The 57,671-nt window shown below is 58.8% G+C and carries 48 protein-coding genes and 1 riboswitch (1 of these 49 running past the window's edge); of the genes, 18 read left to right on the top strand and 30 right to left on the bottom strand.

Annotated features, from left to right (window positions below; translation table 11 throughout):
* The 17 genes from sepF to QP977_RS07395 form a co-directional block, all read right to left on the bottom strand.
* Positions 1-217, bottom strand: partial view of a cell division protein SepF gene (sepF, locus tag QP977_RS07475; protein ID WP_048731168.1) — the beginning only. Its footprint begins 305 nt before the window's first position; the window shows 217 of its 522 coding nt (coding positions 1-217); its start codon is at positions 215-217; its stop codon lies off the left edge, out of view.
* Between the two features lie 122 nt (positions 218-339).
* Complete coding sequence (pgeF, locus tag QP977_RS07470; RefSeq protein ID WP_070652765.1) at positions 340-1,062, bottom strand: peptidoglycan editing factor PgeF; 723 nt, start codon at positions 1,060-1,062, stop codon at positions 340-342.
* Between the two features lie 6 nt (positions 1,063-1,068).
* Positions 1,069-2,388, bottom strand: coding sequence for a cell division protein FtsZ (gene ftsZ / locus QP977_RS07465; RefSeq protein ID WP_070429551.1), 1,320 nt, complete (start codon positions 2,386-2,388; stop codon positions 1,069-1,071).
* A gap of 268 nt (positions 2,389-2,656) precedes the next feature.
* Positions 2,657-3,433, bottom strand: a complete 777-nt coding sequence (locus QP977_RS07460) for a cell division protein FtsQ/DivIB (protein WP_049192950.1) — start codon at positions 3,431-3,433, stop codon at positions 2,657-2,659.
* Positions 3,434-3,437: 4 nt separating this feature from the next.
* On the bottom strand, positions 3,438-4,931 hold the full coding sequence (murC, locus tag QP977_RS07455) for a UDP-N-acetylmuramate--L-alanine ligase (RefSeq protein WP_069359187.1): 1,494 nt from the start codon (positions 4,929-4,931) through the stop codon (positions 3,438-3,440).
* Positions 4,932-4,944: 13 nt separating this feature from the next.
* Positions 4,945-6,117 (bottom strand): undecaprenyldiphospho-muramoylpentapeptide beta-N-acetylglucosaminyltransferase, encoded by a 1,173-nt coding sequence (murG, locus tag QP977_RS07450; RefSeq protein ID WP_070652764.1) that lies wholly within the window; start codon positions 6,115-6,117, stop codon positions 4,945-4,947.
* A gap of 4 nt (positions 6,118-6,121) precedes the next feature.
* Positions 6,122-7,930, bottom strand: coding sequence for a peptidoglycan glycosyltransferase FtsW (locus tag QP977_RS07445; RefSeq protein WP_070652763.1), 1,809 nt, complete (start codon positions 7,928-7,930; stop codon positions 6,122-6,124).
* On the bottom strand, positions 7,923-9,401 hold the full coding sequence (murD, locus tag QP977_RS07440) for a UDP-N-acetylmuramoyl-L-alanine--D-glutamate ligase (protein ID WP_070652762.1): 1,479 nt from the start codon (positions 9,399-9,401) through the stop codon (positions 7,923-7,925). The genes QP977_RS07445 and murD overlap by 8 nt, the downstream gene beginning before the upstream one ends.
* Positions 9,398-10,504 carry a phospho-N-acetylmuramoyl-pentapeptide-transferase gene (gene mraY, locus QP977_RS07435; RefSeq protein WP_016423002.1) on the bottom strand — a complete coding sequence of 369 codons (1,107 nt, stop codon included), beginning with the start codon at positions 10,502-10,504 and terminating at the stop codon, positions 9,398-9,400. Before mraY ends, murD begins: the two co-directional genes overlap by 4 nt.
* Positions 10,505-12,031 (bottom strand): UDP-N-acetylmuramoyl-tripeptide--D-alanyl-D-alanine ligase, encoded by a 1,527-nt coding sequence (locus QP977_RS07430; protein ID WP_070827219.1) that lies wholly within the window; start codon positions 12,029-12,031, stop codon positions 10,505-10,507. It lies immediately after the preceding gene.
* Between the two features lie 132 nt (positions 12,032-12,163).
* A complete protein-coding gene (locus tag QP977_RS07425) occupies positions 12,164-13,738 on the bottom strand; it encodes a UDP-N-acetylmuramoyl-L-alanyl-D-glutamate--2,6-diaminopimelate ligase (RefSeq protein WP_049190471.1) in 1,575 nt (524 codons plus the stop codon).
* A gap of 138 nt (positions 13,739-13,876) precedes the next feature.
* Positions 13,877-15,787, bottom strand: a complete 1,911-nt coding sequence (locus QP977_RS07420) for a peptidoglycan D,D-transpeptidase FtsI family protein (protein ID WP_048731186.1) — start codon at positions 15,785-15,787, stop codon at positions 13,877-13,879.
* Between the two features lie 341 nt (positions 15,788-16,128).
* Complete coding sequence (ftsL, locus tag QP977_RS07415; protein WP_049190478.1) at positions 16,129-16,944, bottom strand: cell division protein FtsL; 816 nt, start codon at positions 16,942-16,944, stop codon at positions 16,129-16,131.
* 64 nt (positions 16,945-17,008) lie between these two features.
* Positions 17,009-18,049, bottom strand: coding sequence for a 16S rRNA (cytosine(1402)-N(4))-methyltransferase RsmH (gene rsmH / locus QP977_RS07410; protein ID WP_049170260.1), 1,041 nt, complete (start codon positions 18,047-18,049; stop codon positions 17,009-17,011).
* Positions 18,050-18,310: 261 nt separating this feature from the next.
* Complete coding sequence (gene mraZ, locus QP977_RS07405; protein WP_005510286.1) at positions 18,311-18,742, bottom strand: division/cell wall cluster transcriptional repressor MraZ; 432 nt, start codon at positions 18,740-18,742, stop codon at positions 18,311-18,313.
* Positions 18,743-19,450: 708 nt separating this feature from the next.
* Positions 19,451-19,894, bottom strand: a complete 444-nt coding sequence (locus QP977_RS07400) for a DUF3040 domain-containing protein (protein ID WP_284847225.1) — start codon at positions 19,892-19,894, stop codon at positions 19,451-19,453.
* 230 nt (positions 19,895-20,124) lie between these two features.
* Positions 20,125-20,613, bottom strand: a complete 489-nt coding sequence (locus tag QP977_RS07395; protein WP_049170259.1) for an SAV_6107 family HEPN domain-containing protein — start codon at positions 20,611-20,613, stop codon at positions 20,125-20,127.
* Between the two features lie 206 nt (positions 20,614-20,819).
* Here QP977_RS07395 and QP977_RS07390 point away from each other — a divergent pair, with 206 nt between their 5' ends.
* Together QP977_RS07390 and QP977_RS07385 are read left to right on the top strand one after the other, a co-directional pair.
* Positions 20,820-21,410 carry a GNAT family N-acetyltransferase gene (locus QP977_RS07390; RefSeq protein ID WP_049170258.1) on the top strand — a complete coding sequence of 197 codons (591 nt, stop codon included), beginning with the start codon at positions 20,820-20,822 and terminating at the stop codon, positions 21,408-21,410.
* Positions 21,391-22,065, top strand: a complete 675-nt coding sequence (locus QP977_RS07385; RefSeq protein ID WP_049170257.1) for an LppM family (lipo)protein — start codon at positions 21,391-21,393, stop codon at positions 22,063-22,065. The genes QP977_RS07390 and QP977_RS07385 overlap by 20 nt, the downstream gene beginning before the upstream one ends.
* A 3-nt stretch (positions 22,066-22,068) precedes the next feature.
* Here the strand turns inward: QP977_RS07385 and metF are convergent, their stop codons facing one another.
* A complete protein-coding gene (gene metF, locus QP977_RS07380) occupies positions 22,069-23,055 on the bottom strand; it encodes a methylenetetrahydrofolate reductase [NAD(P)H] (protein WP_016423012.1) in 987 nt (328 codons plus the stop codon).
* Between the two features lie 66 nt (positions 23,056-23,121).
* Between metF and QP977_RS07375 the strand changes: the two genes are divergently transcribed.
* The 4 genes from QP977_RS07375 (at position 23,122) to QP977_RS07360 (ending at position 28,643) form a co-directional block, all read left to right on the top strand.
* The gene (locus QP977_RS07375; RefSeq protein WP_049170256.1) at positions 23,122-24,234 is read left to right on the top strand and encodes a polyprenyl synthetase family protein; all 1,113 of its coding nucleotides are present in this window, start codon (positions 23,122-23,124) and stop codon (positions 24,232-24,234) included.
* Between the two features lie 18 nt (positions 24,235-24,252).
* Positions 24,253-25,953: a phytoene desaturase family protein gene (crtI, locus tag QP977_RS07370; protein ID WP_083310799.1), complete on the top strand. Its 1,701-nt coding sequence runs from the start codon at positions 24,253-24,255 to the stop codon at positions 25,951-25,953.
* Between the two features lie 86 nt (positions 25,954-26,039).
* Positions 26,040-27,656: an alpha-(1->6)-mannopyranosyltransferase A gene (locus QP977_RS07365; RefSeq protein WP_070652759.1), complete on the top strand. Its 1,617-nt coding sequence runs from the start codon at positions 26,040-26,042 to the stop codon at positions 27,654-27,656.
* 6 nt (positions 27,657-27,662) lie between these two features.
* Positions 27,663-28,643, top strand: coding sequence for a phytoene/squalene synthase family protein (locus tag QP977_RS07360; protein ID WP_070652758.1), 981 nt, complete (start codon positions 27,663-27,665; stop codon positions 28,641-28,643).
* Between the two features lie 30 nt (positions 28,644-28,673).
* On the opposite strand, the gene QP977_RS07355 is transcribed toward QP977_RS07360, so the two are convergent.
* Positions 28,674-29,048 carry an Rv2175c family DNA-binding protein gene (locus QP977_RS07355; protein WP_005510311.1) on the bottom strand — a complete coding sequence of 125 codons (375 nt, stop codon included), beginning with the start codon at positions 29,046-29,048 and terminating at the stop codon, positions 28,674-28,676.
* A gap of 79 nt (positions 29,049-29,127) precedes the next feature.
* Between QP977_RS07355 and QP977_RS07350 the strand changes: the two genes are divergently transcribed.
* The gene (locus QP977_RS07350) at positions 29,128-31,500 is read left to right on the top strand and encodes a Stk1 family PASTA domain-containing Ser/Thr kinase (RefSeq protein WP_016423017.1); all 2,373 of its coding nucleotides are present in this window, start codon (positions 29,128-29,130) and stop codon (positions 31,498-31,500) included.
* Between the two features lie 71 nt (positions 31,501-31,571).
* On the opposite strand, the gene QP977_RS07345 is transcribed toward QP977_RS07350, so the two are convergent.
* From QP977_RS07345 to QP977_RS07315, 7 genes are all read right to left on the bottom strand, one after another.
* Complete coding sequence (locus QP977_RS07345; protein WP_005510339.1) at positions 31,572-32,957, bottom strand: class II 3-deoxy-7-phosphoheptulonate synthase; 1,386 nt, start codon at positions 32,955-32,957, stop codon at positions 31,572-31,574.
* A gap of 68 nt (positions 32,958-33,025) precedes the next feature.
* Positions 33,026-33,517, bottom strand: coding sequence for a polyadenylate-specific 3'-exoribonuclease AS (locus QP977_RS07340; protein WP_016423018.1), 492 nt, complete (start codon positions 33,515-33,517; stop codon positions 33,026-33,028).
* A 151-nt stretch (positions 33,518-33,668) separates the two neighbouring features.
* A complete protein-coding gene (locus QP977_RS07335; protein WP_049170252.1) occupies positions 33,669-34,460 on the bottom strand; it encodes a lysophospholipid acyltransferase family protein in 792 nt (263 codons plus the stop codon).
* A 103-nt stretch (positions 34,461-34,563) separates the two neighbouring features.
* Entirely contained in the window at positions 34,564-35,577 is a 1,014-nt protein-coding gene (locus QP977_RS07330; RefSeq protein ID WP_070595622.1) for an ROK family glucokinase, read from the bottom strand.
* 9 nt (positions 35,578-35,586) lie between these two features.
* Complete coding sequence (locus tag QP977_RS07325) at positions 35,587-36,741, bottom strand: glycosyltransferase family 4 protein (RefSeq protein WP_070652757.1); 1,155 nt, start codon at positions 36,739-36,741, stop codon at positions 35,587-35,589.
* Between the two features lie 53 nt (positions 36,742-36,794).
* The gene (locus QP977_RS07320; RefSeq protein WP_350309571.1) at positions 36,795-37,865 is read right to left on the bottom strand and encodes an NlpC/P60 family protein; all 1,071 of its coding nucleotides are present in this window, start codon (positions 37,863-37,865) and stop codon (positions 36,795-36,797) included.
* 346 nt (positions 37,866-38,211) lie between these two features.
* Complete coding sequence (locus QP977_RS07315) at positions 38,212-38,790, bottom strand: C40 family peptidase (RefSeq protein ID WP_048731217.1); 579 nt, start codon at positions 38,788-38,790, stop codon at positions 38,212-38,214.
* A gap of 14 nt (positions 38,791-38,804) precedes the next feature.
* Positions 38,805-38,947, bottom strand: a riboswitch (cyclic di-AMP (ydaO/yuaA leader).
* A 413-nt stretch (positions 38,948-39,360) separates the two neighbouring features.
* On the opposite strand from QP977_RS07315, the gene QP977_RS07310 reads away from it, so the two are divergent.
* Positions 39,361-40,950, top strand: coding sequence for a DEDD exonuclease domain-containing protein (locus QP977_RS07310; protein ID WP_284847224.1), 1,590 nt, complete (start codon positions 39,361-39,363; stop codon positions 40,948-40,950).
* On the opposite strand, the gene trpD is transcribed toward QP977_RS07310, so the two are convergent.
* The gene (gene trpD / locus QP977_RS07305; protein ID WP_049170243.1) at positions 40,947-42,014 is read right to left on the bottom strand and encodes an anthranilate phosphoribosyltransferase; all 1,068 of its coding nucleotides are present in this window, start codon (positions 42,012-42,014) and stop codon (positions 40,947-40,949) included. The two genes, QP977_RS07310 and trpD, sit on opposite strands and share 4 nt — an antisense overlap.
* A 537-nt stretch (positions 42,015-42,551) precedes the next feature.
* On the opposite strand from trpD, the gene ctaE reads away from it, so the two are divergent.
* From ctaE to QP977_RS07280, 5 genes are all read left to right on the top strand, one after another.
* Positions 42,552-43,166: an aa3-type cytochrome oxidase subunit III gene (gene ctaE / locus QP977_RS07300; RefSeq protein ID WP_088611596.1), complete on the top strand. Its 615-nt coding sequence runs from the start codon at positions 42,552-42,554 to the stop codon at positions 43,164-43,166.
* Positions 43,167-43,241: 75 nt separating this feature from the next.
* Positions 43,242-44,132: a cytochrome bc1 complex diheme cytochrome c subunit gene (gene qcrC / locus QP977_RS07295; protein WP_016423027.1), complete on the top strand. Its 891-nt coding sequence runs from the start codon at positions 43,242-43,244 to the stop codon at positions 44,130-44,132.
* Positions 44,129-45,340: a cytochrome bc1 complex Rieske iron-sulfur subunit gene (gene qcrA / locus QP977_RS07290; protein ID WP_049170241.1), complete on the top strand. Its 1,212-nt coding sequence runs from the start codon at positions 44,129-44,131 to the stop codon at positions 45,338-45,340. The genes qcrC and qcrA overlap by 4 nt, the downstream gene beginning before the upstream one ends.
* Complete coding sequence (gene qcrB, locus QP977_RS07285) at positions 45,337-46,965, top strand: cytochrome bc1 complex cytochrome b subunit (protein ID WP_016423029.1); 1,629 nt, start codon at positions 45,337-45,339, stop codon at positions 46,963-46,965. Before qcrA ends, qcrB begins: the two co-directional genes overlap by 4 nt.
* A gap of 166 nt (positions 46,966-47,131) precedes the next feature.
* Positions 47,132-48,859: an ABC-F family ATP-binding cassette domain-containing protein gene (locus QP977_RS07280; RefSeq protein WP_070827218.1), complete on the top strand. Its 1,728-nt coding sequence runs from the start codon at positions 47,132-47,134 to the stop codon at positions 48,857-48,859.
* Positions 48,860-49,018: 159 nt separating this feature from the next.
* Here QP977_RS07280 and ctaF read toward each other — a convergent pair whose 3' ends face one another.
* Entirely contained in the window at positions 49,019-49,465 is a 447-nt protein-coding gene (gene ctaF / locus QP977_RS07275; protein WP_070652755.1) for an aa3-type cytochrome oxidase subunit IV, read from the bottom strand.
* Between the two features lie 35 nt (positions 49,466-49,500).
* A complete protein-coding gene (gene ctaC, locus QP977_RS07270) occupies positions 49,501-50,676 on the bottom strand; it encodes an aa3-type cytochrome oxidase subunit II (RefSeq protein WP_049170235.1) in 1,176 nt (391 codons plus the stop codon).
* A gap of 498 nt (positions 50,677-51,174) precedes the next feature.
* Between ctaC and asnB the strand changes: the two genes are divergently transcribed.
* Complete coding sequence (gene asnB / locus QP977_RS07265; RefSeq protein WP_070827786.1) at positions 51,175-53,100, top strand: asparagine synthase (glutamine-hydrolyzing); 1,926 nt, start codon at positions 51,175-51,177, stop codon at positions 53,098-53,100.
* Between the two features lie 179 nt (positions 53,101-53,279).
* On the opposite strand, the gene QP977_RS07260 is transcribed toward asnB, so the two are convergent.
* Positions 53,280-53,621: a HesB/IscA family protein gene (locus QP977_RS07260; protein WP_005512007.1), complete on the bottom strand. Its 342-nt coding sequence runs from the start codon at positions 53,619-53,621 to the stop codon at positions 53,280-53,282.
* Positions 53,622-53,927: 306 nt separating this feature from the next.
* On the opposite strand from QP977_RS07260, the gene QP977_RS07255 reads away from it, so the two are divergent.
* The 4 genes from QP977_RS07255 to QP977_RS07240 all read left to right on the top strand — a co-directional run bounded on the left by QP977_RS07255 (position 53,928) and on the right by QP977_RS07240 (position 57,315).
* Complete coding sequence (locus QP977_RS07255; RefSeq protein ID WP_070605656.1) at positions 53,928-54,692, top strand: DUF3043 domain-containing protein; 765 nt, start codon at positions 53,928-53,930, stop codon at positions 54,690-54,692.
* Between the two features lie 11 nt (positions 54,693-54,703).
* A complete protein-coding gene (locus QP977_RS07250; protein WP_070566886.1) occupies positions 54,704-55,297 on the top strand; it encodes a bifunctional adenosylcobinamide kinase/adenosylcobinamide-phosphate guanylyltransferase in 594 nt (197 codons plus the stop codon).
* A gap of 102 nt (positions 55,298-55,399) precedes the next feature.
* Positions 55,400-56,437 (top strand): nicotinate-nucleotide--dimethylbenzimidazole phosphoribosyltransferase, encoded by a 1,038-nt coding sequence (cobT, locus tag QP977_RS07245; RefSeq protein ID WP_049190512.1) that lies wholly within the window; start codon positions 55,400-55,402, stop codon positions 56,435-56,437.
* A 5-nt stretch (positions 56,438-56,442) separates the two neighbouring features.
* Complete coding sequence (locus tag QP977_RS07240) at positions 56,443-57,315, top strand: adenosylcobinamide-GDP ribazoletransferase (RefSeq protein ID WP_284847223.1); 873 nt, start codon at positions 56,443-56,445, stop codon at positions 57,313-57,315.
* The last annotated feature ends 356 nt before the right edge of the window (positions 57,316-57,671 follow it).

The following is a 57,671-nucleotide window of genomic DNA, read 5'->3' as shown; positions in this document are numbered from 1 at the left end:
GGTAGTCCTCCTCGCGGGAGTTCACACTTGCAGTCTCACGTGGAGCCTCTTCGCGCAGCTCGTAGCGGTGGCGCTCCGCACGACGCGAGTCGGCATAGGAGTCATCAAAACGCTCCTCGTCACGGCGGTCAAACTCGTCGTAGTGCTCGTCGTAAGCCGCGTCATCAGTCGGGGTAAGACCGAAGAAATTTGAAACCCCACGGAAGAAATCAGCCATCTTCTGCTACGTCCTTCTTAGTGTGCGAATTTAAGTCTGTGCTACCCACAACCTACCGGCTGGGTCAGCAATATCGCATAGACACGCGCAAATTTGGCGCGCCAAAATTACAACTTTGAAACTTAGCCCTGCTCGGGCAGGATTACGATGCCCGCCTGACGGCCAGTCTTCCCCTCCCGCCGGTAGGAAAAGTACTGCTCATTTTCAATAGTGCAGCTGGGCTCGACATTGACATGCCGTACACCGAGGTCATAGAGCTGACGCATCAGGCCGGCGCGCACGTCGACACCGGCAGTCCCCTGCTTCGTTCGCGTCTTCGCTCCGGGTAAATGCTTATCGACGTCATCGGCCATCGACTCAGGCACCTCGTAATTGTGGCCAGAAGCTGCCGCACCGAGAAGCGCATGGATATTCTCGGGCGTGGCACCGAGCTCAATCATCTTCTCGACAGATTTACGAACGATTCCGTTGCGGGCGCCGGTCCGCCCTGCGTGTACCGCAGCGGCGACACCCGCATGATCGTCGGAAAGCAAGACGGGAACGCAATCGGCAACGAGTACTACCAGCGCGAGACCCGGCGTGGTCGTGACGATGGCGTCGGTAGCCGGGACAGGCTCAGTTTGTGGTTCGTTGACGACGGTGACCGTGTTGGTGTGAAGCTGCTCCATATAGACGAAGCGGGCACGGTCGATTCCCAGAGAATCGGCCAAGCGCTGGCGGTTGCGTTCGACTGCGGACGGGTCATCGCCGACATGATCTCCAAGATTGAAGGAATCATATGGTGGCAGCGAAAACCCGCCGCGCCGATTCGTCAGAATTTTTCGGCTGCGGCGGGATTCAGTCATGATTTCTTAGAAGCCCCACTCCGGCAGGTCGCTGGAAGCCTGGTAACCGCCACGACGGTCGTCGCGGTCATCGCGATCCTCGTAACGGTGAGCACCACGGTAGTTGCGGTTTTCCTGCGTACGCGGTGTCGGGTTGTCGGTGAACAGACCACCGCTGTTCGGGTTGGTGCGCGGGACAAAGCGGTCGCGATCCTCACGCTCGCGCGGCTGTGCGACCGGGCGCTCTTCCTCCGCACGCGGGGCCGGAGCGCCGAGGTTGTCACCGCCCGGCAGTGCGCTGCCCTGTCGCGGTGCCTGCTCAGCGGCCGGACGCGCCTCGGCATCCTGTGCAGCCGGACGTGCAGCGGCACCTGCGGCTGGCTTGTCCAGCGGGTTGCCGTTACCCTGCTCAAAACCGGTAGCAATCACAGTGACGCGAACTTCGTCACCGAGGTTGTCGTCGATGATGGTACCGAAGATGATGTTGGCATCCGGATCAGCCTTTTCTTCCACGATGGACGCGGCGGCGTTGACCTCCATCAAGCCGAGGTCGGAGCCACCGGCGACGGAAATAAGCACACCCTGTGCACCATCCATGGTGGACTCCAGCAGCGGGGAGTTAATGGCCTGAGTAGCGGCGTTCATCACACGGTCGTCGCCGCGCGCGGAGCCAACGCCCATCAGAGCCGAGCCAGCCTCAGCCATTACCGAGCGGACGTCGGCGAAGTCGACGTTAATCATGCCCGGAATGGTAATCAGGTCAGTAATACCCTGGACACCGTTGTAAAGAATCTCGTCGGCGAAGCGGAACGCGTCCATCATGGACAGATCCTGCTCACCAATCTGCAGCAGACGCTGGTTCGGAATGGTGATAAGGGTGTCACAGACCTCCTTGAGGGTTTCAATGCCCTCGGCGGCCTGGCGTGCACGGCGCTTGCCCTCGAAGTCGAACGGCTTGGTTACCACGCCGACGGTCAGGGCACCGGACTTCTTGGCGATGCTCGCGACAACCGGAGCTGCACCGGTACCGGTTCCACCTCCCTCACCTGCGGTAACGAAGACCATGTCGGCGCCCTTGAGGGTCTCTTCAATCTCGTCCTTGTGGTCTTCCGCGGAAGTGCGGCCAACCTCGGGGTTAGCGCCAGCTCCCAGACCACGAGTTGCCTCACGCCCAATGTCGAGCTTGACATCAGCGTCGGAGAACATCAGGGCCTGCGAGTCGGTGTTGACTGCGATAAATTCGACACCCTTCAGCCCCTCCTCGATCATGCGGTTGACAGCATTGACGCCACCGCCGCCGACACCGACGACTTTGATAACGGCGAGGTAGTTATTCGGGGAGGTCATTGCGCGTTTCTCGCCCTTTCCTATAGGTCCTAAATAATTTCATCTAGCCACGTTGCACATGGGCCGCACGACAGCATTGGCACCGCCGGGCAGTACAGCTCTCCATGACACCGCACGGAAGAAGTGCATCATGGCCGAAAAGCTGTTGACCCCATTGTGGTCGAAAACTGCAAATAATTCAGCGACCTTTTAGCGCGTGTCGCTACCTTAAACCTGCACTTGAGGGATAGTGTTTAGCCACAGAAATCACTCCAGACACCACCATTCTCTACTCTCCCTTAGCAGCGGGTAGTCGGGGGTTGGAGACATTCCAAATCTTCTCGCCACGGTTCAGCACAATCTCCGTCGCGCGTGCCTTTTCTGCCGCATTATCCGAGGACCCGAAGTACACCTCGTATCCATCGGTCAGAAATAGCTTGATCTCTGCCTCGGAAGGAGCGCTAATCCGCTCCACACGGTGTGCAACGGGCTCTGGCAACGCCTTGACGACGTTCAAAACCGCCTTGATAACGCGCGGTTCGGGGTCAACTTTGCCGTCTGTTGGCTCATCCACACGAGGTGCATCAACAACCTCGATGACACCCGCCGGCGGGGCTGCCGTGACGAACTCCTGACCATTTGCGGAAAACAGATGCTCTCCGTCAGTGGCACGGACAAACACCACCGGGGTGAATTCCCGTACCGAAATAGTCACGCCCTGCGGCCACGAACGACTGACAGTCACGCTATCGACCCACGGCTGCCCCGCCACGGAGCGCGCTGAGGCATCCGTGTCCAAGCGAATGAGCTTTTGATTCTCGGAGATACCACTGGCCTCGACAATCGCGTCTTTATCCCCGTGGACGACGCCTTCAACATCGATGTTTTTCACAACCAGCCACGGCGAAAACCACACCACCGCTGCAACGATGGCGATAATCGCGACCAGGCCACCGCCGATGAGCCAGCCGCGTCGCGGGGCGCGCGCTGAACGCCGACGCCGCGACGCTGTTGTGCCCCGGTCTGCACCGTCGGTCTGCTGAGATTGCTTTCGGCTGGTTTTCACAGTGCTACGACTCCACCTGTTCGTCGTTGTCTCCGCTGAGCTCGCGCACGATTTCGTCGGCAAGCATCGTCACAGAGCCAGCGCCGATGGTCAGAATGACATCGTGCGGTTCGGCGATTTCGCGAACGCGAGCCGGGACGCTGGTGAAATGCGGCTCATACGTCACAGGGATGGTCATTTTGTTGGCAATGAGCGCGCCGTCGACGCCCGGCAGTGGCTCCTCGCGGGCGCCGAAGACATCGAGCAATACGGCCTTGTCCGCCAGAGACAGGGCGGCAGCGAACTCGTCGGCAAAGTTGCGAGTACGCGAGTACAAGTGAGGCTGGAACACAGCGATGACCTTGCCACGACCGGCCTCGGTGACCAACTCCCGAGCTGCGCCCAGAACTGCGGAGACCTCGGTCGGGTGATGCGCGTAGTCGTCGTAGATACGAGCGCCAACAAATGGCCCCTCGCCGATACTGCCGTGGTAGTCAAAGCGGCGACGGACACCGGTGAATTCACCGAGACCGCGCGCCATACGCCCCAAATCTGCCCCGACGCAGTCGCCACCGACCATTGCAGCCAGCGCGTTGAGCGCCATGTGACGGCCGGGCTGATGCAGTTCAAACCTCACCGATGTCGAGCCAACAGTGGCCTCCACGCGGGCGCCACCACCGACGGGAGTCCAGCCGTGCAAAACGGCACCGACCGGCAGCGTCGGGTGTTTAGCCAAGGCTTCTTCCCCACCATAAGCCAGCACGTTAATGCCGCGCTCCACCGCGCGCTCGCCCAATGCGGCCGCATGCGGATCCTCAGCACAGATGACCAGATGACCGCCATCCTTAATGCGCTCTGCAAAAGCGTCAAAGACGGCGTAGTAGGTCTCGTCGTCACCGAAAAAGTCAAGGTGATCGGGCTCGATGTTGGTAATTACGGCCACTTCCGGCTGGTAGGTCAACAGCGAGGCATCCGACTCATCGGCCTCAGCAACAAAAACGTCACCACTGCCCTGGTGAGCATTGACGCCGGCCTTGCTCATCAGACCGCCAACGGCAAAAGACGGATCCAAACCAGCTGCCTGCAAAGCGGCGACGGTCATCGATGTAGTCGAGGTTTTGCCGTGAGTACCGGCGATCAGGAGAGCCTTGGAATCCTGCATCAACAGCGCTAACACATCGGAGCGCTTGAGCACCGGAATGTCCAGCTCATGTGCACCGGCCAGCTCCGGATTCGTCTTCGGGATAGCAGCGAAGGAAATGACCACTGCGTCCGGCAGCTCTCCCTCGCCAGCAAGCTCAAGATTCGTACGGTCATGGCCAATGGCGATGGTGGCTCCCATCGCACGCAGTCCCACCACCGCGCGGGACTCCTTGACATCGGAACCGGTAACACGAATGCCACGAGCCAACAGGATGCGAGCGATACCGGACATACCGGCACCGCCAATGCCAATCATGTGGACACTTGCGGGCAGCTCTCCCGTTACCGGCTGAAAGTCATCGAAATTAACGTTCATGTTTATGCTCGCTTTACTTCTTAGGGTTCACAGCCGCAGAAAGCACCCGACGGGCAATGTTCTCCGCAGCGTTACCATGTCCAATGTTGGCCAGGGCGCGGCGCCCGTCGGCAAGCTTTTCTGGGGACGTGACCAGCGGAATCACGATATCCGAAACTGATGCCGCAGTCAGCGACTCGTCGGCGATGAGAATACCGCCACCAGCATCGATGACATCGGTGGCGTTGAGCGCCTGTTCCCCATTTCCGTGTGGCAGCGGTACATACACCGCAGGCAAGCCGACAGCTGAGACTTCAGCCACCGTCATCGCACCGGAACGGCACAAAATCAGGTCAGCGGCGGAGTACGCCAAATCCATCCGGTCGATGTACGGCACAGCGACATAGGGGGCGTCCTCGCGGATGGACTCGACCTCGACGTGATTCTTCTTGCCGTAGGCATGCAGTACAGATACACCGGCGTTGGCGAGCTCTGCGGCTGCACCGGTAACAGCTTCGTTGATGGAACGTGCCCCCTGCGAACCACCGGTGACAAAGAGCACCGGTCCCTCCTGCGGTAAACCGAAGAACTCGCGGGCTTCGGCACGCTTGGCGTCGCGGTCCAACGCCGCGAGACTGGCACGCACGGGATTGCCAACGACCTCGGCCTTCAGACCAGAGCCAGTCACGGCGGCCAAGCCGACGCCCCCGAGTGCGACACCGAGCTTATTGGCCAGGCCCGCACGGGCGTTGGCCTCGTGAACCAGGAACGGAATCTTCTTCCCCGCACGGCACGCCATGTAGGCCGGTGCCGATACGTAGCCACCAAAGCCGATGACCGCATCAGCGTCAATGCGCTTGAAAACCTTGCGGGTCTCACGCACCGCACGAGCGACGTTGAGAGGCAGCTTGAACAAATCCGCAGTCGGCTTGCGCGGCACCGGCACTGGCGGAATCAGCTCCAGGTCATAGCCTCGCGCCGGTACGAGGGTCGACTCCAACCCCCGATTCGTACCGAGTGCAATGACGCGGGCATCCGGCTGCAGTTTCAAAATCGCATCCGCTACTGCCAGTGCAGGTTCGATATGGCCAGCCGTACCACCGCCGGCCACCACAATGGTCGGAGCAGAGCCATCTTCCTTGAGAAACTGCTCAGACTCCGAAGCGCCTTTCGCCCCAGCGGCTGCGCCCAGATTCTTGTCTGCCATGGTGTTATCGATTCCTCCTCCGCGGTGCTGAACCGCCGTTCCTATTGTTTCGGCCCGGGCGCTGGCGCGAACGCGACTGTCCGCCACGGCCTTCGCCCCGAATCCTACTGCCCCGGCCTGAGCTTGACGACGACCAGGAGCCCTGTGACCGTCCAGCCCGCGGCGACCTCGCTGTAAATCCCCGCGTCCGTCCGTTGTCACTGCGAGGGGAATAATCCACTTCGCGGCCACGAACGCTGCCCGAGTTTCCGGAGCTGCCGGAGGTTCGGGAGCCACGCTGCGGGGCGGCACCTCGACCACTGCGGCTGCCTCCACTACGGCCGGGCCGATTGGGTCGGTCAGCTCGGCCACTGTAGGTTTCCCGCACCTGCGCCCCCTCGCCGCGTGGAGTACGCGCTCCACTGGTCACCACGGGAGGACCGAAGCGTTGCGGATCGCGATGGGCACGCACCTTCGGCGCGTGGCGACGCGATTCGTCATACGGGATTGGCTCCGGTATACCCAGGAACCTGTCCAGCCCCGGACGTCCCGAAGTCTGCATTGCAGAGACTGCTTCCGATTCGTGGCGGGCACATGTGGCCAGCAGCCCCATCGAGAACAACGTCACCATCGCCGATGTACCACCGGCGGAAATCAGCGGCAGCTGCAGACCAGTCACTGGCAACGCACCGACGACGTAGCCGATGTTGATAAAAGCCTGCACCACGGTTGCAGCAGTAATCGTGCCCGCGAGCAAACGGAGAAACGGATCGTTCTGGCGACCGGCGATACGAAGTCCCACCCAGCCGAGCGCTGCGTAGAGCAAAATAACCATCAGCGCGCCGAGGAAACCAGTCTCCTCACCGATAATGGCGAAAATGAAGTCATTCTTCGCCTCCGGTAGGTATCCCCACTTCGCGCTCGACTGACCAAGACCGACACCGGTGAGAGATCCGTCGGCAAGCGAAAGAAAGCCTTGGTAGGACTGATAGGCATCTCCCTGCACATCGTTGAAGCTACCGAGCAGCGAGTCCAAGTAGACCCTGATTCGCGCCGAACGGAAACCCGCGGTGACGGTAAAAATCACCAGGGCGAAAGCCGCAGCGGCAAGCAGCCCGGTGATGAATACTCGCGGCAGGCCAGCAAACCACGCCAACGCCACCACGACGAACGCCATGGAAGCAACCATGCCGAGGTCACGCTGCAGCATCACCAGTGCCAATACCACGAAGCTGACCGCACCGAACAGCCCGAACAAATCGGTATAGGACACAGCAGTGCGGACCTTTTCAGCCAGCAGCTTCGAACCCCACAGTGCCAGCGCGATCTTCGCGATTTCTGATGGCTGCATGGTGATACCACCAATACTCAGCCACGAACGCGCACCGGTTTCCTCCAGGCCGATGCCGATACCAGGGATAATCACCAAAACCAGCAGCACAAAGGACAAAATCAGCGCTGCTGTCGATAGCGAGCGAATCAATTCCACCCGCATTCGCAGCACAATCCACATGGAGATAAGACCCGCCACCACCATGACCAGCTGACGGATGAACACCGACCACACGCTGCCCGAGTCGTTACCCGCGCTGGCCATGGATGCCGACAGCACCATCACCAGTCCGATTGACGTCAGCAGCGCGACGATAATCATCAGCAGGTGGTAGTCGAACAGCGGACGCGACTTCCAGTCGTTAAAACGCTCCACCCACGCCGGCCGCTCTCGAGCACTAGAGCTAGACGACGAGGGCCGCTGTGAACTGGTAGCCTTCGTCCCCTTTTGTGCCGTCGCGGCACTAGCGCTTAAATTACGAGCCTTGCGGGAGTTATCCATCAGTTGACGTCACCTTCTGCGCCCATTGCGCGAACAAGTCGCCACGTTCAGCCATTCCGGAGTACATGTCCAAGCTGGCGGCAGCTGGTGCCAACAGCACCACATCCCCAGGGTTGGCATATTCACTAGCTGCCATACAGACCTTTGCCATGGCATCGACCTTGTCAGTGTCATCAATGACAACGACCGGCACAGCAGGTGCGATGCGGGAGAGCGCATCGCTGACTAGTTGCCTATCGACGCCCAGAACCACGGCGGCCTGCAGGCGATGAGCATGCTTCGCCACTAGCGGCGAGATTTCCGCGCCCTTGAGCTGACCACCGACGATCCAAACGACACGCTCATGACCGGACAGTGCAGCGTCGGCAGCGTGGGGGTTGGTGGCCTTGGAGTCATCAATCCACACGACATCATTTGCCTTATGGACAATCTGACCGCGGTGTGCGCGAACTTCGAAAGTCTCCAATTCCGCTGCAATTTGCTCCGGTGAGGTACCGATACTGCGCGCCATCGCAGTGGCGGCCACCGCGTCGAGAACACCTGCCCGGCCGGGAGGAGAAATTCCCGCTACCGGTGCGATGACAATGCCCGGACCAGAGTCGTCAGCTGCGGCATCGCCGCCGCCAAAAGCACGGTCGACAATCATGCCGTCGCGAACTCCGACCTGGTGTGCCTCCGGGGGACCATCGGTAAAGCCCACGACGGAGTTGCCGAGCTCGTCGTTTTTCAGCATCTTTTCCACGTGCTCGACGACATCTGCGTCATCCGCACCGTAGATTGCGACAGTACCGCGCAGCGCACGGGTCTTGTCCAGACCGTAGTTTTCGTAAGAACCGTGCCAGTCGATGTGGTCTTCCGCCAGGTTCAGCAGTACTCCCGCATCTGGGCGAATGTTTGGAGCCCAGTGCAGCTGGAAGCTGGACAGCTCTGCGGCCAACACCTCGATACGAGGCTCAGCAGTCAGTGCGTCGTACAGGGCCACACCAATGTTGCCCACAGCTGCGCCCTGCTCCCCGAGCATGGCGGCCAGCATGGAGGTGGTTGTGGTCTTGCCGTTAGTGCCGGTGACTACCAGCCAGGTCCGTTTCGGACCCCACAGCTGGGCACAGTCGCCGGCGAAAGCCAGCGCCACATCACCGAATACCGGGACACCGGCCTCAGCGGCGGCGTCGAACAGCGGACTGGTCGGACGCCACCCCGGGGAGGTCACGATCGCAACCGCGTCGGCAAGCTCGTCGCGAGCGTCTGCGGTTGTGACGTGCCGAACCGAAAAGTCGGCGGCAACCAGTGCGCCGAGCGCGGAGTCGTCCACGACGACAACTTCCGGACAGCCGATGTCCTTGAGCATCGCAATGGCACCGCGACCGGAAACTCCGGCTCCTGCCACCAGAACTCGACCAGAGCGCACCGTAGCGACTAAGTCGAGATTTCGGATATCGGTGAGGTTGGTCGGGTCTGGTGAGTTAATCATTGAAATACGCCTACCTGAGAGAGCCAGTCACTGTAGAAGATGGCTGCGCCAATCATGTTGAAAATGCCTGCGAGTAGCCAGAAGCGAACGACAACAGTTGTCTCCGCCCAACCTCCGTTTTCGAAGTGGTGATGGAGAGGAGCCATGCGGAATACGCGCTTGCCAGTCGTCTGGAAAACCGCGATCTGGATTGCCACGGAAGCAACTTCCATCACGAAGATGAAGCCAATGATAACCATCAGCAGCTCAGTCTTGGTGACAAATGACAGACCCGCTACCAAACCGCCAAGAGCCAGCGAACCGGTATCTCCCATGAAGATCTTTGCCGGCGCTGCATTCCACCACAGGAAGCCCAAACAGGCGCCCAGACCCGCGACGGAAATAACGGCGATATCCAGCGGATCGCGGACGTTGTAGCAACCGCTGCCCAGCGAAGCCTCGCAAGAGTTACGGAACTGCCAGAAGGAAATCAGCGTGTAGGTGGCCAGTAGCAGCGCGGTGGCGCCAGCGGCCAGGCCGTCAAGGCCATCAGTGAGATTGACGGCATTCGTCCATGCGGCAATGACGATGAAGACAAATACCAGGAAGACAATCATGCCGAACCACACAGGCCCCGGTGCCAGATTCAGGAACGGAATATCTCGAATCAGCGACAAGCTCGTCGAACCGGGAGTCAAGCCAGACGCATCCGGGAACTGCAGCAGCAGCACGCCGAAAATCAGTGCTGCCGCCAGCTGCCCAACCAGCTTCGCTGTCTTGTTCAGCCCCAGGTTGCGTCCTTTGTAGAGTTTGATGAAGTCATCGGCAAAACCCAATGCGCCCATCGCCAGAACAAGGAACATCACCAACAGACCGGAGGCGGACGGCCCCACGCCAGTCTGGATATACGTAACGAGGTGTGAGAGGAAATAGCCAGCGACGATTGCGGCGATGATGGCGATGCCGCCCATAGTCGGAGTTCCCCGCTTGCGCAGGTGGCTCTTCGGCCCTTCTTCACGAATCTCCTGGCCAAGACCTTCAGCAGAGAATTTGCGAATAAGCACTGGTGTTAAAAAGACACTCACCAGGAATGCAATCGCACCACTGAGAATAAGTTGAATCACTTACTTTTCCTCTCCGCTTTCACCTTCGGGCGTAGTCCCAACCTTGGCAGCCAGCGAGTCCGCGACCCGCCACATACCGTCCGCATAGGAGGCCTTGACTAACACCACATCGTCCGGACGCACCTCGGCCGCCACCAAATCCGCGGCAGTGGATGTATCCGGCACCCTAGAAGTATTTAACCCCAACTCTTCCGCTTTGTCGGCCAGGGCATGCACATTAGAACTCTCTCCGACTGCAATTAGTCGATCGATGCCGCGGCCCACAAGGTACTCGCCAAGCGACGAGTGCTCATCTTCAGCGGAATCACCAAGCTCACCCATCTGTCCCAGCACGGCCCACGATGAGGCGTCCTGGTGCGTTGGGCCAGCTGCTGTACGTGCCAGAGCGTCAATCCCCGCACGCATCGAATCAGGGTTGGCATTATAGGAGTCGTTAATTACGACGATATTGCCAGTGAGCTGCTGGACATCCATGCGCCGCTCTGACGCTGCCACATGCGCAGCCATCGCCTTTGCGACCTGCTCAGCATCAATACCGGACTCCACTGCCACCGCAATCGCCGCCAGGGCATTGGCCACTTGGTGCGCACCATAGACCTGCAGTTGGATCGGGAATGTACGCCCATCCGGTACATGCAGGTCAAAAGATGCACGAGCAAAATCATCGAGATGCACATTCGTGGCGCGGTAATCCGCGGTTGCGTGGCGTTCGGAGTTCTCATCGGCAGAGAAGAACACCACCTTCGCCTGGGTACGCGGAGCCATGCCAGTGACGTAGTCATCGTCGGCATTGAGTACGGCCACACCGCCCTGCTCCGCAGCCGGCAGCGCTTCCACGAGCTCGCCCTTAGCCTGCGCGATTGCCTCGCGCGAGCCAAACTCACCAAGGTGCGCCGTGCCAACATTGAGCACCGCACCGATCGTCGGTGGCGCGATGCGCGCCAGGTGGGCCACATGCCCAATTCCGCGTGCGCTCATCTCCGCAACCAGGTACTTCGTCTCCGGAGTGCACTGCAGCACCGTGTACGGATGCCCAATTTCGTTATTAAACGACCCCTTCGGCGCCACCGTCGGATCGTCGGTACGCAGCAGCGTCGCCATCATGTCCTTCGTCGACGTCTTTCCCGCCGAACCCGTCACACCGACGACATGCAGCTGATCCTTCTTCAGCTCGTCGACGACGTAACGCGCCAACTTACCAAGCGCTTCCAGCACCGCCGCCCCGGAACCATCCGGATCGTGTGCAAATGCGTCGGCATTGGAGTCCTGCTTACCAAGGGGCTTGACGACGACCGCAGGTTGCCCAACATCTCGTGCCGCCAGTGCCATCGGCGCTCCAGCTGCTACAGCCTGATCGATGAAGTCGTGGCCGTCGACACGCGCGCCCGGCAGGGCGAGGAAGAGCGAGCCTTCGCGAATCTTTCGGGAGTCGAATTCTGCGGGCTGAGTCACTGTGGCGTCATCATTGACGTGGGCGAGTTCACCTCCCACGATGTGAGCGATTTCCGCGGCGGTCAGGGCAATCATGATGTCTATAGTCCTTGTTGGTTAGAGTTCCAGGCGCTTAGTAAAGGATGATTTCTTGATTTTATTCGCTTACCGCGAATGGTTCGCGGTAGGCATGTCAGGTGGTGCGCTTCCTCAGCGATTTCAGCAATCTCAATCAGCGGATCCCTCCAGTCGCTGTGTGAGTGCTTCGGCCAGCTGTTCACGGTCATCGAACGGGTGAATCACGCCACCGATATCCTGGCCGGTTTCGTGTCCCTTGCCAGCCACCACGATGCTGTCACCGCTGTGGGCGAGCTCGACGACACGGCGAATTGCCTGGCCGCGATCGCCGATTTCCTCAACAACCGTGTCAGAACTGGCCTTGCCGCTGGCAACGGCTTCCTTCGCACCGGCGACCACGGCCGCACGGATTTCAGAGGGCACCTCGGAGCGTGGGTTGTCATCGGTGATGATGACGACATCGGCACCGCATGCAGCCTCAGCTCCCATAATTGGACGCTTGGCACTATCGCGGTCGCCACCGGCGCCGACGACAACCAGCACGCGACCTTCGGTCTGTGCGCGCAATGTGGCCAACACCTCAGCTACTGCGGCTGGCTTGTGGGCATAGTCCACCACAGCCAGGAAGTCCTGTCCGCGGTCGATGCGCTCCATGCGGCCTGGCACACGCACCTGCGCCAGGCCGCTCTTGGCCGCGTCATTGGCATGCCCAATCGCATCGAGCACAGCCCATGCGACTGCGGCATTGGCAACGTTGAAAGCACCCGGCAGAGGAACTTCCACCTCAACTGTGTCAGTGTTGTTTCGCGTTAGCTCCACATGCTGGACACCGTTAGTGGCGACAGTGGCTGCAGCGGCGTGCCATTCTGCAAAGACCTCGGCAGCTGGCGTCTTGTCGGTTACGCGATGCTGAGTATGGACAGTGGTGACTTGGACATCCGGGTCGCCGGCAGCGATATCTGCCATGCGGACACCCCAGTCGTCGTCGATGCACACGACAGCCTTCGGTGCATGTGTCGGACCTTCAGGATCAAAGAGCTTGGCCTTGGCTTGGAAATACTCTTCCAAGGTCTTGTGGAAGTCCAGGTGATCCTGCGAGAGGTTGAGGAAACAGCCGACGTCGAAACTGACTCCGTCTACACGTCCCAACGACAGTGCGTGGGAAGAAACCTCCATGACAACGTGCGTCACACCCTCGGAGAGCATCTGGTGGAACAGGCGCTGGAGGGCTGGAGCCTCTGGGGTAGTCAGGCTCGACGGAACGGCACGGCCATTGATGCGCGTGCCGGTAGTACCAATGATGCCTGTCGAGCATCCAGCTGCCAGCAGCGCGCCCTCCAGCATGTAGGTCGTGGTGGTCTTGCCAGAGGTGCCGGTAACCCCAATGATGGTCAGTGAATCCGAGGGATGATCGTAGATTTCTGCAGCAACGTGCCCCATGACGGCCCGGACATCGTCGACAACCAGGACTGGTCGAGTCTCCCCTGCTTCCCGCAGGATTTTCAGACCTTCCTCATCAGTCAGGATCGCTGTAGCAGCCGACTGCTGCGCGTAGCGCGCACCATGCGTGCGAGTACCTGGGACGGCAGCAAACATTCCGCCTTCAGGCACTTCGGCAGCGTTGAGTTCGATTGCGGCGATATCCGCTCCTGCCGCCGCGGATTCGGTAATGCCGTCAAGTCGGCCATGCGCGAGGTTACACAATTTCGCAAGGGTGGCGGTCATTGGCTGTTCCCTCTTTCAAGTCAGTCGTTGGTGTACAACAGGTTGGAAAAATTCAAGAGATTCACTTTGCAGAAACCAAAGTAATAAAAGTCTGTGTATTAGTGCTGTCGCGGTAACTTCATTGTGGTGGTGACCTCGTTACGGCTGCAGCAACAACTTGCCCTCGCGGGGTGGCGACGGCGGTACGTTGTAGCGGTTAAGCGCCCAAGCGGCGATGTCCTTAAACAGTGGGGCTGCTGACTGACCGCCGTCACCATGGACACCACGCTGGGGTTCGTCAAGCATAATGCCAATGACAAAACGGGGATCGTCGGCAGGCGCGATGCCTGCAAACGTGATGTGGTACTTGGAATTCGAGTACGCGCCGGTGTCGGGGTCAAACTTCTGCGCCGTACCTGTCTTGCCTGTGAGCGAGTATCCCTCAATACTATTGCCGGCCGCGGTACCCGACTGCTGCCCCGTGGGATCAGACTGCATAACGCCTTCAAACATAGCGCGCACAGTTTGGGCGGTCTCCGGGCTAACCACACGCACTGTTTCCGGGCGCTCTGTTGCCGTCTTCGTGCCGTCCGGGGAAATTGTCGAACGAATCATACGCGGCGGGATGCGCTCGCCATCGTTGGCGATTGCCTGGAAAACTCCTGTCATCTGCAGCAGTGTCATGGCCATACCCTGACCAATGGGCAGGTTCGCAAATGTACCGCCGGACCACTGCGGACGCTGTGGCACAAAGCCGGACGATTCACTGGGCAACTCGATACCCGTGGACTGCCCCAGCCCGAAGAGATGCAGCATCTCAGCGAAGCGGTCCTGACCCAAACGCTCTGCCAGCATTAGGGTGCCGACATTGGAGGACTTGCCGAATACACCGGTCGTCGTGAAAGCTTCCGTGCCGTGCTCCCATGCATCGCGCACGGTGACACCCGCCATATCAATCGTGCCCGGAACCTGCAGAACCTCATCCGGTGTGGTCTTGCCGTCTTCGATAGCGGCCGCTGCGGTAATAATCTTTGCTACAGAGCCCGGCTCAAATGGGTTCGATACAGCGGAGTTTCCGATAGTGCGCCCCTCTTCGAGCTCGGCCCCCATATCCTTATTCGGGTTAGCCGTGTCCGCCTGCGCCATTGCAAGCACTTCGCCGGTCTTCGCGTCGAGCACGACTGCCGACGCATCCTTCGCTCCCGAGTTGGCCTTCGCCTGGTTGACCTGCTGCTGGACAAAGTACTGCATGTCGAGGTCCAGGGTCAGCTCGTAAGTCGTACCGTCCACAGCTGCGTGGACATCGCGCGTGGATCCCGGGATTGCCACACCGTTAGAGGCGATATCAATGGTCTTGCCACCGTTAATACCCTGCAAAGTGGCATCACGAGAGGCTTCAAAGCCGAACTGGCCGACGCCATCCATGCCAATCTTGCCGATGACGTTAGCCGCCGTCGCCCCATTCGGGTACTGGCGAATATCCTGACGCTCCGCCACCAGTTCCGGATACTTTTCCACGATGGCAGCGGCCTTGTCCGGGTCGACATTACGCACGAGCACCTCATAGGTGCTGTCCTCATTGCGCAGCTTCTCCAGAATGTCCTTCGAGCTCACCCGGGACGGCGCGCTCATCACCGAGTTCTCCTCGGTTTCGGGTTCCGCTTGACGACGGCGACTGCTTCCCGACTTCTCCGCGTCGATGTCGGCCACGTCGAGTAGCTTCGGCAAATCCTTGGCGATCTGCTCGAGGCGTTCATCGTAGGTAGCGACATCATCCGGGCGCTGCTTATGGGCGTCCCCAATCCACTTGCGCAAAGTGTTCGGGTGAACGGTAATACTGCGTGCCTCCATAGTGAAGGCAAGCTGAGCTCCGTTACGATCGAGAATCGCACCGCGCCGAGCTGCATCAACAACTTCCACCGTGCGCTGATTCTGCGCCGCCGCCGACAGGTCAGGACCTGCGACGAGCTGCACCCAAGCCAAACGGGAGACCAGCACTACAACTGCGATAGCGCCTATAAACTGCAGCCAGTTGCGACGTCGGATGAAGTCCTTATTACTAATGCGCATTTTTTCGCGCGGGGGCACGCTTCGGTTGGTTTTAGCATCGAGCCCCCGGCTGCGCTGACCATCCCGAACGCGACTTTGGCCTCTGCGCTCACGGGATGTAATTCGGTAAGCACGTTCGCCGAAGTCATACCCCCCTCCACGGTTGGGGTAGTCGTCTTCAGATCGAATCATGCGCTAGTGCTTTCTACTAAGTCGATTCTCCCGCGCGCGATAACGTTAGGCGGTATTCCCTGCCATCGCGAGTACTGAATTAATTAGTCTACAGTCGACTGACCAGAAACAGTGGAACCGCCAGAATATCGGACAGTTGGCCAGTTTGGCCCAGTTTGTTTTCTAAGTTCCTACGGTGCTGGAGCTGGCTCGGGTGCCGGAGCTTCCGGTGCTTCCGGCGCCGCGACTGGCGCTTCTGGGGCTGGCGCTGGCGCTTCAGCCTCAGGCGCGGGTGCCGGAGCCGGCGCAGGTGCTGGTGCGGGCTCATGGTTCTGCGGCGCATACGGAGCGGTTGCCGGCAACCCGTTCGGACGTGGGTGCGCTTCCTCAATGGCCGGTGCCTGCATCCCCGGAACATTCTCGGTGTCCTTCGGGTTCGACGACGGCGCATGCGGAACATTCGGCGACTCACTGTTGAGGTCGATAATCTTCTGCTGCTTCTCATCGCCCGGTCGCACTTCCACGACCTTGCCTTCCGGATCAGTCGTCAAAACGGCAGGCTGCTCCGGATTGACCATGCCCTCTTCCACAGCACGCTGCGCGATAGCACCGGTTGACTTCATGTAAGCAACATCCCGCTCGAGCACCTCCAGCTGGTTACGCAGCTCCTTTTCCTTGGTCTGCGCAGCATCCAGCTGCAAGGATGTCGAGGTCGAAATACCCGACAGCCACATCGCCGCCACGATTCCGGCAACGACGAGAATAATCATCACGGCCGCACCGGCAAACTTGTGGTTATCCCTCGAGGACGTCGTAACGCGACGCCCACGCACCGAGATGACCTGCTGAGAACCTGTGCGCCCAAACCGCCTGCGCTGATAAAGATCCTGTTTCGTGCGGGCGCTGCGGCCGCGCTGACGAGTCTTCGTCTTGGCACCGGCGACGGTTGCAGATGCGCCGCGGGAGGTGCGCCGGGTGGGGGCGTGCTCCGTGATTGTCGTTGCCATGCTCGAAAGTTCTCCCAGTACTTAGATTGTGAAGGGTGCGTTTGGTGCGGTTGAAAGGTTTGGGTCAATCGGCTCGAATTCGCTCGATACAGCGAACTCTCACCGGTGCGGCTCGGGGGTTGTCTTCGATCTCGCTTGCCGACGCCTTTTCCGCACCTCTCGTGATGAGAGCAAAGTGCGGTTCATGCCCCGGAAGCTCCATCGGGAGCCCCGGTGGGGTTGTCGACTTCACGCGCTCCGCAAAGTCCTTCTTGACGATGCGGTCTTCCAGGCTCTGGTAGCTCATGAACACTGCACGCCCATCGACTGCGAGTGCATCGCAGACCTGTGGCAGTACATTTTCCAGAGCTTCAAGCTCACGATTTACCTCGATACGAAGAGCCTGAAACGTACGCTTGGCCGGGTGTCCGCCCTTGCGGCGAGATGCCGCCGGAATGGTTTCGTAGAGCAGCTCAACCAGACGGCCGGAGGTCGTAAACGGTTCCTTCTCCCGCTCACGCAGGATTGCCGAGGCGATCTTGCCGGCGAAGCGCTCGTCGCCGTAGGTCGATAGGATGCGCGCGATATCACCGTGCGAATAGGTATTGAGCACATCCGCTGCGGTAATCCCCTGGCTTGCATCCATGCGCATGTCCAGCGGGGCGTCGACTCGGTAGGCGAATCCACGATTGACCTGGTCAAGCTGCATCGAGGAAACACCGAGATCGAAAAGCGCACCTGCAATGCCCTTCTCAGCGGCGCGGGCGAGAATATCCTCCGCGCCACTTCCACCAGCGGCTGCAGGAATCTCACCACTGAGCACCTCGGCGAGCGAATCGAAACGCACACGGAAGGCTACAAAGCGATCACCGAAGCGCGCGAGACGCTCTTCTGCCCCTCGCAGTGCATTGTCATCGCGATCGAGTCCAATGACGCAGAGATTCGGGAACTGCTCCAGCAGATATTCCGTGTGCCCACCGGCACCAAGAGTGCCGTCGACAACTACTGCGTCGTCACCCAGTGCCTCGATGCCCGGGCGCAACAAATCAGTTACTCGATGAAGCAAAACGGGGACATGACCAAACTCGCCGGACTTGCGATCATCCGCAGGTGCCGATCCGTTCATTTCCCCCTCCTCACCGGGTATGTTTGCACTGGTCAGAGAATCTATCGAGTGTATTCCCGGTTTGCTTAACGACGAGTGCCGCGCCAGCAACCAGACCGCACCTCATGAGCACTACTGGGAATGCTGCTATCGGTGCTTAAAACAAAAAGCGGGGATGTTCACAGGGCCCCGCCTGACAGAACCTGGTATCGGGGAAGTACACCAGGGGCTATCAGGCAGAGTCCATGCGGACATTCCCTCTTTTCGGTTATTCCATGCGGTTTATAAAACGCCGAACAGCGAGTCATCCTCACCTTCGGAGAAATCAGCTTCATGCTCCGCCTGGTAGGCCTCCCAGGACTCTTTGTCCCAGATCTCCAGAAAGTCAATAGAGCCGATAACCACGCACTCCTTGGAGAGATTCGCGTACCGACGGTGATCCATCGATAACGTGATTCGCCCCGAACCATCGGGCCGCTGCTCATCGGTGCTCGCCGCAAGATTTCGGATGAAAGCTCGCGCCTTGGCATTCGTACGAGAGGCCTTAGTAGCCCGCTGAGCTAATTTGACGAACTCCTCTTTCGGATACACCGCCAGAGAATGATCCTGTCCCTTAGTGACCATCAGGCCACCTGCGAGATCCTCGCGGAACTTCGCCGGCAACGTCAGGCGCCCTTTGTCATCAAGCTTCGGCGTATAGGTGCCCAGAAACATGCGTCACTGGCCTCCTATCCCCGTGTCAACCTCAATGTCAACGCACAAACGCTTACCGAATTCAGGGATTTAGGCGTTGCCTTCAAGCAGAGCCGGAGGGCTGTGCTTTCCCGCTGTGCCAAAATCTCGCCAAACTTTAAGCGCAAATCGGATATTCACTTCTGCAATGTTGACCAACCTCAATCAACATCATGCCCCACTTTACCCCACTATCTGCCACTATCAACACAAGAAGGAGAAAAATAGCCACAGCATCAGCGCAACCCCACCGCTAGGACATCTGCTTTAACCCAATTGACCTGGACTTTTAAAGAATCACCTCGACAATTAAAGCGCGAATAAAAAGTGGGGCACCCACCCGCGACCACGCCGATAACGACGCCACACCAACCACATTGTTAACAGAAAGCAGTTTACGCCCCACTACCCACCACTTACCTGCTAAAAACCATCCAGATTCAACCTGGTCGCCAGACTTAGTGCGTTGACCTGCAATTTTGTGTCGCCAGAGCCAAACTTTCGGAGATACCAACAACGACCGCAGATAAGAATTCCTCCATCCCAATAGCTAAGTGGGGGAAAGTGGGGACTCGGGGTGGGGCAAAGTGGGTGAGATCTTGTGGAGACGATTCACGTCTAGAAAAACAAAAAAGTGAGGGCAAGCCATCGCTGGCTTGCCCTCACTTGTTAATTCTTGAGGCTTATCCCCTAACGCCCCTCGAAGCGGCCACGGAAACGCGATTCCAACGTGGAATCACCAGAGGAGCCACGGCTACCCGAGGTCCCTCGACGACTCTTTGGCGCCCCGGACTTAGACTTTCCAAAGCTCAGCCCCGAAGCAGAACTAGCCTTCTCCTGCTTACCGGCGCCGGTCAGAGCCCAAACGCCGGAACCGAACATAAGGCCAAAGCCGGCAACCGATAACACAATGAACCAATTGCTCACAGAGAAAAGAGCGACGCCGCCAATCAACATCAGCAGACCGAGGAGCATGAGCGCAAAAACCTGGATGGAAAACCCACGAGGTGCGCTGTTTTCCTCCGGAAAGCTGAACGCATTTCCGGCCATCGTCGAACTAAATTTAGGATCCTCAGCGTAGAGTGCAGACTCGATTTCGTCGAGCATCCGCTGTTCGTGCTCAGATAGTCCCACAATTCCTCCATCGCCTACTTGAGCATTGCCCACCGCGATACTGGCGAGCCTTGACCCCTCAACTAACAATGCCGATACAACAAAGTTAATTACAGGCCACGTGCTGCTAACGCGGCGTCCGTTAGCTTCATTCTTACCCCTTCAACGGGCGACTCACCTCTATTGTTCCATGAATCCGAACAATCCCCCATTTATTTAGGAAAGCAACGCTCTAACACGCCCCCACCGGCTTACGCAGCCGCGGACAGAACACCCAGCTCAGCCCGGACAGCCCCCAAGAATGCACAACTTAAATCCCACAACTCCTGCGCCCGCCGAGAGTCAATGCGACGCGAAATACCCAACCGGACTTCCTCACGCAGCGCGGTGAACTGCTCAAACTTGGTGACCCAGCTATCAAATTCGGGCTGCTCTTTCTTTAAACGCAACCAGGCACTCTGTGTTGCCGAACGACGACGCTTAACTACCGAGCCCGAACGAGCGCCCGAGCCAGAACCCCCAGCCACCGACACATCGTCGCGATTCAACAGCGCGCCTGCGCAACGCAGCGCCGCACAGTAGGAAAGCTCCAACATCTCATCAGAGCTGGCATTCCAAGCATTCGCTAGCAGAGCCTCTGCCCGCCCCAGCAGCTCCAGCGATTGCCTTGAGACACCGACCGGGGCGACCAAACCCGACTGCGAAATCGCCCTAAACTCCACCACGTTCGACCTTGCCACCACCCTGCTTCTCCTTTCACACAGCATTCACATGAGCACGGATTTTCCGCTTCCCCTTAGCGGGATTGACTGCAATCTATCCCCAACCCCGGACTACGCCAGGCATACTTTCGCACAACTGTTCGACTCGATGTTATTGCAGTAATCTCACAACTAAGTTCGTCTAAGTCGCTAATCTGGTCACTGTGAAATACAGCGTGGTTCCGATGACAGCAGGAGACTTCAATCTCCGCCTGCAAGAAGCAGTGGCTCTCTACATCACCGCGATGCAGTACAACCCCGCGATCTTGCCCGGTCGTCTCCACGAATGGCAGAAGCAAACCACTCAACCCGGCTTCATGGCTGCTGCAGCCATAGCTCACCCCGAAGAGCTCTCCCCTGCCCACGCTCTCCGCGACCCGCGCTGCAGGTTGGTCGGCATCGGCTACTGCCGTACAGGATTGGACACGCACTGGTGGTATCGCCAGGTAAGAGATGGACTGCTCATGGACGGGCGCTCGCTACCGGACGTCGTCAAGCTCTTGGGCAACTACGCCGAACTGTCTGAGATTCACATTCACCCCAGCTTTCAGGGGCGGGGACTCGGTAAACGGTTGCTCCACGAGTTGGTCGATTCCCGCCCGGAGACGCGAGTTCTGTTGTCAACCCCGGAATACCCGAATGAGGCCAATAGGGCATGGCAGCTCTACCGCCAATTTGGTTTCAAAGATGTTTTAAGGAACTTTTATTTCACAGGGGACTCTCGTCCCTTCGCAGTTCTAGGAGTAGATCTTCCCCGTGACATCATCACCGAGTGAACCTTCCACACCACGTCAACGACTTTCGCCTCTGCGCATTGCCACAGCAATGGCCGGAATTGCCGCCATCTTGCCGCTCAGCGGCTGCTTTGACGCACAGGCTGGCATTACCATTTCCGGCGACGACAGAGTCTCGGGCACAATTCACGTAACACCCACGGAGGAAGTCCGTTCCCAATTTGAGCAGTGGCAAGTACCGGAAGATCTCTCCGACCGCGTCTCGCAGGGAGTAATCGACTCCTCCACAGGAAAGATGGAAGTCTCGTTCAACGAGCTGCACTTCATTGAACTCACCGATACGCTCCGACAGCTTTCCGACGATCGCGTAGACATCGACCTAGACCGTACCGGTGGCGGCAAGATTTCGATGAACGGCCACATGGATTTGACTCACCTGCCCGGCGCGAAGGTTGATTTCGTCGTCGCGTTCCCGGAGCAGGTTACTGACTCCAATGGCCGCCAGACCGAACCGAACAAGGTGGAATGGCAGCTCGCCAGTGGCGAGAACCATAATGTATGGGCTTCGTCGCCGGCTGGATCCACCAAGCGGAATCAATTCCTATTATTTGCCGGTGTGACCACAGCCGCCGGTGTCCTAGCCTCAGTGCTAGGTGTCCTGTGGGCGCGAAGAGTTCGCGACATGCAGGACTTTTAGCAATTAAAAACCGCCGCGCAGCATATCCTGGCCGGTGCCCCATTCGGGCGCCATGCCGAGGTTGTGCAAAACTTCCTGGGAGGCGCGAGCGAAGTTCATAGTCATAAAGTGCAGCCCCGGCACGCCTTCGGCGATGAGCCGCTCTGCCATGTTGGTCGAAAACTCGATACCAATCTTGCGAATCTCATCTTTATTGGCCTGCTCGTCACCATCTGCTGCCTTAATCAGGCGTTCCTCCAAATCGGATGGCAACTGTGCCCCGGAGAGCTCAACCTGCCTGCGCACTGAGCGCAGCGATGTAATCGGCATCAGCCCCGGAATGATGGGCTTGGCACCGTGCACTGGGTCGGCTTCCACCAGGCGGTCTCGAAGGCGCAAGTAGTGCTCAATATCGAAGAACATCTGCGTAATCGAGTATTCGGCTCCCGCGCGCAGCTTGGCCAGCGTGTACTGCGTGTCATGGTCCAAATCCGGCGAGCGGTAATGTCCCTCCGGGAACGACGCAATGCCGATTTCAAATTTCTCGAACTCCGGCTCGGCCTTAATTAGCTCAATCAGTTCGCTGGCGTAGTGCAGACCGCCCTCGGTCTCCACCCAAGGGCCAAGCGGGTCTCCCGGCGGGTCACCACGCAGAACGAGCAGATTCGTCAGCCCCGCGCTGAGATAAGAGCGCAGGATTTCCCGCAGCTCGTCGACAGTGTGCTCTACCAATGTCAGGTGCACAAGCGTTGTAAGCGGCTGCCTCGAAACGCGCTGGGCGATTCGCAGGGTGCGGTCGCGGCTAGAACCACCGGCGCCGTAGGTCACGGATGCAAAGGAGGCACCAAGATCATGGAAAGCCTCAGCTGCTCGGAGAAGACGTTCCTCGGCCGCGTCGTCACGCGGGGGCATGAACTCGACCGAGAAGGGAATACTGCCCGCGCTCGGCATTGAAAGCGCCTGGCGGATTGTCACTTGGCGGCCTGGCGACAGTGGCATTGTTGAGGACATAGTCACTCATACTAAGCGGTGTCCTATTCTTGAGTCAGCATTACCCGTCATCGACGAGAGGCTCACATGAGCGAAGAACTGGATTTGGCCGCGCTACAGCCCCGCGAAGTACCAGCTACTGTTACCAAAACGCTGGAGAATTACCTCAAAAGCCGTGGCGACGATGTCGCGTCGGTCGATGCGGTGTACACCGAGGCCATAGATTCGCTCCACTCCTTCGTCCTCAATGGGGGCAAGCGCGTGCGTCCAGCCTTCGCCTGGCAGGGGTGGTTGGGGGCAGGCGGCCTCGAAGGCCGTTTCTCCCCAGCCGAGGATTCCCTGGCTGTGATGAACGCGGTGAGTGCCTTGGAACTCATTCAAGCCTGCGCACTCATTCATGACGACATCATCGATGACGCTGATACGCGCCGTGGCGCACCGACTATCCACAAGGTATTCGAGGCCAAGCACGAGGCCAATAGCTGGAATGGAGCCGCCGACCGCTTCGGTATTTCCGCCGCGATTCTCATTGGCGATGTCGCCCTGACCTGGGCTGATGACATGATGCACTCTTCAGGCCTCAGCTCGGAGGCGCTAACCCGCGCACTTGTCCCCTGGCGGGCGATGCGCACTGAAGTACTTGGCGGCCAACTGCTCGATATCACGGCCGAAGCCAGCCGGGACAGTCGCGTCGAGACCGCTGAGAAAATCAATCTGTTCAAGACCGCCGCCTACACCATCGAGCGGCCGCTCCACATTGGTGCTGCGATTGCCGGCGCCCCAGCGGAATTGGTTGAGGCCTACCGCAGCTTCGGCCGCGATATCGGTGTGGCATTCCAGCTCCGCGACGATCAGCTGGGTGTTTTCGGCGATCCCGAAGTCACGGGCAAGCCTGCCGGCGATGACCTCCGCGAGGGCAAGCGAACCGTACTGGTCGGCCAGGCTTTAAGCCTCTACCTCGATTCCGCACCTGAAAAGGCCCGCTTTATCGATGAACGCCTGGGAGCGGTCTCGTCTGCTGCAGATATTGATGAGCTACGAAATCTCATCGCTGATTCCGGCGCTGCCGATGCCGTCGAACGTGAAATTGACCGCCTGACCAGCCGCGCTTTCTCCACTATCGAGAATGCCGACCTGCCTGCAACGTCGCGCGAGAACCTCATTGCTATGGGCGTTCGCGCCACCGCTCGTCAGCATTAGACCAGGTGTTGCGTAGTCATGCCCGCTGCTTCCCCCACTCGTGCCCCCATTAATTCCCCGCGTCTGCGACGTGCGGTCACTCGTCCTCATAAGGGCTCCAAACCACGACTGACCATCATCGGCGCAGGCCTGTCCGGACTTACCGCCGCGCTCTACGCCATCGCCGATGGCTACGATGTCACCGTTGTCGAGCGGGGAAGTTTCGTCGGCGGACGCTGCGCCAGTGAACCCATCACAGTCGATATCGACGAGCAATCGCTCACCGCAGTCTTCGACACTGGCGCAACTGTATGGACCATGCCCTCGCTTGTCGACGATGCCCTCGCCGCCGTCGGCCTCTACGCGCGCGATATCGACCCGGGTTTTTCGGCCTCCCCAATCACGCCCACCTACCGTGCGGAATTTGCCACCCGCGGCGGACTCGACGTGTTTTCCAACGAAGACATGATGGCCGATGAACTCGCGCGCTTCGGTGCCTCTGACTCCACCGTCGCCGGTTACCGCAAACTTCGCACGTGGCTGCAAACTCTCTTCAATGCCTGCTTCGACAACTTCATGTCCCGCAGCTTTGACCGCGTTACGGACCTATTCACCGGGCCCGGCGCGCTTCGCGACCTCACTACGCTCCTCCGACTCGGTGCCTTCGGCGCCCTCGAACCTAAGATTCGTGCCTTCCTCGGAGATAATGATCTCGCTCGCGTTTTCAGCTTCCAGGCGCTTTACGCAGGTGTGCCTCCCGCTAAGGCCCGTGCGGTCTACGGCTGCATTTCCCACATGGATACCTCGATGGGGGTTTACTATCCGCACTCCCCCGCATTTGGTTCGGGTATAGGCGCCGTCAGCGAGTTGCTCGCCGAGGCCGTCCGTCGAGCTGGCGGAACCATCGACTTCGGCGTTGATGTCACTGGGCTGAAAGTTGACGAAGCAGGCTTTGTCTCCGCCATCACCACGGCAACTGGCGAGCGTCTCACCGATGCCGTCATCGCTACGACCGATTTACCTGTGGTGCAGAGCTGGCTTCACGACGCGGCTACCTCTGCCGCCGGTAGCTCATCGAAGCGGCGAGGCCTTCGGAGCGTCGTAAAGCGGACGGGAGCGCGACGGTTGTTCCCAGTTCGATTTTCTCCATCGGCGGTGGTGGCGCACGGGCTGATTCCGGTTTCGGAGACTGCGACGTGGCCGAAGCGGCATCACCTGATTTCGTTTGGCGAAAAGTGGAACGAAACCTTTGAGGAGATCTCGTCACCGCGTCATGGAAAGCTAATGTCGGACCCATCATTGCTGGTCACCCGGCCTGCGGTGAGCGCGCCGGAGCGTATTGTCACAGATGCGAACGGCGTGCAGTGGGAGCCCGTCAGTGTGCTCGCGCCGTGCCCCAACTTGCAGTCGGCCAATCTGATCTGGTCACGAATCGGTGGGGACTACGTTGCGAAAATAACCGCTGAGCTGGAGCGGCGCGGACTGACCGGGATTTCTACGAAGTGGCGAGTCGGTCGGATCGATACCCCTCAGCAGTGGCAAGAACGCGACATGGGCGTTGGCTCGCCGTTTGGGCTGGCGCATCTGTTCCGACAGACGGGGCCGTTCCGTCCCCGCAACTTCTCTCCGAAGATGCCAAAGAATCTGACGCTGGCGGGATCGACGACGGTGCCGGGGGTTGGCGTGCCGACGGTCATGATTTCGGGACGACTTGCGGCACAGCGGTTTGAAACGCCTTAGCTCATGAATGTCTCCCGGATGTCTGCCGGTGGTCACTGACCAATTAGGATTAATGCATCAGCAATGTATCGATTGTTTAGGTTGACATGAATTTATCGCGGAGTGCTCAGCTGGGTGTCTACGGTGGCATCCTCATTGCTCTGGGCTCCTACGGTTCCGGTGCGAATCGCTACCGTGGCGGCCTTGTCCACGCTCTGGGACTCGACTGGATCACCTACGGTCACGGTCAGATTTTCTGTGAGATTGTGATTTGGGTAGGTATCGCCCTGCTGCTTATCTCGTGGCTGCGCATCGGGCGGGAACTGCTGTTCTCGAAGGGGACCATCCGGGACATTGTGGCCGGTTCTGCCCATGATGGCGACGCAGCAGACGCTGCGGTTCCAGCGAACGCTGGCGGCGATGAGTCCACGTTGCGTCGGTTCAATTCAATCCTGATGGCCTGGGCAATTCCCCTCGCGCTGGCCGCACCGCTGTTCTCTCGCGATGTCTATTCGTATCTCATGCAGGGCGCGATGGTCCGCGATGGGTTTGATCCCTACACTGAGGGAGCTGCAGCCAATCCAGGGCCGATGCTGCTGGAGGTATCCGCAGATTGGCGGAATACCACCACCCCGTATGGCCCGCTGCATCTGGGAATTGGCGAGGTCATCACGCGGATTGTCGGCGACAACATCACCGTCGGCGTGATTCTCTACCGCATTGTGTGTCTGCTGGGCTTCGCCGCCATTGTCTGGTCGATCCCGCGAATCGCCCGGGAGCTTGGAGCAAATCCGGCTTTCGCACAGTGGCTCGGTGTGCTCAATCCACTGGTGCTACTGCATCTGATTGCGGGTATGCACAACGAGGCACTGATGGTCGGATTGGTCAGCCTGGCACTAGTCGCCGCACTGCACATGGAGCGCATGCGGGGTGGCCTGGTCGCTGCTGTCCTCATCGGAATTGGCGTCGCGCTGAAAGCCACCGCTGTCCTGGCGCTGCCCTTCGTCGTGTGGATTGTGTTGACCAGGCGCGAGCCCATCGCCACGGTTCAAGAGATGCTGCGCAAGATTCCGGCGATTGCCGGTGTGGGCATCGTGTTGGTCGCAGTTTGCGTCGGCACGCTTGCAGTGGTGACGTGGCTGACCGGCTCGAGCTGGGGCTGGATTTCCGAGATCAGTGGCAATACCAAGGTGATTAACCCCCTGGCAGCACCGTCAGCGGTCGCTGGTGTGATCTCGGGCGTCACGGCGTGGTTCAACGACGACATCGGTTTCAATGTCATCGTCAGCCACACACGCGTGGTCTCCTCCATCATCATGCTGGTGGGACTCGTGATCTCCTGGTTCTACTTCCGAGCCACCCCTCGTAACAATGTCGCTGGCATGATTGCCGCCTACGTGGTGGCCTGCGTATTTAATGCCGTGGCACTTCCCTGGTACTACGCCAGCTTATTGACTCCCATGGGAACGATTCGCCCGCCACGATGGGTGATTCAAGGCACCGTGTTGTTCACATTCATCCTGTCGCTGTCCTTCGCCGGCGGCGGCAATCACCGCTTCTACGACGTGCCCTGGATGGTTATCATTACCGTTCTCGGCTGGCTGGCCGTCGGCTGGCTGACCACTGGAAAATTCAGCTGGAAGTACCCGTGGCGCGACGATAAAACCGCCGCAGACACGGATTCCACGGTGGCGCCCCTGTCGCGGTCGACCGAGGTCGCATAGTTGTCCATGCCCACCCCACAGTCTCTCTCGACCATCGCGCTGCCACAGTCCTACGAGCTCTGCCGCGATATTATGGCCTCCCATGGTCGCACGTATTCCCTGGCCACGCGACTATTGGCACCCCGCCAACAGCGTGCGGTGTGGTCTCTCTACGCCTGGGCACGCATCGTCGATGACTACGTCGACTGCCCCGCCGACGCCGACCGCTCCCCCACACACATCGAAGCCACGGTCACACGTTTAAGCGAGCTTTTCCACTCAGCTGTCGTCATCGGTTCGCTTGACGACGTCCACCGCGACCGCGACCGTGCCGTCATCTCGGCGGCCGCACAGACTTTTCGCGACTACGACATCGATCCACAGCTCTCTGCGGACTTTGTTCACTCCATGTTGATGGACGTGCCCGACACATCGTGCCACATTGCGCATTTTGAAACATGGGAGCAACTCGACTCGTATATGTGGGGCTCCGCAGCAGTCATCGGCCTTGAGATGATGCCCATCCTAGGCACCCGCACAGGGGTCTCCCGTGAGGAAGCCACTCCCTACGCAGAGCTCCTGGGAAAAGCCTTTCAGGTGACAAATTTCCTCCGCGACATCGCCGAGGATTTTCGCCGTGGCCGTATTTACCTACCACTGAATGAGTGGGAGGCCTTCGGAGTGGGTACCGAGGAGATCGGCTACTGTGCCGCCACGGGACAGACGACCCCGGCGGTACGTCAGGCATTGGCCTTCTTCATCGCTCGCAACCGCGCCCTCTATGCCGAAGCCAGCAGCGGCGTGGACATGTTAGAGGTGCCAGGGCGTCAGGCTATCCGTGCCGCGGAGATTCTCTACTCAGACATTCTCGGCGAAATTGAGCGCATGAACTACAACGTCTTTGCGCAACGCGCTCAAGTGGGACGCGCTCGAAAAGCAAAAATCGCCCTCCCGCTGCTTTTCACAGCAGTGGCCGGGCGATTACGACAGGAGCTATCGCGGGCGTAGGACGGCGGGCGTAGGACGCCGTCCGGGTCTTTACAACGCCATAGCCTGTGCGCGGCGCATTACTTCGCGTGCAAGGTGACCGTGCAGGGCGTCCACCGGACGTCCAGGCAGAGATTCATCTTCGGTGAATAGCCACTCCAGCGTTTCTTCTCGCGTGTAGCCGCCGTCGGCAAGCAATGCGAGTGCGCCAGGTACAAAACGCGCGACCTCATCATCTTCAAAGAAGCGGGCGGGAATTTGTGCAATGCCGTCGCGGTGGACTGCAATAAGGCGACCCTCCTGCAGCAACGCGTGAATTCGGGTGACGGTGACGCCAATGAGGTCAGCGGCATCGGGCAGCGCAAGAGTGGGTTCGTCGGCGCTCAGGACATCGTGGCAAGTTGGAATCTTTCTCACACTGGTCACTTTAGCGCGTTGGCCTTGCAGTAGGTACGTCCCCATATACTTATTAGAAGCAACTGATTGGAACAGGGAAGGCTGGTTTATGTCGCAGCTTGTCGAGGGGCAGATTCTCGATGGTCGCTACCGCATCGGAGCCACCATCGCACACGGTGGCATGAGCACCGTGTACTGCGCCACCGATTTGCGGCTCGATCGCAGGGTGGCCGCAAAGGTCATGGATCCGCGTTTTGTCGACGACGAGTCTTTCCGCATCCGCTTCGAACGTGAGGCCCGCGCGGTCGCGCACCTCAATGACGAGTCGCTTGTCAACGTCTACGACCAGGGCACGGACCCGGCGGGGCATGTTTTCCTCATTATGGAATTCGTCGACGGTGGGACCCTCCGCGAACTGCTCCGTCAGCGCGGTCCGATGCCTCCGCATGCAGCTGCCGTCGTGATGCGCTCAGTTCTGCGCGCCCTATCGGTGGCGCATTCCCGCGGCATGGTGCACCGAGATATCAAGCCGGAAAATGTGCTGATTGCCTCGGACGGGCGAGTGAAGCTGGCGGACTTCGGTCTAGTGCGCGCGGCCGCTGATGCCAAGGTGACCTCTAACTCGGTCATCGTCGGCACCGTCGCTTATCTGGCTCCGGAGCAGGTCACGGGTGAATCCATCTCCCCTGCATCCGATGTGTATGCGGCGGGTATTTTGCTCTTTGAGCTGCTTACCGGCACCACGCCATTCATCGCCGATTCTTCGCTCGGCGTTGCCATGAAGCGATTGAACGAAGATGTCCCGCCACCCTCGGAGTTCATCGACGGCGTTCCCGAGGAGTTCGACGAGTTGGTCGCCCGCGCTTGTTCCCGCAGGCCGGAGGATCGGTTTGAGACGGCCGAGGAATTCGGTGACGCACTCGAAGACATTGCGGACAAACTCGCGCTGCCACCATTCCGCGTGCCGTCGCCCGTCAATTCAGCAGCCGCCAACGCTGCCGCCATGGAGGGGCTCACAGAGGACTTCCACCGACCGGGCAACGACCATTTCGATGACAGACACGGCACCGCAGAGACGGCACCCGAGCGCTTCGGTCACGACGGCTATGGCTTCTCGACGGACGCACCCGGTAGCCCCGTTTCTTCCCGACCACCGGGACCACCAAACGTTTTCGATGATTTCGACGACCCGGATGCGGGGCGGACACGCACTTTCGATCGCTATGACGAGTACAACCCCCCTGGCTGGGAATCCCCGGAGCCGTCTGGTGGAGCTCTCGTACCAGCCGACGTTCCAGGCGCTCCGGAATATCCGCTGCCGCCGGACACTCAGGGCCCACAGCACCCACAGCATCCGCAGCCGCGATCTGCTCAGACTCAGACGCCTAAGAGCCGTCGAGCTACCCGACAGCGGACGCGCCGTGGATGTGCATTGTGGCTGATTATCGCCCTGGTTGCCACGTTGGGCATGGGGCTTGGCGCATGGTGGCTGGGCTCTGGCCGTTACGGCGAAGTGCCCTCTATCACTGGGCTGTCGCAACCACAGGCGATGACCGCAATCAGTGAGGCGGGCTTTGAACCGGTGGTTGATGAGCGCTACGACAACGATGTCGCAGTGTCCCAGATTATTGGCTCGGACCCCCTGGCTGGAGCGCGGGTTGTCCGCGGTGATGATGTTCGCGTGCTGGTCAGCCTCGGCCGCCCGACAGTGCCCGCATATCCCGCGAACCACTCAAAGGAAGTATTCAGCGCTGCCCTAGCTAAGCGGACGTTGAAAGAAGAGGTCGGAGACCCCGTCTTTTCCGATGATGTCTCCACCGGCGGCTTGGTCTTTGCGGTTCCTGCTCCAGGACAGACCGTCGAAGTTGGCTCGGTTGTGACTGTGCATTACTCCAAGGGGCCAGCACCGGTGAAGGTGCCAAAAATCGTGGGCCTTCAAGAGGATGAAGCTCGTGAGCTGTTGAGTAAGGCCGGACTGGAAGTCCGGGAGGTATCGGCGGAGTTCTCCTCCTCTGCTGAGCCGGAAGAGGTTCTTTCCGTGTCTCCTGAGGAAGGCACTGGCCTCGAACGCGGTAGTTCTGTGACGTTGACCATTAACAACGGCATCGAAGTGCCCAATGTAGTGGGCAAGTCGGAAGATACTGCTCGCCAAATACTGCAGCGCGAGGGCATTGAGGTAAGCGAAGTAAAGGACGCGTCCTCCTCCTCGCGCGACTACGGCCGTGTCGACGCAGTCTCACCGAGTGCAGGTCGTCTGGTTAACCCCAATGATGCGACTGTCACGCTGACCGTATCCAGAGCAGTGAAGGTTCCGCAGCTGCTGGGTAAAACTGTTGCGCAGGCACGTCGTGAAGCGGAGAAACAGCATCTTCAGCTCGACATCGACGGCTCTGCGAACGAGAACGATCGCATCGTATTGCAGTCACCCCGACCGGGCGCTAAGGCCACGGCGGGTGACAGCATTTCGGTCAGCACTCTGTAAAAAGTGCGGCGCGCTAATGAGTGCGGCGCTGCACTAGCTGGGCTAGTTGTACCTAGCTGAGCTGGTTGCAACTAGTTGCGCAGCATCTCGGCAACCAGGAAGGCCAGCTCCAGCGACTGCTGAGTGTTCAAACGCGGGTCACAAGCGGATGCGTAACGGCCTGGCAGGTCGACATCGGAAATGTCCTGCGCGCCACCGAGGCACTCAGTGACATCTTCGCCGGTCAGCTCCACGTGGATACCGCCCGGGTGCGAACCGATCGAGCGGTGCACCTCGAAGAAGCCCTGAACCTCGTCGACAATGCGGTCGAAATGGCGGGTCTTGTAACCATTGGAGGCCGAGTAAGTGTTGCCGTGCATCGGGTCGCACTGCCAAATGACCTTGTGACCAGAAGCTTCCACAGCCTCAACGATGGGAGGCAGCACGGAGCGAACCTTGTCATTGCCCAGACGCGAAGTCAGGGTCAGGCGACCAGGCTGGAAGAACGGGTCGAGCTTGTCGGCGTAAGCGACAGCCTCCTCCGGCGTGGTGGTCGGGCCAATCTTCACACCGACGGGGTTGCCAATCATGGCAGCCAGGTTGATGTGGAAGTCCTCAATGCCACGGGTGCGCTCACCAATCCACAGCTGATGCGCGGAGAGATTGAACAGCTCCTGGTTGCCATCGTTTTCAGAAAGGCGCAGCATAGCGCGCTCGTAGTCAACAACCAGCGCCTCATGCGAGCAGTAAATCTGCGCGGTCTGCAGGTTCGAGTCCGCAACACCACAGGCAGCCATGAACTGCAGTGCGTGATCAATCTCGCGTGCCAGGTCCTCGTAGCGGGCGCCAGCCGGCGAGTTGCTGACGAACTCACGGTTCCACTCGTGCAGACGGTGCAGGTCAGCGGTGCCCGAACCTGTCAGTGCACGTACCAGGTTCATCGCCGCAGAGGCATTGGCGTAAGCACGCACCATTCGAGCTGGGTCGTGAACTCGAGCTTCTTCGGTCGGCTCAACGCCGTTGACCATGTCACCGCGGTAGCTAAGCAAACCGTCGCCGTCGATATCCTTCGAGCGCGGCTTGGCGTACTGACCAGCGATACGAGCCATCTTCACGACCGGAGTGGATGCGCCGTAGGTCAGCACAACGGCCATCTGCAGCAAGGTCTTCACATTGGCGCGGATGTGCGGCTCAGTATTGGACTCAAAGGTCTCCGCACAATCACCGCCCTGCAACAGGAAGGCCTTACCATTAGCGACGTCGGCAAGCTCCTGACGAAGCTTGCGAACCTCAGGCGCGACCACAATTGGCGGCACCGATTCGAGAATGCGACGCACGTTTGCAGCGGCGCGGGCATCCCAGCTTGGCTGCTGTAGGGCTTGGCGGGATACGACATCAGCAAAGCGCTCAGCCATGTCTCCGGGAAGCGGTGGCAGATCGGGCAGGTCATCTACAGGGAGATCAATAGTCCAACTCACAGAAGTTCATTGTAGTGCCCCTGCCAGAAGGGTGTTAGTCAGGTCACCAAATATTCGAATTCCGTTGCTTAATCAAGCGGCAACTTCTGTGCAATCTTTTGAAACTTCAGCAGATTGTGCTGGGCATCTGCCAGCGCGTCGTGCTTACCTGCAGTCTGTTTCGGCAACCGTGGCTTGCCCGCCATCTCCCAGTACTGCTTGAGTTCACGGGTATAACGTGGCATGAACTGCGGCAGCTTGGTCATATCACCCCAAAGCTGCACCAACGCAATGTGATCGTAGGCGCCTACCCAAGCCCACAGCTCTGGGCTGCCCGTACCGGGTTCGGTGAAAAATGCCAGCAGTTCCTCGCGGATCGTGTCCCGGTTCTTCCACAGCGGAGATGAGGGGTTGGGCAGCTGATTGAGCACGTTGGCCCGCACCCACGGGCCGGCCTTGCTCTCATTGAACTCGGTAGACACCGCGTAGTATTCGCGGCCGTCCTCAGCTACGACACCGATGGAGACAAGATCAATAGTCTTGCCGTCTTCAATAAACTCGGTGTCATAAAAATAACGCACGGTGTGGAATCCTCTCCAGCCTCGGCCTCGCGTCGGCTACCTCGCGACCAAAAGACCGTGGAGCCCTACCGAGCAAATCTTACCCATGCACCGAATCGCCATAGGAAGTGTGCAGCCCCACTGTCGCGAAAACTATCTGCGCCTAATTATTCTAGCGAGCGCGTCGGAACCAGCGACGAGGGGTCGGCTTCGGCCCCGGAGCCGGAGTAGTGAGCTCTCCACCCGGTTCGGTTCCCGCTGGATAGCCGGTGCCGGCCTCCAAGGACTTCTTCACATCAGTCGCGTAAGCATCGACATATTCCTGACCAGAAAGCTTCTGAATTTCCTTAATCAGGTCATCCGTCAGTGCCCTGGCCGCTTCATACTCATCGCTGTACTTGGCTTTGTACTCCGACGGATCAATCGGATCGCCGATAATCGTGCCGACCTTCACCGGACGAGGAATCCACGAACCAATCGGGTTGGCTTTCTCCGTATCAATCATCGCCATTGGGAACACCGGCACACCGGCCTCCAGCGCGACACGTGCCGCACCGGTTTTACCGCGGTACAGTCGACCATCGGGACTACGGGTGCCTTCCAAGGAAATGCCCAGCAGGTCACCGCGTGACAGCACCTTCAAGCCGGCGTTCAGCGCATCGCGAGCTGCATCACCAGAGGTACGGTCAATCGGCACCTGCCCCACCGAGGAGAAGAAGAACTTCTGGATACCGCCGACAAAGCCCGGCGTGGTGAAGTACTCCGCCTTCGCCAGGAACGTCAGCTGACGACGGCAGACCAGTGGGAAGAAAAAGTGATCCATCACAGCAAGGTGGTTCGACGCCATCAGCGCTGGACCTTCCTGAGGAATCTTCTCACCACCGATGTAGTACGGGCGATTATAGATCCGCAGCCAAGGGCCAATGAGGATGTACTTAAAGAACTTGTACCAGCGATTATTCACAGTTTAAAACTATACAGGTTCAGGTGGTCCGACGATCCATCTCCGCAGCCATTCCCCCACCTTTTCGCGGGCGAATTCCCCTGCAATCCCCCCAATTGACGCTTTACGACGATGCCGCGCCCTCGGCAGCCACAACGCTGCGCGCAATATCCGCCGCACCGATCAACCCAGCATCCGCACCTAGTTCAGCGACCCGCACATCCGCTACCGGACGATAGCCAGCGCCGGTGAGATTGCGGGCAAACTCGGCCTTGGCCTTGTCCAGGTATAGATCAGACGCCGAGGCAACACCGCCACCGATGACAATCAATTCCGGATCAAAGACATCGCCCACCATCGACAGGCCACGCCCCAGCCAGGTAGCAAAGTCATCAATCGCAGCTAGAGCCAATTCATCCCCCTGGCGAGCAGCCGAGACGACATCGGTACCAGTTACCGAGCCGGCCACGAGCCCGTCGGTAAGCCGCGAGAAGTAGCGACCGGATTCAGAGAGTTCCTGAGCGGTGGTAACCAACGCCGTACCCGAGCAGTAACGCTCCAAGCAACCACGCTTTCCGCAGGAGCAGGGACGACCATCCGGCACAACGGTGAGGTGGCCGAATTCCGGCGCCGTGCCGTACGCGCCACGGTAAATCTCACCCCCCTGCATCATCGCGCCGCCGATTCCCGTACCCAGCGCAAACAGCACCCAATTATCCGCACCGCGAGCCGCACCAAAGCGATACTCACCCCAGGCGGCCGAGTTAGCATCGTGCTCAAGCTGCAGCGGACATGGGAGAAGCAAGGATAAACGCTTGACGACGTTCGCATCGCGCCACGGCAGATGCGGGGCAAAACGAACCGTCTGGCGGTCAGAATCCAAAAAACCAGCTACAGCTAAACCGATGGCGCTGACATCTGGAAAGCGTTCAACCAAGCGCTCGGATGTCTGGACAATGCCACGTTCAATGGCATCCACACTGCCGTCAGAACTAGTCTGAACTCGATACAGCACCTGCCCATCAGCGCTGACCACTGCAGCGCGCAGGTTTGTTCCACCAATATCAAAACCGATAGCCGGGCGATCAGCGGCGTCGGACTCGTCTGAGCTCGGATGAATCGGAATATCGGTGGACATAACAGTTGATTATAAAGGGATTGCGCAGGTTCGGAGAATTCGGCGAGCCCGAGCAGCCATGACCTCCCAGGTCCACGACTGCACAACATGCTCCCGACCACAGGCTCCCATCGCCGCCGCGCGCTCCGGATTATCCAAAATCTCAACCAGCCCGGTGGCGACGCTGCGCTTCGAGGCCCCGTCGACAACGATGCCAGTTTCGCCATCGATAACTGTCTCCGGGGCGCCACCAGACTTGCCAGCTATGACAGGGACACCGCAGGCCTGTGCTTCCAAGTAGACAATGCCGAGGCCTTCTACATCGAGGCCACGTCCGCGGGTTCGGGCGGGCATGGCGAAGACGCTGGCCGCATTGTAATAAGCGGGGAGGTCATCATAAGAGACCTTTCCGGCAAAAATAACCTGCTCGGAGACCCCGAGCTTTACTGCCAGCTTTTTCAATTCTCGGTTCAACGGACCAACACCCACGATCAGCAATCTGGCATCCGGGTGCTGCTCAAGAACCTTAGGCATGCTGCGAATCAGCATATCCTGCCCTTTTCGGCGCACTAGCCGAGAAATACAGACGATAAGCGGCTGGGATTCACCAATTCCGTGGTGCTGCCGGATCTTCTGTCCCGCCTCGGGGTCCGGGGAGAATCGCTCGATATCGACACCGGAAGGCAGGCGTTCAAATGCTGTTTGCGGACCAAAGGCTGCCGCAAATCGACCACGGGTGTAGCGGGAAATATAGGTCACAACATCGGAGCTCTTACCAATGCGCCTCAGCATCTGGCGGGCCAATGGCAGCATCGACCAGCCCACTTCATGTCCGTGAGTGGTAGCAACGATGCGGGTGGCACCTGCGCGACGGCATGCGTCGGCAAGCAAACCAAGTGGCGCGGCGGCACCAAACCATACGGTGTCAATGCGTTCGGTGCGAATAATCTGAGCGGCGCGACGAGCTACGTGCGGCAGTGGCAGCAGCACGGAATCACGCATGCGGTAAACACGGTACGGTAGCGACTCGTCGTAGGCGCGGAGCTTTTCCTTCGGAGCTCGCGAGGACGCGAGGACTACGAGGTTCTCCGGATCCAAACGAGCACAGAAATCACGCAGGTAGGACTCGATTCCACCATCGCGAGGCGGGAAGTCATTCGTAATGAGCAGTACGCGCGCAGACATGGAGCCGAGTTTATCTACCTTGACTAAAAGGACGCGAGGTCACCTGCCGCTAGTTAGAAGCGGACAGCGCCTTGGTACGGGCCCCCCTGGTCGATGGAAACGACCTGGACTGGAATACCGTAGTCGGAAGCATGGACAATCTGACCATTGCCGATGTACATGCCCACGTGCGTGATTCCCGGGTAGTAACCGATGATGTCGCCCGGCTGCAGCTGGTCGCGGCTCACCGGAGTACCACCGGCGAGCTGCGCCTGCGAGGTCCGCGGGATGGACTTACCAATCTGCTGGTACGCCCAGTACATCAGACCCGAGCAATCGAACTCAGAGGGACCAGCAGCTCCCCACGAGTACGGGGAGCCCAGCTTCGACAGAGCGGCATCAACTGCGGCGGAAGATCCGAGCAGTTTGTCCAACCCTTCGGTAATTGGGTTGTTCTTGGAAATCCAAATTTCCCGCTGTTCGGGGCTCAGCGATTCAACCATGGACTTGACATGCTCGGCGCGCTCATCAAATTCGGCGCTGCGCTTGTCCAAATCATCGCGGCGCTTGGCCAGGTCATCGAGCTGCTTGCGGATATCATCCTGCAGACGCAGCGCATTGGCCTTACCATCCTCGGCATCCTTGCGGGCTTGCACCGCACGGCTGACAACTTCATCGTTGTCGCGGAACATCTTGTTGATGTAACCGGCACGGTCGATAGCGTCCTGAGCACTGGCAGATCCCAGGGCGGCCGACAATGGGTCGACGATTTCACCACGCATCCGCTTCTTCGCGAAGTAAGAAATCTCACCAGAGAGCGCCTTGAGGTCATCCTGTGCTCGGAGAACCTGATCCTCAGAGTGCTTCAGCTCCCCCTCGGCGTGCCGGAGTTCCTCTTCCTTGGCCTGAACCTGGGAATCCAGCTCGGTAACTTCCTCAGAAACCGCTTCGGTATCCCGAGAAATCTTCTCCAGCTCTGCAATAATGCCGTCTGCAGTAGCCAGATCCGGGGCTGGCTGTTCATCCTGTGCAGAGGCAATCGGCGCCAAACCTACGGCGCCAAAGGTTAGCCCAGTCACGACCGTAAGCCCGACTACACCGCGACGAGAGTTGTGGCGACGACGAGAGACACGGTGACGCGACAAATCCAAACCCTTTTCAAGTTGTGTATTCAAATTTCTTCCCCGAAAAACAAAACATCAAACCACTTGACGCATTCGAGCAAATTGTAGCAGCCTTGCCGCGGAACAACACACCGACAAACCGCCAGCGCAAAGGGGTATCCAAAGGGAGTAACCAGGATAGCCCTTCGACTCCACGCATTGCGTAACCGCAGTAGAAAAACAAAAAATGAGGCGAGCGCCCCTATAGTGCTTTACGACGCGCATAGCGTCAGCACCCGGGCGCTCGCCTCAGTGCCCCCTCGGTAAAAAGAGAGCCAAGGCTCTGCGGGGTATCAAGGCCCCGCAGGTTGTCATCCGTTCAAACAGATTAGAAGCGGACGAAGTTGTGAACCGGCATGTAGTTCATCGGAGCTTCCTTGACGACATCGCCGGACTGCGGAGCGTGAATCACGTTGCCGTTGCCGGAGAAGATGCCGACGTGGGTAGCGCCAGAGTAGAAGGAAACGATGTCACCCAGTGCCGGGCTGGAGACCGCGGTACCCTGGGAAGCCTGCGCCTGGGAGGTACGCGGGATCGACTTACCGACCTGCTGGTATGCCCAGGAGGTCAGACCGGAGCAGTCGAAAGAGTTCGGACCGGTAGCGCCCCACACATACGGGGAACCGATCTTGGAACGTGCCGCGGAGACGATAGCCGAACCAGTGGACGGTGCTGCAACGTTTGCAACGCTGCCGGAGGTAACCTCACCTGCGATGTCGTTGAACTTGCCAACAACATCCTGCATACCTGCAACCTGCGGGGTATCGAAGCCGTTCAGTGCGCCCTGGATGTCGTTCAGCGGGTTAGCGTTAGCGGTCGGAACTGCGAGAGCGGTAACGCCGGCGACAGTTGCGCCAAATGCGACTGCGTTGCGTGCAAAGTTAGAACGGCGGTGGTGCTTGCCCATTGTTTTGAAACTCCAAAATCTTCCTGTTTAGCCGACCGGGTTAGCTGACGGGTTCGGAAGAATGGAAGACTTCCTACCCTCCGGGATTTCCCTTTGGGATTCACCCCATGGTTCGAGGTGGGTCCCCGGCTCGAATCCCCTGAGGCTCTCACTACTTAGACCCTCAGGACCTTCGATAAGGCTCTGTGTTTTCTTATCAATGACCGGCACCAACTCAGTGGCCCCGTTTCAATGTCTCGATAAGGTTACGAAATGGCATCAAGTTTTGTCTAGCCGTTTGCCCAGAAAACCGCTCGAGGCCCGGTTGTTACCATCGATAGAACTAAACCGTTACCAAGCTGTTACAACTAGACACTCCCCCTATAGCGGAATAATAACAGTTTGATAAACGTGTCACTACCTGGCATTTTGAAGTCCGCCGAGAACTTTACACTTAATGCCTTAAAGTCGACACATTTTTATCGCGGGCTCAAAACGTGTTTTATGTCACACTCCAGCTTGCAACAGCTCAATTTGCTCAAGTTTCACAGTTTTAACACCACTAGGAGCGCTCAGCATAGGATTATTGACGTGAATTCAGGACAACAGCACTTCCCTCTCGAAGGCTCCGTCGATGATTCTCTTTTCAACACCACCTTTGTCGTCGTAGACCTGGAAACGACCGGATTGAAGGCCAAAAACGACCACATCATTGAAATTGGGGCCATCAAAACCCGTGGCGGTAAGACAATTGGCACCTTTTCCAGCTTCATCGACCCCGGTATGGAGATCCCCGACCACATCACATCTCTGACCGGCATCACTACCGCCGATGTTGAAACCGCCCCACAGCTCGGCACAGTTATTACTCAGTTCCTCGAATTTGCCCGGGGAAGCGTCTGGGTTGCGCATAATGCCAAGTTCGATATTGGATTCCTCCGCCAGGCTTGCACAGATTTGGGCCTAGATTGGCCGAGCCCCAGTGTCGTAGACACCCTCACGTTGGCGCGTCGCGTCCTCGACCGCTCACAAGTTGGCAGTTTCAAGCTCTCACAGCTCGCACGGTACGTCGGTTCTCCGAATCGCCCCACCCACCGGGCGCTTGACGACGCAATCGCAACCGTCGACGTCCTTCACTACCTCGTGGAGAGACTAGCTGGCGATGAAGTACAAACAGCGTCCGAGCTAGTGCACTACTCGCCCACCGTCGCTCCAGAGGTTCGTGCTAAACGGCACCTTGCCGATGGAGCTCCGCACACCCCTGGTGTCTATGTTTTTCGGTCAAGAAATGACGACCCCTTATATATAGGTACAGCTCTCGATTTGCGACGTAGACTTCTGCAGTATTTCAACGGTACTGATTCTCGTCGCAAGATTACGGAAATGGTCTCTCTAGCCGAACGCGTCGAGATCATCGAGTGCCCGCACGGCTTCGCTGCAGAAATTCGCGAGGCTCGTCTGATCTCTGCACTCCGTCCGCCCTACAACCGACAACGCACCGAACCAACCCGCGGCTGGTACATCGTCCCCACTAGCCCCGGTCGGCCTGCCAAGATTAGCCGGGCAGTCACCGACGCCCGCAGCCTAGGTCCTTTCCGCACGCGCGACACCGCTACTGCCATCCGCGACAGGTTCTCCGCGCTTAACGACGACTTTGCGATAACAACCGCTCAGATCTCCACCACCGGCGCAGACGAGATCGCAGACATGATTGCAGAGATATCAGCACTTGCCGAAGCACACCGCTTCCAACGCGCGGCAGTGCAACGTGACCGCGCCGCGGAGTTCATTATCAGCTTGGACAAGCAGCAGCGCCTGAGCATGCTTGCAGCCATCCCATCTCTGCAAGCCGCTTTCCCCGATGGCAATGGCGGCTGGCATCTAGCGGAAATTCGCTACGGCAGGTTGGCCGGCGCCAGCACCGCACCACGTGGCGCGGAAATGAACTACATCATCGAGCTCATGGAGAGTTCAGCCCAAACAGTCACTCCAGATGATTCCTTATATAAAGGAGCATCGATTGATGAACTCAGTATTATCTGGAAATGGCTGCAGCGCCCGGAGGTACGAATAAAGCCCACCGGAGGCGAGTATTCCTACCCTAGGTTAGGCGCAGGAAAATACCTTCAGTGGGCAATTGACGCGCAGCAAGCACGTCGTGAAGCGCGACGCGAACCTTAACCCTTCATCGCCGCGGTAAGGATGTCCAGGCACAGCCCCGACTGGAGCGTTTCCTTGACCTCTTCAATGGAGTCGGCCATAGCTTCCTTTAGTGGACGGCCACTCAGACCACGCGAAATGGCGATCGCGGCAGCGGAGTTAAGGATGACTGCATCGCGAATCGGACCTTCGAGTTCGCCAGCCCAAATGCGACGTGCAACATCAGCGTTGTAAGCGGGGTCACCGCCACGCAGCGCGTCAATTTCGGAGTACTCCATGCCATAGTCATGTGGATCGATGACATCTTCGGCAACTTCTCCGTTTTCCACAATAAAGACCTTGGTGGGACCAGTAACGGTAATCTCGTCGAGACCATCGCTTCCGCGAACCACCAAAGCGCGCTGACCACGGCGGGCGAAGGTGTCCGCCATCGTCTCCATCTGATCTTCGAAGGCACAGCCAATCAAGCTCGCCTGCGGGCGTGCTGGATTCGTCAGCGGCCCCAACAGGTTGAAGACTGTCGGAACCGCTAGCTCCTTACGCACCGGTCCAGCGAAGCGCATGGCCGGATGAAAGCGAGCGGCAAAGAGGAAGCGCACGTAGAAATCCGGATGTTCCGGAGAAGTAACGAGACCGTTCTCAATGTCGATGCCAAAGGCCTCCAGCATGTCAGCTCCGCCCGACTTCGAAGAAGCCGCGCGGTTACCGTGCTTGAGCACCGGCACACCACTGGCAGCGATAACAATCATGGACATCGTGGAGATGTTGACGGTATTTGCGCCATCACCACCGGTGCCGACGATATCGACTGCTCCACGCTCAATAACACCGGCGAGCTGTGGATCATGAACTGGGCGGGCAAATGAAAGCATGCCTTCAGCCGCAGCATCGAGCTCGGCAGCCGTAATCCCCTTGGCGAGGAGACCGAAAGCAAACGTTGCGGTCTGCACGTCTCCGGAAGCACCAGACATGATCTGATCCATGGCGAATCGAATGCCCTCACCGGAAACTTCGCGGCCAGCGCCAATCGTGGAGAGAACATGGCGCCAGTTCTCGACCGCCCTCTTATCGCCGATCTCGCTCATCGCCACTCCCTTCCACTAGATAGTCAAGTCTGTACCCGTACAGTATTAATACAACTGCACCTAGGTACTACTGGTTATCCGGTCCACCAGGTGCACCACATCACAGGGCTTTTGAAAAATCCCACCGTGATGTACGTAATAAGACAAGATACCTCCCCCATATATCCAGCGCATCACCAGGTCCACCTTTTGCGTTCGCCGAAAATCTCACCCCCATTGGGGCAACTGGAAAAATACGATATTAAACAGAGCCGAACCTGCGATAAACTAACCGACAGCTGATGCCGCAGTATCGCAAACCCAGGTTCACCGGAAGTGAACCTGGCAGTCCAGGGGGGATGGACACCGCGCACCTCGGCACAACAAAGCCCTCGAATTCACCCGCGTCGGATAAGGACACTGGAAAGTTCCCAACAGGGGGAAAAATTAGTGAAATTCTCAGAAACCTTTTCTCGCGACCTGGGATTTTAGGAATTTTTATACAAAAACGGGGGTTGCAACGTGACTACTCCTTAAGAACAGTACATACTGTTAGTTGTGACGAGCGCAGTTGAAAATCAAGGTATGACAGCACCACGTCGTGCTGCGACACTGAACCGACCGAATATGGTCAGTGTCGGCACGATTGTGTTCCTGTCTCAGGAATTAATGTTCTTCGCCGGTCTGTTCGCGATGTACTTCGTGTCACGCGCGAACGGCCAGGGCGATTCGTGGGATTGGGGTACCGGCCACCTCAATGTCCCGTACGCACTATTGATCACCGTGATCCTAGTGTCGTCTTCGTTCACTGCCCAGTGGGGCGTGTTCGCGGCCGAGCGTGGCGACGTTTTCGCACTCCGTAAGTGGTACGCACTGTCTACCGCCCTGGGTGCAATCTTCCTCGTCGGCCAGGCTTACGAGTACTTCACCCTGGTTAGCCACGGTCTGACCATTCAGAACTCCATTTACGGTTCGGTCTTCTTCATCACCACCGGATTCCACGCAGCCCACGTCCTCGCGGGTGTGCTGGCTTTCGTTGTGGTGCTTATCCGTACCTCCAAGGCGAAGTTCACCCCGGCACAGGCCACTGCTGCCATCGTGGTCTCGTACTACTGGCACTTCGTCGACGTCGTGTGGATTGGCCTGTTCATCACCATCTACTTCATCCAGTAGGCCGTATTGGCCGTCCTTTGTTTAGTACGGCCTACAGCCCATCCACTTTCCACGAACAGTCTTAAAGGGAAAAAGATGGAAAACACTACCTCCGAAACCAAGGACACCACGTCCTTGGCTGCGGCCCCGAAGTCAAAGGGCCGCCGCAAGATGCGCCGTACTGCCTCCGGCATTATGGCTATGGCTCTCGCCCTCACCGGCGCGGGCTTCCTCGCTAATGCTCTGACCCCTGATGCACAGACGGCTACTGCTCAGCAGGATGAAGCCGCAATGATTCAGCAGGGCAAGGAGCTTTACGACGTTGCTTGTATTACTTGTCACGGCGCCAACCTTCAGGGCGTTAAGGACCGCGGCAAGTCGCTGATTGGCGTCGGCGAAGGCTCGGTTTACTTCCAGGTTCACTCCGGTCGTATGCCGATGCTCCGCAACGAGGCTCAGGCAGCACGTAAGACCCCGCGTTACTCCGAAGAGCAGACGCTGGCTATCGCAGCCTACGTCCAGGCTAATGGTGGCGGCGCCGGCATCGTCCGCGACGAGGACGGCTCCATCGCTATGGAGTCGCTGCGCGGTAAGAACGCCGGCCCGAACGGTGAGCTTGACAAGGCTGACGTTGCTCGCGGTTCCGAGCTGTTCCGCCTGAACTGTGCATCCTGCCACAACTTCACCGGTCGTGGCGGCGCACTGTCCAGCGGTAAGTACGCACCGGTCCTGGATCCTGCAAATGAGCAGGAAATCTACCAGGCAATGCTGACCGGCCCGCAGAATATGCCGAAGTTCTCTGACCGCCAGCTGTCTGCTGACGAGAAGAAGGACATCATCGCCTACATCAAGAACGCCAAGGAAACTCCGACCCCGGGTGGTTGGGGCATTGGTGGCATCGGCCCAGTTGCTGAGGGCCTTGTCATGTGGATTGTAGGCATTGTCGCTCTCGTAGCGGCCGCTCTTTGGATTGGATCCCGCCGATGAGTAATAACGAAAACAAGAAGTACAGCTCCGAAGAGCTGTCGAAGATGAGCAATGCGGATCTCGCTCGTCTGGGTGCTGAACTCGATGACGTGACCATTGCTTACCGCAAGGAACGCTTCCCGATTGCCAACGACCCGGCTGAAAAGCGCGCGGCTCGTGGTGTCACCATCTGGCTGGCACTGTCGGTCATTCTTGGCCTGGCATTCATCGCCATCTACCTGTTCTACCCGTGGCACTACAAGGGTCACGGCGAAGAGGGTCTGTGGTTGTACACCATGTACACCCCGCTGCTGGGTATCACCATCGGTGGCTGCATCGTCACCCTGGGTATTGGTGCAGTTAAGTTCACCAAGCGCTTCATTCCGGAAGAAATTTCGGTTCAGCGCCGCCACGATGGTCCGTCCGAAGAGGTCGACCAGAAGACCATCGTTGCCCTGCTGAACGATTCTTGGCAGACCTCCACCCTGGGTCGTCGCTCCGCTATCAAGGGCCTCCTTGGTACCGGCGCCGTCCTGGCTGGTATCGGCATGATCCTTCCGCTTGGCGGCATGATTAAGAACCCGTGGAAGCCACGCCACGACGTTGACGTCACTGGTGACGGCACCCTGTGGACCACCGGCTGGACTCTCGTCGAGAAGGGCCACAAGGTTTACCTGGGTCGCGACACCGGCGCTATCGCTGAAGAGGGCGTACACGGCTACACCACTAAGGGCGTTTCCCGCCTGGTTCGCCTCCGCCCAGAGGACCTGTCCGCAGGTTCCATGGAGACCGTCTTCCCTCTTCCGGAGGAGGACGTCAACGACGGCGACAAGTACTCCAAGGATGCTGATGTCTACGAGGCACACATGCACTCGATTCACGGCTCCCGCAACTCGGTCATGCTGATCCGTCTGCGTTCCCAGGACGCTGAAAAGGCAATCCTGCGCAAGGGTCAGGAAGACTTCCACTACGGCGACTACTTCGCCTACTCGAAGATTTGTACACACATCGGTTGCCCGACTTCTCTGTACGAACAGCAGACGAACCGTATTCTCTGCCCATGCCACCAGTCGCAGTTCGATGCACTGCACTACGGCAAGCCAGTCTTCGGTCCAGCTGCTCGCGCTCTTCCAGAGCTGCCGATCAGCGTTGACGAAGAAGGCTACATGTACGCAGAGGGCAACTTCATTGAGCCCGTCGGTCCGGCATTCTGGGAGCGTCAGTCATGAGTAATCCAACGAAACTAGCAACCGCTGCTAAGAATATGGATGACCGCTACACCCTGTCTGGCGGCATGCGTAAGCAGCTCAATAAGGTATTCCCTACCCACTGGTCCTTCCTGCTGGGCGAGATTGCACTCTACTCCTTCGTAGTCCTGCTTTTCTCGGGTGTTTACCTGACTCTGTTCTTCGACCCGTCGATGTCGAAGGTCATTTACGACGGTGCCTACGCGCCGCTCAACGGTGTCGAGATGTCTCGCGCCTACGAGACCGCCCTGCAGATCTCCTTCGAGGTTCGCGGTGGCCTGTTCATTCGCCAGATTCACCACTGGGGTGCTCTGCTGTTCGCCGTGTCCATCATGGCGCACATGTTCCGCATCTTCTTCACCGGCGCATTCCGCAAGCCGCGTGAGGCTAACTGGGTCATCGGTTCCATCCTCCTGCTGCTGTCCGTGGCAGAGGGCTTCATGGGTTACTCCCTGCCGGACGACCTGCTATCCGGTGTTGGTCTGCGTATTATGTCCGCAATCATCATCGGTCTGCCGATTATCGGCACCTGGCTGCACTGGATGATGTTCAACGGCGACTTCCCGGGTGACATGATTATCCCGCGCCTGTACATTGCACACGTGCTGATTCTCCCGGCCCTGCTGCTGGGTCTGATTGCCGCTCACCTGGCTCTGGTCTGGTACCAGAAGCACACCCAGTTCCCTGGCGCAGGTCGTACCGAGAACAACGTCGTCGGCGTTCGTATTCTCCCGATCTTCGCAGTCAAGTCCGTTTCCTTCGGCCTGATTACGTTCGGCTTCCTGGCGCTATTCGCTGGTATCTTCCAGATCAACGCAATTTGGAACCTTGGCCCGTACAACCCGGCGCAGGTTTCCGCTGGTTCCCAGCCGGATATCTACATGCTGTGGACTGACGGTGCTGCCCGTGTCATGCCGCCGTGGGAGCTCTACTTGGGCTCTTACACGATCCCGGCAGTCTTCTGGGTCGCCCTGCTCTGTGGTGTTCTGGTTGTCCTGCTCTTCGCTTACCCGTTCATCGAGGCGAAGATCACCGGCGACAACGCCCACCACAACCTGCTGCAGCGTCCGCGCGACGTGCCGGTTCGCTCCGGCCTGGGTGCCATGGCTTTGGTCTTCTACACCCTGCTGACTCTGTCCGGTGGTAACGACCTGATCGCATACCACTTCCAGATCTCGCTGAACGTGATGACCTGGGTTGGCCGTATCGGTCTGATTATCCTGCCTCCGATCGCTTACTTCGTCACTTACCGAATCTGCATCGGCCTGCAGCGCTCTGACCGCGCTGTCCTGGAGCACGGCATCGAGACGGGCATCATCAACCAGCTGCCTGATGGTTCCTTCATCGAGGTCCATCAGCCACTGGGTCCGGTCGACGAGCACGGCCACGCCGTTCCGCTCGAGTACCAGGGTGCTTACGTCCCGAAGACCATGAACGAACTGGGTGCCGCTGGTAGCCCGGGTCGCGGTAGCTTCTTCAGCCCGGACTCCCCGGAGATCGCCGAAGAGGCAGCTCGTATCGAGCACGAGAACCACGAGCAGCAGGCTCAGATGTTCCGTGACCTCGAAGCTCAGAACGCTGAAGAGCGTCGCCAGCTCGAGCAGTAAAATTCCGCGGTAGGTTTTCTACTGCGCTCAAATAAGACCACCCCGGTCCGCATCCACTTCGGATGTCGACCGGGGTGGTTTTTGTTACCCAGATTCTTCCGATTTCGCCTTGACCCCACATATGTCGGATACCAAATCTGCTGTTTACCAGTACTAAAATGGACATATGTCTACCAGTCCCTCCCCCACCACCGATCTTTCGAACAACGCCACACAGCTTGTCGCCAACGGTGTCAATTTCGACTACGAGGCCACGCCTGTTCTGCGCGATGTCTCGCTCACGCTTTCCGACGGCGATGTCCTCGGTCTGGTTGGAGACAACGGAGCCGGCAAGTCCACACTTCTTTGGCTACTATCTGGTCGTCGTCGGCCCACGAGCGGTACGGTGACTCATATTGGCACGCGTGTCCTCGGCTCTCAGGAGCTGGAAGCGCCTTTCGACTCCACGGTGCAAATGCTTATCGATGAGGCCCTCGGCCCCTCGAAACGTCGTTTAGCGGAGCTAGAAGAAGCAGCTGAGGCGATGGCCTTAGCAAAGACCCCAGATGAGTCTGAGGCGGCAGAGAAGGCGTATTCGAAGGCCTTCTCGGACGTCATGGCTCACGATGACTGGAACGCCGAACATAATGCGGAGATTGTGCTCGACCATCTCGGCCTGACCGGTACTGCTCCGGACGGCGCTCCCCTGACAGAGCAACTAACCACGGAGATTTCCGGCGGGCAGCGGGCGCGGCTGGGGCTCGCGATTACGCTCATTCGAAAGCCAGAGATTTTGCTTCTCGACGAGCCCACCAACCATCTCGATGAACGCGGTCGCCAGCTCGTGATTGACACCATCCAGAACCACCCTGGAGTGGTTGTGGTGGCAACACATGACCGCGACTTCCTGGATGCCGTTTGTACTGTAATTGGAGACTTGGTGCCGGGGCGCCCTGGTATTGGGCTGTTCCGTGGTAATTACTCCGACTACGCGAAGCACCGTCGCCACCAGCGTGAGCTATGGGAGCACCAGTGGCGCTCGGAGGAGCATGAACGCAATCGGTTGGAAGACACCATCGAGAATGGCGCTCGTGAGGTCTCACCGGGTCGGGAAATGACGGACAATAACAAGATGGCTTATGACCGCCGTGGCGGTCGTGTAGAGCGGCAAATCGCCCGCCGCGTGCGTTCGGCTAAGCAACGGCTGGAGGAACTCATTGAGGAAGGTGTGGAGCGTCCACCGGCACTACTGGGCTTTGATGCCCCGTTGACCGCACCCTTACCGACCAAGCGCGCTGCTTCGGGCAGCGATGAAGATTTTCACATCAAGATGCGCGGTGTGATCGTCCCAGATCGAATTCGGGTTGGTTCACTGACTATTCGTCCCGGAGACAAGGTCGTGATCACCGGCCCTAATGGGGCCGGCAAATCTACTTTGTTTAAGACGATCATGGGGCAAGTTGAGACGCAGGCTGGCGAGGTGCGTATCGGCGAGAACTGTCGAGTAGCCATGCTGGCTCAGGAACAAGACTGGGAAAACCCAAAGAAGTCCGCCCGTGAGTTGTACGACCTTGCGCCCTATGCCCGCGTGCCTCTCGACGACTTTGGATTGCTTAGCCCTGAGGATGCCAATCGACCGGTAGGAAGCCTCTCCATCGGCCAGCAGCGCCGGGTGGCGTTAGCGTTGGTCGTAGCCAACCCGCCGGAGATCTTGCTGCTCGACGAGCCTACGAACCACCTGAGTGTGGATCTGATCGAGCAGGTCCAAGACGCGATCGCATCTGCAGAGGGCACAATTATTGTGATTACCCACGATCACCGCATGATCAACTCGCTCGAAGCGCGTCATCTGCAGGTGACTGACGGTGAGGTCATCGAACTACCTAAGGGGCAGAAACCCATCGAATTCGCCTGATGCGGAATCATATATTGACTACAGATCCTAACCGGCGAGGTAACACCAGTTAGGATCCCCAACTCGTCCAAACAAAAAAGTCTCTCCCACTAACACCGTTGTTAGTGGGAGAGACTTTTCGGTTATCTACGACTGTGGTTCAGTCTGATTGCACTCGGACTAGTGCTTCTCCGGCGGAGTGATGTACTGAGTGTTGAGCTTGGTGCTGGAGACGATCAGGATTACCGCGCCAAGGACAATCAGCCAGTAGGCCATGAATGCGATGCCGTAGCCCAGGAGCAGGATGCCCATGGTCATCACGAACGGCCAGATCGAGCTAGCGGAGAAGAAACCGAGGGTACCTGCACCGTCGGCAATCTCTGCCTCTTCGAAGTCAGCCGGGGTGATGTCGGAGCGGCGCTCAGTGAAGTGGAAGTATCCACCGAGCATCAGAGTCATCAGAGCTGCGAGGACCAGGCCGGTTGCGCCAGCCCACTCGAGGCGACCATGGCTTTCGTTGATGACGTTACCGGTGTCCTGAAGGTACTGAGTGCCGAAGATGTAGACGACAGCCATGACCCCCAGGAACACGGTAAGTCCGTAGAAGAGCTTTGCTGCAGACTTCATTTGAGAACTTCCTTTAGGTAAGAATCTTGCTGGGTTTACTTGGCGGTCGCGTTCAGGTCAATGGTGTTAGCACCACGGTCACCCATGTCGCGGGTGTCGACACGACCGGAGTTGAACGGCGAAGTGGAGACTGCGAATGCCGGCTCACCGATGTGCTTCAGAGCATCAGCGTTAGTAGCTTCTGGGTTCTCCTGGCGGAACTTGATGTACTCGGTGAATGCCTCGCGGGAGACAGCACGAATCTCGAAGTTCATCATTGCGTGGTAAGTACCACACATCTCAGCACAACGGCCGACGAATGCGTTCTTGACCTTGTCGCTCGGGTTGTCCTCCGGGCGGTTAGCCATCTTCTCCGAGTCGATCTTCTCAATCTGGAAGATACGGTTGGACTTGTTGGCCTCCGGGTGCGGGAACACGTCACGCTTGAAGAGGAACTCCGGAACCCAGAAGGAGTGAATCACGTCAGCGGACGCGAGGTCGAACTGGATTGCAGTGTCTTCCGGAACAACGAGGACCGGAACCTCTTCGGTGGTACCGAGGGTCTCAATCTCGTCATAGTGGAGGTAGTCGAGGCTCTCCTTGGAGCGACCGTGAACCGGGTACTCCTTCTGCTTTGCGCGATCCTCAGCGGACGGAACCTCGTGGCCGCCCTCGGTGAAGAACTGCTCATCAGCCGGCTTCTCAATACGACCGTTGTATTCCTCGCCGCCCATCAGGTCAGCGGAAATGTTGGCGTAACCGAACTTCCAGTTCCACTGGAAACCGGTGACGTCGACAGTGACCTCCGGATCCTTATCCAGGGCAGTCACCTTGTCCTGCGTCTGAACGGTGAAGAAGAACAGAGCCATCACGATCAGAATCGGCAGAATAGTCAGAGACAACTCAACCGGAACGTTGTATGCAGTCTGGCGCGGGAACTCGCCCTTGCCCTTCTTCTCAGCCTTCTTGGCTGTGAAGTTTGCCATCGAGTAAAAGGTGAAACCCCAAACAATGATGCCGATAATCCAAGCTGCAACCCAGGTCCAAACCCAGAAGTTACCCATGGACTGCGCTTCCGGGGTAACACCTTCCGGCCAACCAAAGCGGAGCAGCTTGAAGAAGCCGTTCTCCGGAGGATTAACATCACAGCCGGCAAGCAAGGCTGCGCTACCGGCGGCAACGCCGAGGACGCCGAGCTTACGGGCGACTCCGAACTTTCTACGCTGATTCACGTGTGTCTGCCTTCCTGATCCACACAATTTTCGATAACCGATTAAGGTTTCGTCCTACCCAAGCAGAGTAGTCGATTCTTAAGCTTTCTCCACAATAAATATGGCTGTGGGGTGCCTTTGAGTATATCTGCCCTAATAAAATACTGAGAAAGACCCGCCTATCGGGGGTGGCATTCTCACCAGTTACACCCTGTTGCCGCTCCCAAGTCTATGAATTTTTTAGTGTTTGCGCCACGAGCTGACGCCCACACCGTTCCGCATAACCCCGCGCCGAGGCCAGACACGGCGAGCTAAGACATTCTCCCTTTTCCCCAAAAGGCATTAAAGTAGGTGCAGCATTTCTATGTGGCGCCAATCTGGGGTTCAACCCAACTACTCAGCCACGCGGCGGTTCTTCATGGCCACCGGTTCAGACGACAGTCAGTCGCGCTGAGCCTCTAGCTACGAAGCCGTCAAAATCCACTAAGTGACACTAACTGAAAGGTGCGCGCACGAAGCATGTGTGGTCTTCTCGGAATCCTGACTGCAAATTCTGACGCAGCGGAGCTCGTTCCCGTTGTCGAAAGGGCTCTGCCCTGCATGCGGCACCGCGGTCCTGACGATGCAGGCACGTGGCACGATGAGGACGCAGTTTTCGGCTTCAACCGCCTATCCATTATTGATATTGCTCACAGCCACCAGCCGCTGCAGTGGGGACCAGAAAATCAGCCGAATCGGTACTCCATGACCTTCAACGGCGAAATCTACAATTTCGTCGAACTTCGCGAGCAGCTGGAGAAGGAAGGTTACGCCTTTAATACCTCCGGCGATGGCGAACCTATCGTCGTTGGGTTCCACCACTGGGGAGCCGACGTCGTAAAGCACTTGCGCGGCATGTTCGGCATTGCTATTTGGGACAGCGTCGAGCGCAAGCTTTTCCTGGCGCGCGATCCGTTCGGCATTAAGCCTCTCTACTACGCCACCACCGAGCGCGGCACGATTTTCGGTTCTGAGAAGAAGTCCCTGCTGGAGGCCGCGCCGGAGATGGGCATCGATGCGAAAAAGCTGAATAAGCGTGCACTGGAGCACTACGTCGACCTGCAGTACGTGCCGGAACCGGAGTCTCTGCACACTGACATCGTCCGCCTGGAGTCGGGCTGCACTGCCATCGTTACGCCTGGTGGCGAAGTTAAGCAGACCCGCTACTTCAAGCCTAGTTTCCCGATTCAGCCAGTCACTAAGGGCGCTGAGCAGGACGTTTTTGACCGCATTGCCCGTGCGCTGGAGGACAGCGTCGAGAAGCATATGCGTGCCGACGTCACGGTGGGCTCGTTCCTGTCGGGCGGTATCGACTCCACTGCGATTGCAACTTTGGCTAAGCGCCACAACCCGAACCTGCTGACGTTTACCACTGGCTTCGAGCGCGAGGGCTTCTCAGAGGTCGATGTGGCTGCCGAGTCCGCCGCCGCCATTGGCGTCGAGCACATTGTGAAGGTCGTCTCGCCGGAGGAGTTCGCCGGGGCGATTCCGAAGATTATGTGGTACCTCGATGACCCGGTAGCTGACCCTGCACTGGTGCCGCTGTACTTCGTGGCCGCAGAGGCTCGTAAGCACGTTAAGGTCGTACTGTCCGGTGAGGGCGCAGACGAGCTCTTTGGTGGTTACACCATTTATAAGGAGCCGCTGTCGCTGAAGCCGTTCGACAAGGTTCCATCTCCCCTGCTGCGCGGTCTGGCTAAGGTCGGCGAAGCTCTGCCAGAGGGCATGCGCGGCAAGTCGCTCCTGCAGCGAGGCACTACTCCGCTGGAACAGCGCTACTACGGCAATGCTCGTTCCTTTAACTTTGAGCAGCTGCAGGAAGTGCTGCCGTGGGCCAAGAAGGAATGGGACCACAGCGATGTCACTGCGCCGATTTACGCGCAGTCTGAAGGCTGGGACCCGGTGACTCGGATGCAGCACTTGGATCTGTTCACCTGGTTGCGTGGCGACATTCTGGTCAAGGCGGACAAGATCACCATGGCTAACTCCCTGGAGCTGCGCGTGCCGTTCCTCGACCGTGTGGTCTTCGACGTTGCACAGACGCTGCCGGTGGACATGCGTGTTTCTCACGGCACCACCAAGTACGCACTGCGTCGCGCCATGGAGCAGATTGTTCCGGAGCACGTGCTCAACCGCCGCAAACTGGGCTTCCCGGTGCCGATTCGCCACTGGCTGGCAGGCGACGAGTTGCACGGCTGGGCCGAGGACATCATCCGCGAGTCCCAGACCGAAGAGTTCATTAATAAGGACGCCGTGCTCAAGATGCTCGCCGAGCACCACCCAACCGAGCGCGACCACTCCCGCCGCCTCTGGACCATCCTGGCCTTCATGGTCTGGCACGGCATCTTCATCGAAGACCGCATTACTCCGGACATCGAGCAGCGCGACTACCCCGTCGAGCTCTAGCTCGCTTTACGACGGTCCCCGCGATTCAGCCCCATCCTGCCCCGGCAGGCTGTCACCATCGCTGGGGCAACCAATAGAAAAGGCTCGGACCTCACTCAGTTAACAAGAGTGAGGTCCGAGCCTTTTTACTATCCGACGCTTTTCACAGCGTCTGCTGACAGCTCTGCTCAGCTAATGACTTAGTTGAAGGAGTCACCGCAAGCGCAGGAGCCAGTGGCATTCGGGTTATCGATTGTGAAGCCCTGCTGTTCAATGGTGTCAGCAAAGTCGATGGTGGCACCGGACAGGTACGGAACCGACTGGCGATCAACGACCAGCTTGACGCCACCGAAAACTTCGGCGACATCGCCGTCGAGGCTGCGGTCATCGAAGTAGAGCTGGTAGCGCAGGCCGGCACAGCCGCCCGGAGCCACGGAAATACGCAGTGCCAGGTCGGTGGCACCTTCTTGGTCCAGAAGTGCCTTTGCCTTGGCAGCCGCAGCTTCGGTCAGGGTAACGCCAGTGCTCTGAGCAGTAGTCATAGCGCGTGTCCTCCTTGTTGAAGTGTTTAAGAATGCGAGTCGACCCCAAGGTCGGCTACGTCATTATTTATCACAACCTTACCGGCCAGTCTTTAATTCCCAATTCTGGGTTCTCTTTTTCTTTCTCTTTATCGAAAGTCTTTTTGCCGCCACATCGCAACCACACCACGGCTTCCCACGCCACAAGCGCACTCTTCCCGCCTGCCCCGCGGCGGTCATCCCCAAAACCTCGCCCTTGCCCCGCCCCTGACCCTCAACCTGCAACCTAATTAGGGAAGCACCTTGGAGACCTTATAATCTGGGGTCGTGAATCTACCGTGGAAAAAGAATGACAAAAAGTCCAAGGCAGCTGACGCAGCTAACGCTGACGCAACCAACGCCGGAGACGTAGCCACCGACGCGACCGCATCCAGCGGGGCCAAGGGCACCGCTTCGGAGTCTCAGCAGCCCGAGAAGAAGCACAGCGGTGCTTTTACTCCCAAGAAGGGGCGCCCCACTCCGAAGCGCAACGAGGTTGAGCGCGAACGCGGCATCCGCCGTGGCCCGGTCGAGGCGCCGCTGACCGCTAAGGAAGCTCGCCAGCGCCGCAAGGAGCTCAAGGCTTCCATGTCCAAGGAAGAGCTCAAGGCCGCCAAGGCACGCGAGCGAGCAGAGCGACGTGAGCAGCGTCGCATTGCCGACGAGCGCATGGCCGCCGGCGATCCGCGCTACATGCTGCCACGCGACCAGGGCGCTGAGCGCAAGTTTGTCCGCGACTGGGTTGATTCCCGTCGCTTCCTCGCTAACGTGTTCCTCCCGTTCGCGCTGATTCTGCTGCTGATTATGATGATTGGCACTTCCCTGCCGAAGCTGGCCAACATCGCATCTCTCATCGCTATGGTTCTCATCATTGCCCTGATCATCGAGGGCATCTACATCGGCCGCCGTGCCATCAAGCTGACGCGCGAGCGCTTCCCGAAGACCACCGAAGGGGCCTGGGGACTGGGCTTCTACGCTTACTCCCGCGCTTCTCAGCCGCGTCGTCTGCGTACTCCGCGTCCGCAGGTCAACATCGGCGACGAGATCAAGTAGCCTCATCTGCCATGCGCACTCTGGTTCTCGGTGGCGCCCGCTCAGGCAAGTCCTCATGGGCTGAGCACGAGCTGCTGGCCACCGCCGCAGCCTCAACCGGCGATGCCTCAGATGCTGCAGCCTCAACGGTGTTGCACTACATCGCAACAGCACGGCCCTGGCCCGGTGATAGCGATTTTCACTCCAGGGTTGAGGAGCACCGCATTCGTCGTCAAGCACAGGCAAAAGAGCACGGAGTGGCCTGGCACACGGTTGATGACGTCGATGCGGTGGAAGCTCTCGCGTCGCCGGAGCGGCGCATGCTGCTGGACGATGTCGGCACCTGGCTGACGCACATCATCGACGTGCAGGGGCTGTGGGAGGCGCCGAGGGGCAGCGTCTCGCCGTGGACGCACTCGCTTGTCGACGCCGTGCGCAACTTCCCCGCAGATTCCGACCTGTTCATTGTGTCGCCCGAAGTGGGCTTCGGTGTCATTCCCGAACACCGCTCAGGGCGGCTTTTCCGTGATGAAATTGGCCTTCTCAACCAACAGCTCGCAGCTGTCTGTGATCGTGTTGTCCTAGTTGTGGCTGGCTGCCCCATGGAAGTCAAGGCGGCGAACTAGATTCACTCCACGCCGCTTCCCCTATGACGGTCTGCCTAGCAATGCGAATAACTGTGCACCAATGGTCGGTAGACAAATCGTTTTCGGGTAGCGTTTGAGAGTATGAACGCGGATTATTTTGGACCGGTAGCACGCCCTGACGAAGAGACTGAACAGGCCGCCCGCGCGCGCCATGAGCAGTTGACTAAACCCGCAGGCTCACTTGGCCGGTTGGAAGAACTCGGCATTTGGATTTCGGCGTGTCAGGGAGAATGCCCTCCGCGTGACCTGGACGATTGTCGTGTTTATGTCTTCGCTGGTGACCACGGTGTTGCCCAGGGCGGGGTGTCCGCGTACCCGTCCGAGGTGTCTATTCAGATGCTTGCCAATATCGAGGCAAAGGGTGCCGGCGTGAACGCTATCGCTGACATCGCGGGAGCCACTGTTACCGGTGTGGACATTTCCCTCGACCACGATGCCGAAGGGCCATACCGTATCCGTCGCAGCTGTGGTTCTATCGACCGCGAGGATGCGATGAGCGAGGAGGAGGTCGATAAGGCCATCCGCACGGGCATCGCGATTGCCGACGCCGCCGTTGATGAAGGCGCTGACCTGCTCATTGCCGGCGACCTGGGCATCGGAAACACCACTCCAGCCGCGGCGCTGATTGGTGCCGTGACCAACTCCGAACCGGTGGTCGTCGTCGGCCGAGGCACTGGCATTGATGACGAGGGGTGGAAGCTCAAGGTCGCTGCCGTACGCGATGCCATGTTCCGCGTGCGTCGCCTGCGCAATGACCCGGTTGAGGTGCTCCGTCGTATTTCCTCGCCGGATATGACCGTGATGGCCGCGTTCTTGGCGCAAGCAGCGGTTCGTCGCACTCCTGTGATTTTGGACGGAGTGGTTGTCACATCCGCTGCTCTGCTGGCTGACCAGCTCGCTCCGGGCGCCCGCGATTGGTGGGTCGCCGGCCACAAGTCGGCAGAGCCCGCGCACGCGCTTGCCCTTCGACACCTGGATAAGGAACCACTTCTCGAATACGGGATGCGTCTTGGCGAAGGCTCCGGCGCCGTCGCTGCCCTACCGCTGGTCAAGTCCGGCGTATCGGTCCTGCGCAACATGGCTACTTTCGCCGACGCAGGCGTAAGCACCAAGGACTAATCGACTTGTCCGACAAAGCCGGCCCGTCTCGCCAGGACAACCTCGACGGCGATCCCTCTGCTCACGGCAATGCCGTCGCTGAGGCCATCACCACTGCCCTGTCCTGGCTCACCATCCTGCCTTTCAAAGGCGCGAGCGTGTTTGACCGCATCACCGGCCGTCGCGCCATCGCCGCACTGCCAGTAGCTGGGCTCGTTCCTGCCGCGGGTGCAGTTCTCATCACGGCGGCGCTGTTCGCAACGTCGTCGTCACGCACGCCCACGCTTTACGACGTCACCCCGATCCTCGGCGGCACCCTGATTATGGTGGCGGCACAGATGTTGACCCGCGCGATGCACCTGGATGGGCTGGCGGATGTGGCGGATGCCCTCGGCTCGTATAAGCCGCCGGAGGGGGCGCGGGAGGTGCTGCGCGATCCGAGCACCGGCCCAATGGGCGTGGGCTCCATCGTGCTGACGATGTTGACGACGACGACTGCTTTTGCCGTGATTGTGGCTAGTGTGCTGTCGCAGTGGTCTGCTGGTCAGATGTGGCCTGGTGTGGTTGCGCTGTGCTTGCCTTTTGTAGCCTCTCGCGCGGCAGCAACGACTGCCTGCTGGCGCGGCTTTCCGCCTTTTTCGAACAGCGGCTTCGGCTCTCTGACTGCCGGTACTCAGTCCACAGTCACGGTGACCTGCTGGTGGATACTGCTGCTCGCTGTGTCGGGCTGGGTGGTTGGGCTCGTGGGCGTAGTCGCTTGTGCACTGAACTTTGGCGTTACACTGCTGCTGACGCGGCATTGCGTGAAGAGGTTTGGCGGAGTCAACGGCGACGTGTTTGGTGCGGTCATTGAGATAACGTGCGCTGTCTGTGCCGTGGCACTTGCCATAGGGTTCTAGCAGGGAAAATGCGCGCATTGCCCCCGTTGGGGTTTTCTTTAAAAAGAACTATTGACGGTCGCTTTGACGCGGACGTATTCTGAGGGCACACCGCCGGGAAGGCGGAGTACAGGAGGCTCGTTTCGGGGCTCGCCCAAATTATTTTGCGCCGACCGTTTGCCGGGGCGCCAAGAACGAGCACACCTTCTAGCCTCCCAGCTAATTAAAAAAGCGCGTCCCGCCGCAGCGATGCACGGGGCGCGCTTTTCTTTGTTGGGGTGGCACTCCCAGGTTTGGGTTCAGGGTTAAGTAAAGAAAAGTGTGTCTTTTCCGGGCGTGTTGCGGTTATTTGATCCAGCCTTTTTGGATGCCGAGGT

This window comes from Corynebacterium sp. MSK012, from assembly GCF_030232435.1.
Lineage (GTDB): Bacteria > Actinomycetota > Actinomycetes > Mycobacteriales > Mycobacteriaceae > Corynebacterium > Corynebacterium jeikeium_D.
The sequence above is the reverse complement of the archived record's forward strand: the minus strand, read 5'-3'. Positions and strand labels throughout refer to the sequence as shown.

Excerpts from the sequence above, each read along its gene's own strand:
- QP977_RS07390 (WP_049170258.1), top strand. The coding sequence starts at position 20,820 with ATGACAGCAGGAGACTTCAATCTCCGCCTGCAAGAAGCAGTGGCTCTC.
- QP977_RS07445 (WP_070652763.1), bottom strand. The coding sequence starts at position 7,930 with ATGGATAACTCCCGCAAGGCTCGTAATTTAAGCGCTAGTGCCGCGACG.
- QP977_RS07420 (WP_048731186.1), bottom strand. The coding sequence starts at position 15,787 with ATGCGCATTAGTAATAAGGACTTCATCCGACGTCGCAACTGGCTGCAG.
- QP977_RS07430 (WP_070827219.1), bottom strand. The coding sequence starts at position 12,031 with ATGATTGCCCTGACCGCCGCGGAAATCGCTCACATCGTGGGAGGTGAA.
- trpD (WP_049170243.1), bottom strand. The coding sequence starts at position 42,014 with ATGAGCGAGATCGGCGATAAGAGGGCGGTCGAGAACTGGCGCCATGTT.
- QP977_RS07330 (WP_070595622.1), bottom strand. The coding sequence starts at position 35,577 with ATGTCCACCGATATTCCGATTCATCCGAGCTCAGACGAGTCCGACGCC.
- qcrA (WP_049170241.1), top strand. The coding sequence starts at position 44,129 with ATGAGTAATAACGAAAACAAGAAGTACAGCTCCGAAGAGCTGTCGAAG.
- metF (WP_016423012.1), bottom strand. The coding sequence starts at position 23,055 with ATGTCCTCAACAATGCCACTGTCGCCAGGCCGCCAAGTGACAATCCGC.
- rsmH (WP_049170260.1), bottom strand. The coding sequence starts at position 18,049 with ATGAACGGATCGGCACCTGCGGATGATCGCAAGTCCGGCGAGTTTGGT.
- ftsL (WP_049190478.1), bottom strand. The coding sequence starts at position 16,944 with ATGGCAACGACAATCACGGAGCACGCCCCCACCCGGCGCACCTCCCGC.
- mraZ (WP_005510286.1), bottom strand. The coding sequence starts at position 18,742 with ATGTTTCTGGGCACCTATACGCCGAAGCTTGATGACAAAGGGCGCCTG.
- murD (WP_070652762.1), bottom strand. The coding sequence starts at position 9,401 with ATGATTAACTCACCAGACCCGACCAACCTCACCGATATCCGAAATCTC.
- QP977_RS07260 (WP_005512007.1), bottom strand. The coding sequence starts at position 53,621 with ATGACTACTGCTCAGAGCACTGGCGTTACCCTGACCGAAGCTGCGGCT.
- crtI (WP_083310799.1), top strand. The coding sequence starts at position 24,253 with ATGCCCGCTGCTTCCCCCACTCGTGCCCCCATTAATTCCCCGCGTCTG.
- pgeF (WP_070652765.1), bottom strand. The coding sequence starts at position 1,062 with ATGACTGAATCCCGCCGCAGCCGAAAAATTCTGACGAATCGGCGCGGC.
- QP977_RS07315 (WP_048731217.1), bottom strand. The coding sequence starts at position 38,790 with ATGGGCAAGCACCACCGCCGTTCTAACTTTGCACGCAACGCAGTCGCA.
- ctaF (WP_070652755.1), bottom strand. The coding sequence starts at position 49,465 with ATGAAGTCTGCAGCAAAGCTCTTCTACGGACTTACCGTGTTCCTGGGG.
- asnB (WP_070827786.1), top strand. The coding sequence starts at position 51,175 with ATGTGTGGTCTTCTCGGAATCCTGACTGCAAATTCTGACGCAGCGGAG.
- QP977_RS07280 (WP_070827218.1), top strand. The coding sequence starts at position 47,132 with ATGTCTACCAGTCCCTCCCCCACCACCGATCTTTCGAACAACGCCACA.
- QP977_RS07325 (WP_070652757.1), bottom strand. The coding sequence starts at position 36,741 with ATGTCTGCGCGCGTACTGCTCATTACGAATGACTTCCCGCCTCGCGAT.
- murG (WP_070652764.1), bottom strand. The coding sequence starts at position 6,117 with ATGGCAGACAAGAATCTGGGCGCAGCCGCTGGGGCGAAAGGCGCTTCG.
- qcrB (WP_016423029.1), top strand. The coding sequence starts at position 45,337 with ATGAGTAATCCAACGAAACTAGCAACCGCTGCTAAGAATATGGATGAC.
- QP977_RS07375 (WP_049170256.1), top strand. The coding sequence starts at position 23,122 with ATGAGCGAAGAACTGGATTTGGCCGCGCTACAGCCCCGCGAAGTACCA.
- QP977_RS07360 (WP_070652758.1), top strand. The coding sequence starts at position 27,663 with ATGCCCACCCCACAGTCTCTCTCGACCATCGCGCTGCCACAGTCCTAC.
- cobT (WP_049190512.1), top strand. The coding sequence starts at position 55,400 with ATGAACGCGGATTATTTTGGACCGGTAGCACGCCCTGACGAAGAGACT.
- qcrC (WP_016423027.1), top strand. The coding sequence starts at position 43,242 with ATGGAAAACACTACCTCCGAAACCAAGGACACCACGTCCTTGGCTGCG.
- murC (WP_069359187.1), bottom strand. The coding sequence starts at position 4,931 with ATGAACGTTAATTTCGATGACTTTCAGCCGGTAACGGGAGAGCTGCCC.
- QP977_RS07250 (WP_070566886.1), top strand. The coding sequence starts at position 54,704 with ATGCGCACTCTGGTTCTCGGTGGCGCCCGCTCAGGCAAGTCCTCATGG.
- ftsZ (WP_070429551.1), bottom strand. The coding sequence starts at position 2,388 with ATGACCTCCCCGAATAACTACCTCGCCGTTATCAAAGTCGTCGGTGTC.
- QP977_RS07365 (WP_070652759.1), top strand. The coding sequence starts at position 26,040 with ATGAATTTATCGCGGAGTGCTCAGCTGGGTGTCTACGGTGGCATCCTC.
- QP977_RS07425 (WP_049190471.1), bottom strand. The coding sequence starts at position 13,738 with ATGACCGCCACCCTTGCGAAATTGTGTAACCTCGCGCATGGCCGACTT.
- QP977_RS07350 (WP_016423017.1), top strand. The coding sequence starts at position 29,128 with ATGTCGCAGCTTGTCGAGGGGCAGATTCTCGATGGTCGCTACCGCATC.